Source organism: Streptomyces sp. 3-6 (assembly GCF_056323165.1).
Window position 1 is genome coordinate 286,872 of the sequence record NZ_JBWHZP010000002.1, and the last position, 56,829, is coordinate 343,700.

Sequence of the window (56,829 nt, forward strand, 5' to 3'; positions counted from 1 at the left end):
GCGCCGTCGTCGAGTTCGAGGACCTGGCGACGGAACCGGGGCACGCGCCCACGGCCGTCAGGCCGCTGGAGGTCTGAGCCGCGCACGACCGCGGAGCCCGCACCACCGGGAGCCCCGCACGACCGGGCGGCCCGTCCCACGGGGGCGGGCCGCCCGGCGGCGTGTCCGGAACGCTCACCCGACCGGGCCCCGGGTCTCCAGGCCGGCCGCACCAGGCGCCCGCCCCAGGCCACCGGGCGCCCGCCCCGGTCCTCGGCGTCCCGGGCCAGCCCCGGCGCACCCGTCTCCGGACCCGCCCCGGTCCGCCCCGCCGCTCACTCCCCTCCGCCCCCTCCACACCCCCCGCCCCCACAGCCGCCCCCGCCCCCGCCCTCGGTGCCGTAGCCGCCGCAGGCGTATCCGCCGCCCGAGGAACCGCCGCCCCACCGGCCCCCGCGCGGGCCGCGCCGCAGGAGGGGCGCCTCCCGCAGCCGGACCCGCTCCACCAGTCCGGCCCGCAGGGCGAAGCGGGGGACCAGGGCGCGGAGGGCGGGCTCGCCGTGCAGGGCGATCGCGAGCAGGACGGTCCGGTCGGGCAGGCCGCGACGGCTCGACGGGATCGGATACGCCGTGCGCAGTCCGCGCAGGCGCCGGCGGGCGGCCCGGGTCGGCCGCAGCAGGGGAAGGCCCAGCAGCCCCGCCTCGGCGAGCGGGACGCGCAGCTCCGCCACGGCCCACCGGACGTCGGGATGGCCGGCCAACTCCGCGAGGCCGTACGGCTCCTGGAGGCAGGGGTGCACCGTGCTCTCCAGGTACCGGGCGCGCTCCGCGCGGCTCACGGTGCCGGGCCGCCCGTCCGGCGGGTCCAGTGCCGCACCGGTGGGCGGCAGGACGGGCAGGTCCCGCGCGGCCTCCCCCCGCACCGCGTGGAACGTCCCCGGAGCACCCGCCTCGACCGTGCCCCGCAGGTGCAGGGCGACCACGGCGACCGTGACCGCGGCCCGTGGTCCGCCGCGCAGCAGCGCCACCTCGTGCGGCGTGCCGAGAACCGTCGTGACCCCGTCGTCGACCATGGAGCACCCCCGACCCCGTGAGGACGGGGCCCGCCGCCCCCGTGCCGGCGGGCCCCGTGTGCCGGTGTTCTTCCCGGCCGGGAGGGCCGTCCACGCCTCCGGCCCCCGGGTTCAGAGGTTGATTTGAGGGTGCCGTAGCGCTGCTACGACCCCTGCGGTACGCGGCGCTTCAGGGGGTGTGGGGAGGTGACAGTCCCGGCCAGTCGTCCGGGCCGCCGCCCTGCCACTCGACGAGATCGGTGCTCTCGACGTCCGTCACGTACAGGTCGGCCAGCCGGAGGATCTCGCTCACGTCGTCGGCGTGCGTGGCGAGGCCCAGGGTCTCGTCGCCCGAGGTGACGCGGCGGGAGCCGTCCAGGCCCGGCGCGTGAACCACCACCCGGGGCCGCTCGGTGGGAGGTGCCATGCCTCCAGGCTGCTGCGCCGCCGCCGGGTCCGCACCCGGGGGGCCGGGACGGACCGGGCCGGGCATGCGGGAGGCCCCGGTGCGGGACCGTCCGCACCGGGGCCGTGGGGGAGGTGGGTCCGTCCGGCGGGCGAGGCCGGGCGCGACGGAACGTTCGCGCCGCCGGACGGGGCACAGGGGATCGTCCGATCCGGACAGGGACCGCGGCGGGTGCGACGGCACCGGTGCCCCTCCCCTCAGGTCGAAGAAGAGGCGCCGGCGGCCTTCACCACCGCACTGGCTCGCACGCCACCGCGGGTCCCCGTCCCGCCCGGCGGACTTCGCCCGGCCCCTCGTCGGGGCGGGGCGCGGTCCGCGCGGGCCGCGTACGGTCCCGACCTCCCGTCAGAGGCCGTACGCGAGCTTCGGGTGCCGTTCCGGTGGAACGGCCGGGGTGGCAGAAGAAGGGGGATCCGGACGGTGCCGGCGCCCGGGCGCGACACAACAGGTGACGGCACCGGCACCGCCCGGGGACCGGGAGGGCGCGGGGTCAGGCCGCCGCGCCGGACAGCCGTTCGACCGCCCGCAGCAGGGCGGAGTGGTCCAGCCCGCCGTCGCCCTGTGCGCGCAGACTCGCCACGAGCTGGGCGACGACCGCGCCGACGGGCAGCGCGGCGCCGACCGTGCGCGCCGCGTCGGTGACGATGCCCATGTCCTTGTGGTGCAGGTCGATGCGGAAGCCCGGCGCGAAGTCGCGGCTGATGAAGTTGTCCTTCTTGCGGGTCAGCACGGTGGAGCCGGCCAGCCCGCCGTTCAGGACCTCCAGCGCGGCCTTGAGGTCCACGCCGGACTTCTCCAGGAAGACCACCGCCTCGGCGCACGCCTGGATGTTGACGGCCACGATGAGCTGGTTGGCGGCCTTCACGGTCTGACCCGATCCGTGCGGACCGCACAGCACGATGGTCCGGCCGAGGGCCTCCAGCAGCGGCCGGGCCTCCTCGAAGTCGGCCTGCTCACCGCCGACCATGATGGACAGCACCGCCTCCACCGCCCCGGCCTCGCCGCCGGACACCGGGGCGTCGAGCACCCGGATGCCCTGGTCGCGGGCGGCGGCGGCCAGGTCGACGGAGGTCTGCGGGGTGATCGAGGACATGTCGATCAGCAGCGTGCCGGGGCGGGCGTTCTCCAGGATGCCGTCGGGACCGTAGGCGACGGCCTCGACCTGGGGGGAGGCCGGCACCATCGTGACGACGACGTCCGCGTCGCGCACCGCCTCGGCGACCGATCCGGCCGCGGTGCCGCCGGCCGCGGTGAGGCGGTCGAGTTTGGCCTGTTCCAGGGTGTATCCGGTGACCTGGTAGCCCGCCCGGATGAGGTTCTCGGACATGGGGGAGCCCATGATGCCGAGTCCGATCCAGGCGACCTTGGGAAGCGTGCTCATAGGGGGTGCCTTCCTGCCTCTGTCGCTGCGTTCGTCTCTCGGGGCGGCTCACGGCGCCGCCCGTGCCGGGGGTTCGCCCCGGGCCGGCCCGGGGTGCCGGCGGGCCGCCCGGAGCCAGGTGTCAGCGGGCCGCCCGGGCCTCGGCCGGGAGCCAGTCGAAGGACTCCGGGCCGGTGGGGCCGCCGGGCCGGTGCGGCTTGTACTCCAGGCCCACCGGGCCGGTGTATCCGGCCGTCCTCAGCCGCCGGAGCAGCTCGGCCAGCGGCAGCGATCCGGTGCCGGGGGCGCCGCGGCCGGGGCTGTCGGCGATCTGCACGTGGCCGGTGAGGGCGGCGTACCGGTCGATCACCGCGGGGAGGTCCTCCCCGTTCATCGCCAGGTGGTACAGGTCCATCAGGAACCGCGCGTTGCCCAGTCCGGTCGCCGCGTTGACCTTCTCGACGACGTCCACGGCGGCCGGCGCGGAGACCAGCGGGTAGCGCGGGGACTCGGGCGCGTTGAGCGCCTCGATCAGCAGCACCGCGCCGACCCGGTCCGCGGCCCGGGCCGCCAGCGTGAGGTTCTCCAGCGCGAGCGCGTCCTGCTCGGCCGGGTCCACGCCGTCGACGCGGTTGCCGTACAGCGCGTTGAGGGCCGTGCAGCCGAGGGAGCCCGCGAGGCCGGCGGCCACGTCGAGGTTGGCGCGGAACCGCTCGGACTCCGCACCCGGCACCGACAGGGCACCCCGGTCCGGGCCGGGCAGCCGGCCGGCGTAGAAGTTCAGGCCGGTGAGGCGGACCCCGGCGCGCTCGATCGCCGTGCGCAGCGCGTCGAGCTCGGACCGGCCGGGCGTGGGGGTGTCGGTCCAGGGCCACCACAGTTCGATCGCGGTGAACCCGGCCTCGGCCGCCGCGGCGGGGCGCTCCAGGAGCGGGAGTTCGGTGAACAGCATCGACAGGTTGACGCTGAAGCGCTGGTCGGCGGCTGTACTCCGGTCGAAACCCGGCATCGGGGCCGCTCCCTTCCGTGATCGGGGCGTCGGGGGACGTGGGCGGGACGGGGTGCAGACGCGGGGCCGACGGGACGATCGGGGCCGGCCGCCGGGGCGCCGGGCGGCGCCACGTGCGCTGACCTCCACGTGCGCTTACTTCCGCTATGTGGAAGTTGTTTTCTGCACATTGGAAGATTGCAGTCGCGCCGGGGCGCTTGTCAAGAGGCGGTCCGGAAAGGAACCGCCGAACGCGCCGCCGACGGGCCCGGTGGGTCCCGCAGGTCCGCAGGTCCCGCAGGTCCCGGATGCTCCGCTGGTCCCGAGGGCGGCGGTGGCGTGACTCGGAGGCCGGGTGCGGGCGTCGGCCGGAGGGGGAACGGGCGCCGCCCGGGGCCGGGATCGCGGTGTGCGGGTTAGGTTGGGCGCGTGCGATTGAGAGTGGAGTTCACGACCGAGCCCTTCGACCTCGACGAGGCGCCGGAGCATGCCGTGGTGGCCCGCGAGACCGTCGAGGCCGCGCCGTTGGACGCGGTCGACGTCGGCCCGTTCGGGAACACCGTGGAGGGCGGCGCCGACGCCGTGCTCGGGGCCGTCGACGCCCTGCTGCGCCGCACCCTCGCCGCGGGCGCCACCCGGGTGTCACTCCAGGTCAACGTGATCGGGGAGGTCGGGGAATGACCGGCGCGGCGGCCGAGGAACCGTTCGTCGCGGCCGTCAGGCCGCTGATCGACGCCATCGGCGCGGAACTGCTGCCGCCCGACGAGGCCGGGCCCGACGACGTGGTGCTCGCCTGGCAGGGCGCCGACGTGGTCGCCGTGCGCCTGCCGCAGCTCGCCGACTCCCTCGACCACATCCTGGCCGCGCTGGAGCGCCGTCGGGGCCGGCCGCTGGCGGAGCTGGACCGCAAGGCCAAGCAGGAGATCGTCCGGGGGTTGGAGGCGCGCGGCGCCTTCGCGGTGCGGCACGGCGTGGAGACCGTGGCGAGCGCGCTCGGCGTCAGCCGGTTCACCGTCTACAACTACCTCAACCGCGAGAAGGGCGCCTGAGCCCGGGCGGATCACGGTGGCCCTCCGACCCGGCCCGACCTGCGCGTTCACGGTCGAGGCCGGTCCCGCACCCAGGCGTACCGCCCGCGAATTTTCAACAAACTGTTGACGTGCGGTGCGGGGCGGCGTTCACTGTCGGCACGCCCGGCCGGCACCCACCGGCCCGGCGCCCCGCCCGTTCCGCACGATGCCCGCGTTCGGCACCACGGCCGTGCGCGGCCCCCGAGAGGCTCCCGTGACGTCCACCGACACGCCGCAGGGTCTGGCCCGGTTCAACACCCTCGACGAGAGCGCGGCCCGCGCCGCACTCCTGAGGATCTGCGCCTCCACGGCATGGGGCAGGCACCTGCTCGCCGCCCGCCCCTACGCCACCCCCGAGGACCTGTACGCCGCCTCCGACGCCGCCCTGGCCGAGCTGACGGCGGCGGACCTCGCGGAGGCGATGGCCGGGCATCCCCCGATAGGCCGCCCCGAGCCGGGTGATCCGGCGTCCACCCGCGAACAGGCGGGCATGTCCGGCGCCTCCGCCGAGCTGAAGGCGGAGATGCTGGACCTGAACCTGGCCTACCAGGAGAGGTTCGGCCACGTGTTCCTCATCTGCGCCACCGGCCAGACCGGCGAGCGGATGCGGGACGCGCTCCGGGAACGGCTCGGCAACCCGCCCGAGAAGGAGCGGGAGACCGTCCGCACCGAACTGGGGAAGATCAACCGCATCCGACTGGCCCGACTCGTCGCTAAGGACTGACGCAGCCATGAGCACCACGACCACCGCATCCGTGTCCACGCACATCCTGGACACCAGCGCCGGCCGCCCCGCCGCGGGCGTCGCCGTCCACCTCTCGGCCCGCGCCGGCCAGGAGGCGCGGTGGCAGGCGCTCGGCGGCTCCGCCACCGACGCGGACGGGCGGTGCAAGGACCTCCCGGCCCCGCCGGAGGGAACCACCCACGTACGGCTCGACTTCGCCGTCGAGCCGTACCTCGAACAGCAGGCGAAGAAGCAAGCCGTCGCGCAGCAGGACGCCCCCGCGCACCGGGACAGCGGTCCGGCCGTGTTCTTCCCGGAGGTGACGGTCACGTTCGCCGTCGTCCCGGGCGAGCACTACCACGTACCGCTGCTGCTCAGCCCGTTCGGCTACTCCGTATACCGAGGGAGCTAGCAGACCATGGCCGCCACACCCCGACCCGACCGCCCCGCCCCGTCCCCGGCCCGCATCGCGGTCCTGGGCCAGAACCAGTACGGCAAGGCGGAGAACCGCGTCGTCCGCGTCACCCGGGACGGCGACACCCACCACATCAAGGACCTGAACGTCTCCGTCGCGCTCTCCGGCGACATGGACGACGTCCACTACTCCGGCTCCAACGCCCACGTCCTGCCGACCGACACCACCAAGAACACCGTGTTCGCCTTCGCCAAGGAACACGGCATCGAGTCGGCCGAGCAGTTCGCCGTCCACCTCGCCCGCCACTTCGTCACCTCGCAGGAGCCGATCCACCGGGCCCGCATCCGCGTCGAGGAGTACGCCTGGGAGCGGATCGCCGCCCCCGGCACCGACCGCGGCGAGCACTCCTTCGTCCGCACCGGCCAGGAGACCCGCCTCACCCAGGTCACCTACGACGGCGCACGCTGGGAGGTCGTCTCGGGCCTGACGGACCTGACGGTGCTCAACTCCACCGACTCCGAGTTCTGGGGCTACGTCAAGGACCGCTACACCACCCTCCCGGAGACCCGCGACCGGATCCTCGCCACCTCCGTCTCCGCCCGCTGGCGCTTCGGCTGGACCGACGACGACCAGCCGATGCCCGACTGGGAGGAGTCCTACGCCGAGACCCGCCGGCACCTGCTGGAGGCGTTCGCCGAGACCTACTCGCTCTCCCTGCAGCAGACGCTCTACGAGATGGGCGCCCGCATCATCGAGCGGCGCGACGAGATCGACGAGGTCCGCTTCTCCCTCCCCAACAGCCACCACTTCCTGGTGGACCTGGAGCCCTTCGGCACGAAGAACGACACCGCCGACTCGGCCGTCTACTTCGCCTCCGACCGCCCCTACGGCCTGATCGAGGCCACCGTCCTGCGCGAGGGCGCCGAGGCGCTCATCCCGGTGGACCTCACCAACCTCTGACCGCACCGCATTTCGGCACCCGTGGCCGGGGAACCCGTGCCCAGCACGCGCCCCGGCCACGGCACTCAACTCTCCCCGGGTCCTGCCGTGCCCTCTCCCCGTACGCGAAAAGGACGCACCATGGCAGCAGTCCAGCGCATCGTCGTCGAGAACGCGGCGATCGCGACCGTCGACGCCCAGGACACCGAGTACGCCTCCGGGCACCTGGTCCTGGCCGGCCCCCGCATCGAGTCCCTGGGCGTTGGCCCCGCCCCGGCCGGCCTGGAGAACGTCGTCCGCCGCATCGACGCCACCGGGCACCTGGTGACCCCGGGACTGGTCAACACCCACCACCACTTCTACCAGTGGCTCACCCGGGGCCTGGCCACCGACCACAACCTCTTCGACTGGCTCGTCGCCCTCTACCCCACCTGGGCGCGCCTCGACGAGCCGATGGTGCGCGCGGCGGCGCGGGGCTCGCTCGCGATGATGGCCCGCGGCGGCGTCACCACCGCCATGGACCACCACTACGTGTACCCGCGCGGCACCGGCGACCTGTCCGGCGCCATCATCGGCGCCGCCCGGGAGACCGGCGTCCGCTTCACCCTCGCCCGCGGCTCCATGGACCGCGGCGAGAAGGACGGCGGACTGCCCCCGGACTTCGCGGTCGAGACCCTCGACGACGCGCTCGCCGCCACCGAGGAGACCGTCCGCCGCCACCACGACGCCTCCTCCGACGCCATGACCCAGGTCGCCGTCGCGCCCTGCTCGCCCTTCTCCGTCTCCACCGACCTCATGCGGGACGCGGCGGACCTGGCCCGCCGGCTCGGCGTGCGCCTGCACACCCACGGCTCGGAGACCGTGGAGGAGGAGAAGTTCTGCCACGAACTGTTCGGCATGGGCCCCACCGACTACTTCGCGTCCACCGGCTGGCTCGGCGAGGACGTGTGGATGGCGCACTGCGTCCACATGAACGACTCCGACATCGCCGCCTTCGCCCGCACCGGCACCGGCGTCGCCCACTGCCCCTCCTCCAACGCCCGCCTCGCGGCCGGCATCGCCCGCGTCCCCGACCTGCTCGCGGCCGGCGTCCCGGTGGGCCTCGGCGTGGACGGCACCGCCTCCAACGAGTCCGGCGAACTCCACACCGAACTGCGCAACGCCCTGCTCGTCAACCGCCTCGGCCCGCACCGCGAGCGCGCCCTGACCGCCCGTCAGGCCCTGCGGCTCGGCACGTACGGGGGAGCGAAGGTGCTCGGCCGGGCGGACGACATCGGTTCCCTGGAACCGGGCAAGCTGGCCGACCTGGTGCTGTGGCGGATGGACACCCTCGCCCACGCCTCCATCGCCGACCCGGTCTCCGCCCTCGTCCTCGGCGCGGCGGCCCCGGTCACCGCGTCCTTCGTGCAGGGCCGTCAGATCGTCGAGGACGGGCGGCTGCTGACCGTCGACGAGGAGGAGATCGCCCGCTCCACCCGCACCGAGGCGCGGCGCCTGGCCCGGATCGCCGCCGGCGACTGAGCCGGACGGCACGCCCCCGAAGTCTCCGGCCGGGAGGGACGGCTCCCGGCCGGTGACCGTGGACCCCCGCCGGGTCCGCGGCGGCCGTCCCCGGGGCCGCGCGTCCGCGCCCGCCCCGGGGACGGCCACCCCCGACCTCCCGTCCCCGGCGCCCCACCCCCACGGGCCGTCCGTCCACCCGGCTCCTTCCCCTCCCGCCCGGCCGCGACCCGGGCGGGTGACGCCCCCTGCCCGCCGCACCCGGGCCCGTCCGCCGCACCCCGCTCCACCCGCCCGCCCGCACCACCTCCTTGACACCCGCGGCAGCACCCACCGCTGCCGTGTAACCGACCGGAGGAGAACCGCAGTGGCCGACCACCCCGTCGACGAGAAACTGCCCGCGCTCACCATGGCGACGACCGGCCTGCAGCACGTGGCCGCCATGTACGCGGGCGTCGTCGCCTCACTGATCGCCGTCGTGCCCCGCCCCGTCCTCGGCGGGGCCGGCGTCGTCCTGTTCGGCTCGGTCGCGGCGAGCGGCATCCAGAGCCTGGTGAAGGCGGGGCTGGAGAAGGACAACAACGTCCTGATCGTGGCGGTCGCGCTCGCGGTCGGCCTGATCCCGGTCAGCGCGCCGGAGTTCTACCACTCCTTCCCGGAGACCGCCCGGATCGTCCTGGACTCCGGCATCTCCACCGGCTGCGTGGTGGCGGTCCTGCTGAACGTCGTCTTCAACCACCTCGGCACCGGCCGCCGCGGCGCCGCCGACGTCACCCACCCCATGGAGCCGGGCGAGGAGATCACGAAGGCGGGCGCCCCGGCGGCCCCGTGAACCGCCGGCGCGCCCGCTGTGAACCGCCGCCCCCGCCGTGAGCCGCCCCCGCGCCGCCGTCCCGGCGCGGGCGAGGCCCCCGGCCGGCCCGTGGCGGGACGCCGGGACCGGCGCGTACGGCGGACCACCCCGCCCGCCCGGGGCCCTGGCCGTCCGGATCACGCGCCCCGGGCCGCCGCCACCTCCTCGCGCAGCCGGGGCAGCATGTCGTGGTACACGCCCGGGCACTGGGTGGTGCCGTAGTCCTTGTGGCCGTGGATCTCCGCCGACGGGATGCCGTACCGCTCACAGGTGTACGCGCACAGCGCCACCAGCACCTCCCACTGCGCGCTCGGCGGCAGTGCGCCCGCGTGGTAGGCGCCCTCGTTCGCGATGCCGATCGCGTGGTTGTTCTGCCCCGAGGTGTGGGCGCCGAGCACGAAGGTCCGGCCGCCGCGCAGCGCCTGGAGGCTGCCGTGCCGCCCCTCGGTGATCCAGCCGCCCCGGCTCACCAGGAAGTGGTAGCCGGTGTCCGCCCAGCCGTTCTTGTCCAGGTGCAGGTCCTGCACCCAGTGGGCGTGGGCGTGCGCCTGCGCCCGGGAGTGGTCGGTGGAGTTGGTGCTGACCGTGTGGTGGATCACGATCCGGCTCGGCCGGTACTGCAGGACGCCGATGGTGCCCTTCGGGGCGCGCGCGTTCCAGGCGGCGGTGGAGTCGATGTCCGGCTCGACGGCCTCGGCGCCACGGGCCAGCGCGGTGCCCGGCAGGGCGGTGACGGCGGTCGCGGCGGCGAGGCCCGCCGCTCCCGCGAGCAGCAGCCGGCGCCGGGAGGCGCGCGGGGAGGACGGGGACGGGTGCTGGGAGGGCACGATCACTCCTCGTTCGGGGGAGGGGGAGAGGGTGGGGGAGACGGCGGAGCCGGCGCCGTGGGGGCGACCGGCTCCGCCGCGTGATCGCGGGTGCGCGGTACTACGGCGTCACGTGTTGTTGGCGAGCGCCAGGAGCCGGTCGCGGGAGCCGTTGAACTGGTTGCGGTCCACGTTGCCGGAGACGCCGCTCACCGACCCGGTGCTGGTGTACTGCCACACCGTCCAGGTGGGGAAGCCGCTGGGGATGGTCGGGGCCGAGGCGGAGGTCCAGTGCGCCACCCACAGCGGGCTCTTGGCCGACATGCCCGTCCAGCCACCGGTGCACGTGTTCCACCAGCCCGCGGTCGTGTAGATGACCACGTCCCGGCCGGTCCGCGACTTGTAGGCGGTGTAGAAGTCGTTGATCCAGGTGCGCATCTGCGTGGTCGACAGGCCGTAGCACATGGCCCCGTACGGGTTGTGCTCGATGTCCAGCACGCCCGGCAGGGTCAGGTTGTCGCGCGACCAGGCGCCGCCGTTGTTGACGAAGTAGTTCGCCTGGGTGGCGCCGTTGGAGAGGTTCGGGCGCGCGAAGTGGTACGCGCCGCGGATCACGCCGGCGCGGTGGGCGGCCGGGTAGTTCGTGTTGAAGCTGGAGTCCTTGTAGCCGGTGCCCTCGGTCGCCTTCATCCAGGCGAACTGGATGCCGGCGTTGCGCACCGAGGTCCAGTTGATGGCGCCCTGCCAGTGCGAGACGTCGATGCCCTGCACGCCGCCGGTCGGCGCCAGGACGCCCATCGACGGCTCGTCGGCCGGGACGTCCTCGTGGACACGGGCGCCGACACCCATGTACGCCTGGCCGGGTTCGACGGTGACCTTGTCCCGGTCGGGCCCCGGCGCGGCGCCGGCCGTCCCGACGGTGGTGGCGGTGAGGGCGAGGGCGGCGCCCACGACACCGAGGGCGGTGGCGATCCGTCTGGTGGGACCGGTCGTGAAGCGGGGGAGAGAGAACACGGGGCTGCCTCCTGACACATGTGGGGATGAGCGAAGGAGGTGACGTCGGCCGCTGCCACCTGGGCAGATACCTACAGTTGACGTGCGCGCGTCATTAGTTACGCACGTAGATTCCGGGCGTGTAAAGAGTCTTCGGCGCTCTCTGGTGGTCTGGTCCACTGTAGGAGCGGATGGCCTGGAAACTCGGGAACCGGACGGCGGAAACTTTCAGCGGGTGAAAGCTGAGCCCCGCTCGCCTCTCCCGCCCTACAGCCCGAACAGCCCCGGATCGGACGCCAGTTGTCGGAACACCGCCGCCGGGTCGGCCACCAGCCTCCGCCGTTCGAGGTCCAGCACCCCGCCGACCCCGGTCAGCTCGGCCGCCACCGTCCCGTCCGCCGTGGTGAGCCTCTGCTCCATGGTGAACGTCCGCCCGCCGCCCCAGCCGAACGCGCAGCTCACGTCCACCTCGTCCCCGGCGAGCAGCTCGCGGCGGTACCGGATGGTGGTCTCCAGGGCGACCGGCCCCACCCCGTGGGAGATCATCCCCGACTGGGTGATCCCGGCCGCCCGGAGCAGCGACCAGCGGGCGTGCTCCGCGTAGTTCAGGTAGACGGCCTGGTTCAGATGGCCCTGCGTGTCCGTCTCGTACCCGCGCACCGTCACCCGGACGGAGAACGGCTCCCTCGGCTCGGTCACTGCGGCGTCCCCTTCGTGGTGCGCGGTCCAGGGCCCGCCTTCACGGTGCCCGCCGGACGGCCCGGCCCCCCGATCCTGACACGCCCCTCACACCCGGCGGGGGGAGGCCAGCACGTAACGCGTCCGCGTCCTCGGCTCCGTGTACTCCCCGGCCTGCCAGCCCGCCCGCTCCAGCGTGCCCGCACAGGCCCGCAGCTCCGCGTCGTCCGGCGCGTACACGGCGACCGCCTCCGGCTGCGGTGTCTCCCGCACCCGGTAGCCGCCCCCGCCGTCCGGGTCGGCCGGACGGTGCCCGGCGGCCTCCAGGGCCAGCGCGGCGGCCTGCGTCAGGTGCCCGCGCTCCCAGCCGCACGGGCGGTCCGTGGCGCCGTCGGGGTTGGTCATCCGGCGCAGCTCCAGCAGGCCCTGCCAGGCCCCGCGCACCTCCCGCAGCCGGGCCGGCCCGGACCCGGGTGACGGATCCTCACCGCCCACCCGCGCGGCGAACACCCCGGAGGCGGCGGGAGCCTGCGCCGCCTGCGGAGCCGCCGGCCCGGACACCGCCTCCGGCCCGGCCTCCCCCTCCCGGATCCGGTGCCCGGCGGGCGTCAGGAAGTGGTCGTGCGGAGGCCGCGGATGCCGGAAGGCGAGCCCGCGCCGCACCAGCGCCGCCAGCTGCGCCTCGGTCCCCTTCAGCCGCCCGGTCACGGGATCGGCGGCCGCGATGAGACGGCGCTGCGCGGCGGTGGGCGGTCGGGTCATCGCTTCCCGCAGGCGTAGGGGAGGAAGGCGGCCCAGTGGGCGGGGGAGAAGGCGAGCCGGGGACCGGGTATGCGCTTCGAGTCGCGGACGTGGACGGTGCGGGGGGTGGTGGCGATCTCGACGCAGGCCGCCCCGTCCGGGTTGCTGTGACTGCTCTTGCGCCACTCCAGCTCGGCTCGTGCTGTCGGGCTCATGTCTCCCCCAAGAGGTTGTCGATGTAGGCCAGCGAATCCCGCGGAGTGAGGGCCTGGGCCCGGATGATCCCATAGCGGAGATCCAGCAGCTGCACCTCACGGCGATCCGACACCAGCCGGCTGACGAGCTGGATGTCGCTGTGCCCCACGGTCGTGCCCTCCTTCAACCGCAGCAGGTGGAAGGGGCCGTCGAGACCGGCGTTGTCCTCGGAGGCGAGGGGCAGCACCTGAATCTCGACATGGCGCATCTGTCCGACCTCCAACAGCCGTTCGAGTTGCCTGCGCAGAACCATCCTGCCCCCGACGGGCCGACGTAGGGCAGCCTCATCATGCACGAAGTTGAAGGCCGTCCCGGGCTGCTTCCCGCTGAGGATCTCCTGGCGGGCCAGTCGCGCGGCGACCAGCTGCTCCAGTTCGTCCTCGCCGAAGGCCGGCCGTCGTGAGCCGAACACCGCACGCAGATACTCCTCGGTCTGCAACAAGCCGTTGACCACGGAGTTGTCGTACGCGCAGATCTCCACCGCCTCCCCCTCGAGTCTGGCCAGATCCCGCACCTTCTTCGGGAACCTGGCCTTCGCCACCTCCGCCCTCAGTCCCGAGATCAGGCCCTGTGCCTGAAGCACCCGGTCCGCCGCGTCGAGGAAGGACCCCGCCGGGGCCCGCCGCGCCCGCTCCACCGAGGACACCTGCTCCTCGCTGTACCCGATCTGCGCGCCGAGCGCGGCCTGCGTCAGGCCCTGCCGTTCCCGGCACATCTTGATGATCCGCCCGACCGTCCGCAGAACGGCCGCCGATTCCTCGTCCGCGCCGTACGGTTCCACGCTCATGTCCCCACACCTCCGTCTGCCGCCCCGTGTCCAACCGGCGGTCGGTGCCGGGCGTCACGCGGCGCGGCCCGGACAGGCCCGGACAGACGCGTGAGGCGCCCGGACGGGAGCCGGGGGTGAACCGGGCGCGGGGGCGGGCCCTCGGGAGTGGGCTCTACTGCCGGTAGCCGCCGAGGAACCGGCCGATGCGGCCGATCGCGGCCTCCAGGTCGTCGGCGTGGGGGAGGGTGAGGATGCGGAAGTGGTCGGGGGAGGGCCAGTTGAAGCCGGTGCCCTGGACCACCTGGATCTTCTCCCGCAGCAGCAGGTCCAGGACGAACTTCTCGTCGTCGTGGATCCGGTGGACCTTGGGGTCCAGGCGCGGGAACGCGTAGATCGCGCCCCTGGGCTTCACGCAGCTGACGCCGGGGATCTCGTTCAGCTTCTCCCAGGCCACGTCCCGCTGTTCGCGCAGCCTGCCGCCCGGCGCGGTCAGCTCACGGATGGACTGCCGGCCGCCGAGGGCCGCCTGGATGGCGTACTGGGCGGGGGCGTTGGCGCACAGCCGCATGGAGGCCAGCATGGTCAGGCCCTCCAGGTAGTCCTTCGCGTGCTGCTTCGGGCCGGTGACCACCAGCCAGCCGGAGCGGAAGCCCGCGACGCGGTAGGTCTTGGACAGGCCGCAGAAGGTGAGGACCACCAGGTCCGGGGCGAGGGCGGCGGCCGAGTGGTGGACGGCGTCGTCGTAGAGGATCTGGTCGTAGATCTCGTCGGCGAACACCATGAGGCCGTGCCGGCGGGCCAGGTCGAGGATGCCCTCGACGACCTCCTTCGGGTACACGGCGCCCGTCGGGTTGTTGGGGTTGATGATGACGACGGCCTTGGTGCGGTCGGTGATCTTCGCGGCCATGTCGTCCAGGTCCGGGTACCAGTCGGCCTGCTCGTCGCACAGGTAGTGCACGGCCCTGCCGCCGGCGAGATGGGTCACGGCGGTCCACAGCGGGAAGTCCGGGGCGGGGACGAGGACTTCGTCACCGTCCTCCAGCAGCGCCTGCACCGCCATGGACACCAGTTCCGAGACGCCGTTGCCGAGGAAGACGTCGTCGACGTCGACCTCCAGGCCGAGGGTCTGGTACCGCTGGGCGACGGCGCGGCGGGCGGACAGGATGCCGCGCGAGTCGGTGTACCCGTGCGCCTGCGGCAGCATCCGGATCATGTCCTGCAGGATCTCCTCCGGCGCCTCGAAACCGAACAGGGCCGGGTTGCCGGTGTTGAGGCGCAGCACGCTGTGGCCCGCCTCCTCCAGCGCGTTGGCGTGCTCGATCACCGGGCCGCGGATCTCGTAACAGACCTCGCTGAGCTTGCTCGACTGCCGGAACTCCATGCGCCCCTCCGGTTCACTGGTGTTGCTTGGTTTTACCAAGTGGGTGCTTGGAAAGTCCAACGACATGTCTAGACTGCGACGCATGCCACCTCGCCGAAGCTACGACCAGTACTGTTCCGCCGCGCGTGCCCTCGACTCCGTCGGCGACCGCTGGACCCTGCTGATCGTCCGGGAGTTGCTCGCCGGCCCGCGGCGCTACACCGACCTGCACGCGGACCTGCCGGGCGTCAGCACCGACGTCCTGGCCTCCCGGCTGCGGGACATGGAACGCGACGGCCTCACCACCCGCCGCCGGCTGCCCCCGCCCGGCGCGGCCCACGTCTACGAACTCACGGAACGGGGTGGGGCGTTGCTGCCGGTGCTCCAGGCCCTCGGTGCCTGGGGCGAGGCGGCGCTGGGGGAGCGCCGGCCCACCGACGCGGTGCGGGCCCACTGGTTCGCGCTGCCGCTGTTGCGGGCGTTGGAGGGGGAGACGGGGCTGGTCGAAGTCCGCCTGGACGAAGGGGTGTTCCACCTGAGGGCGGGCGCGGCCCCCCTGCATGGCGTCGGCCCCGCCGACGGGGGCGGGCCTGCCCCGGGAGACGGTCCCTACCCCGGCAACGACCCCGGTAGCGGCCCCGGCGACGGCCCCGTCTACGGCGACGGTCCCGCGGGCGGTGAGCCGGACGCGGTGCTGTCCCTGGACACGGACACCTGCACCGCCATCAGCCGGGGTGACCTCGCCCTGACCGACGCGGTCCGCGCGGGACGGGTCCGGGTCACCGGCGACGGCCCGCTCGCCAAGCGGCTGCGCGAGGCGTGACGGAAGGGGCCGCGGCCCCCTCCCTCCCCGGGCCGGGGGACAGTCCGGGCCGTGTCCCCCGAGCGAGCTACCGCCAGGTGTCCACCGTGAGGTGACGACCCCCCAACGCCGTTTCCGTAGCGTCCCGTTTGCAGCCCGCGGCGCACCCGTCGCGGCACGGCAGAGGGGTTCTCATGAGGTTCGTCTGGCAGTTCCTGACCGTCATGGCGGTGTACGCCCTGGGCGGCGTCGCCGTCAGCGCGGTGCGGGACGACGACTGGCTCACGCTGGTCCTCGGCGTCACGGTCGCCGCGGCGGCCATGCCCGTCTACGCGTGGGTGGTGCGTCGCACCGAACACCGGGCCGCCGAGGACGTGGCACGCGAGCGCGCCGTGGCCCGCACCGTGCGGGGCGTCCTGGTCGGCGGCGCGATGTTCGCCGCCGTCGTCGTGAACCTCTCCACCGCCGGGTACTACGACATCCACGGCCTGGGCTCGGTCACCGGCGCCCTGGGCCTGCTCGGCTTCATGGTCGCCGTCGCGACGATCGAGGAGATCGTGTACCGGGGCGTGCTGTTCCGGATCGTCGAGGAACACCTCGGCACCTACACGGCCATGCTGCTCACCGGCCTCGTGTTCGGCCTCTCGCACCTGCTCAACGAGAACGCCACCCTGTGGGGCGCCCTCGCCATCGTCATCGAGGCCGGCTTCATGCTCGCCGCCGCCTACGCGGCCACCCGCAGCCTCTGGTTCACCATCGGCGTGCACTTCGGCTGGAACTTCGCCGCGGCCGGCGTCTTCAGCACCGAGGTCTCCGGCAACGGCGCCAACGAAGGGCTCCTGGACACCTCGACGGCAGGCCCCGAACTGCTCACCGGCGGCAGCTTCGGCCCCGAGGGCAGCGTGTACGCCGTCGGCTTCGGGGCGCTGCTGACCCTGGTGTTCCTGTGGCTGGCCCACCGGCGCGGGACCATCGTGCCCTTCGGCGCCCGCCGGGCCGCCCGCCGCGACGCCGCGACTACACTGCCCCGGTGATCGATCGCCGACGTGTCCCGGAGCTGTGGCGCCGCCTGGACGTCACGGCCCGGGACCTCCCGCTCGGGATCCTGATCCTCGTCGCCTCGGTCCTGCCGGGATTCCAGGGCAACGGCACCGAGTTCGGCGGTGTGCCGACCCGCCCCGCCGACGGGCTCGCCCTGGTCGCGGCGGTGCTGCAGAGCCTCCCGCTCGCCGCGCGCCGGCGGTGGCCGCTCGTCTGCCTCGCCCTGGTCTCCTGCGGCTTCGCCCTCGACCAGCTCCGCGGCTACCACCTCTTCGCCGGCATCGCCCTGCCGGTCGCGCTGGTCAGCGCCGGCTCGTACGTGGAGCGGTTCCGCCGCCCGGCCGTCGTCGCCGCCTCCGTGGCCTACGTGGCCCTGACGTTCGTGCTCGACCGGAGCGGGCCGGGCGAACCCGTGGCGGAGTACGTGACGTTCTACCTGGCACTGGCCCTCGCCTGGGGCATCGGCGCGTGGATGCGCTCCGCCCGCGCCGCCGAGGCCGAACGCCGCCGCCGTGTCGCCGAGGACGCCCGCACCGCCGAGCGCACCCGGATCGCCCGCGAACTCCACGACGTCGTCACCCATCACGTCACGGCGATGGTCGTGCAGTCCGAGGCGGCCCGGTACCTGACCGCCTCGCCCGACCGCCTCGACCAGGCCCTGACCACCGTCAGCGACACCGGACGGCGGGCCCTCACCGACCTGCGGCACCTGCTCGACCTGCTCAACCCCGAGTACGGCACCGGCGGTCGCGACATCCGGACGCCGACCGTCGGCCGGGTGCTCACGCTCGTCGAGCAGACTCGCCGGGCCGGGCAGCCGGTGGAGCTGACCGAGGAGGGCACGCCACCGGAGTCGACCGGCAGCGCCGACCTCGTCGCCTACCGGGTCGTGCAGGAAGCCCTCACCAACGCGCTCAAGTACGACCACGGCAGCCGGACCTCGGTCCTGGTGCGCCACGGCGGAAGGGAGATCACCGTGGAAGTCGGCACGGACGGCACCGGTTCGCGGGCCGCGTCCCCCGGCGGCAGCGGGCGGGGCCTGGCGGGCCTGCGCGAGCGGGTCGACGTCCTCGGCGGCGACTTCGAGGCGGGCCCCCGGGACGACGGCGGCTTCCTGGTCCGCGCGCGGATACCCGTCGGAACCCCGGCGTGAGCGCGCCCGTCCGGGTCCTGGTCTGCGACGACCAGGCCCTCATCCGCACCGGCCTGTCGACCATCATCGACGCCCAGCCCGACATGGCCGTGGCCGGGGAGTGCGGCGACGGGCGGACCGCCGTCGAACTGGCCGGGCGGCTCCGCCCGGACGTGGTCGTCATGGACGTGCGCATGCCGGTCCTGGACGGCATCGAGGCCACCCGGCAACTGGCCGGCGCCGGGGTCCGGCACCCCGTGAAGGTGCTCGTGGTGACCACGTTCAACCTGGACGAGTACGTCTACGAGGCGCTGCGGGCCGGGGCGAGCGGCTTCCTCCTCAAGGACGCCCCACCGGACCGCCTCCTGCACGGCATCCGCACCGTGGCCACCGGCGCGGCCCTCCTGGACCCCGACGTGACCCGCCGCCTCGTCGGCCACTACGCCGCCCGCATCCGCCCCGCCCGCGACGACACGCCCGACACCCCCCTCACCCCGCGCGAACTGGAGGTCCTCCGCCTGATCGCGGACGGCCGCTCCAACAGCGAGATCGCCGCCGCCCTCGTCATCAGCCACGAAACCGTCAAGACCTTCGTCTCCCGCATCCTCACCAAGCTGGGCCTGCGCGACCGGGTGCAGGCGGTGGTGTACGCCTACCGGCACGGTCTGGTGAGCTAGGGACTCTCGTCGGCGGGGCGGACTCCGGGGCGACGATGGCAGAAGGAGTGGGGGGACCTGGGCATGGACCTGTCGATCGAGATGACGATGTCGCAGTGGCACCACATCGACGGCGACATGGACAACGAGGTCTCGCTGGCGGCGCGAGACGGCCGCGACGACACAGTCGAGTGGGGCCGTGCCGTGCGCGAGGCCGGCTGGAAGCAGGTCGGGGGTTGGAACCCTGATGTGCCCGGGTCCGGCACATGGCCGCCGGAGCACGAATGGGTCAGCGTCACGTTGAGCCGACAGCAGTGGCGGTTCGTGGTGCACGTCCTCGACACGTGGGCGGACATCGACAGTCCGGCCGCCCACTGGGAGTTGGCGGCGAGCCGGCTCCGGGCGATCATCGTCGCAGCCCTGGGCGACGAGTCGCCGTAAGGGAATGCCGCGGGATCCCGCAGGTGCTGAGCACCCGTACGCAACGCTCCTACCCGGCAGAGGACTTCGGAACCGTCACCTGCCACACCCGCGGGGGGTTGCTACGGCGGCTGCTCGGGGGCGGATACGCGCGGTCGGCGGTCGGTGGCCGACCACCGCGACCCGACCGGCCCCCGCGACCGCAAACTGCTCCCGCACCCGCGCACGGAAGGCCCGCACGAGGCGGGCCTTCCGTGGAACCGGACCGTGTCCGTGTCAGGCGCCCGGCGGGACGCGGGTCGGGCGGCCGGAGCCGCGGGTGAGGCGGTAGCCGGCGACGCCTGCGAGGGCGGCCAGGGCGCCGCCCGCCGCGGTCCACAGCCAGCGGTCGGACCACCAGCCGGAGGACCAGCCGTCCTCCGGCTCCAGGGCCGCCAGGACGGCGGACGACGCGTCGTCCGCCTCGTCCTCGTCGGCCTCGGCGCGGGCCGCGACGCCCGGGACCAGCGGCTCGGAGAGCGAGCCGTCGACCGCCGCCGCGCTGCCCATGTCCTTGGACTCGACGCGCAGTTCGGCGTCGACCGCCTGGCCGAGGTCGGCCGCGGACATGCGCAGCGCCGTGAGCCGGACGTAGTACGTGCCCGGCAGCGGGTCGTTGGCCCACGGCTCCGCCCAGGCGCGGACGGTGCGCAGCACGCAGGTCAGCTCCACCGCGGGGGCGTCCGCGGGGGCCGTGCGGGTCTGGGCACCGTACTGGCAGGCCTGGCGGCGGCGCAGACCGTCGTACACGTCGACCTGCCAGGTCTGGGCGGCGTGCGTCTCGGGCAGCTTCACCGTGGCCTTCACGGTGGGCCGTTGGCCCGCGTCCGCCGGGAACGACCAGTACAGGTAGTCGCCCGTGGAGGCGCGCGCGGTGGCGGTCTGCCCCTGCTCGACCTCCGTCGCGGTGCGGAACGACGTGCCCGCGCGGGTGGGGCCCGCGCCGTCCCCGGACGCCTCCGGGGAGGGCGAGGAGTCGGCCGCGGCGGGCGCGGCGGCCAGGCCGAGGGCCAGCAGGGCGGTGCTCAGTACGCGTACGGCGCGGCGCATCAGTGGGTCCTCCAGACAGCGAACCGCCAGCGGGACAGCCAGCCCCAGAGCAGGCCGGCGACGAAGCCGGTGACGAGCAGGGCGCCGAGCAGCCACCAGCCGCGGCCCAGGCCGAAGGAGGCGACGTCGGACGCCTCACCGGGGCCGTCCACCACGTCGAGCGTCAGTTCCAGCGGCAGGCCGGGGGTCGTCTTGACCCCGGAGCCGGGGACGAAGGACGTGGTGACCGCCAGGCACACCGTCTCGGCGGCCGGCTCGCCCTCGTCGTCGTCCCGTTCCGGCTTCGGGTACCGCAGGCCGGTGGAGAGCACGTCGGTGCGGCCGTTGCCGGTGGCCTCGCCGCGCACGATCTCCCGCCCGTGGACCGTGACCGCACGCATCAGCACGCCGTGGTCGGGGCGCACCGCGCGGTCCGCCGCCACGCTCACCGAGGCGCGCAGTTCCTGTCCCGGGAGCACGTCGACGCGGTACCAGCGCTGCCGGCCGAAGTCCTGGCGGTCGGTGTACAGACCGGACTTCAGGGTCGGCGCCTGGGTGCAGCGGTCGCCGCCCTCGGTGGCCACCGGAGTCACCACCGGCTCGGCCGCCCGGTCCACCAACTCGTTGACCCGGTCGGTGAGTTCGTCCTGGTGCTCGACGGAGGTGTAGGTGCCGCCGGTCGCCTCGGCGATGCAGCTGAGCTGGCGGCTCAGCTTGGCGTTCGGCACCAGGCCCAGGGTGTCGATGGTCAGCCCGATGCCCTTCGCGGCGATCTCCCGGGCCACCTCGCACGGGTCGAGCGGGGCGCAGGTGTCCTCGCCGTCGCTGATCAGCACGATCCGCTTGGAGCCGTTGCCGCCGTCGAGGTCGTCGGCGGCCTCCAGCAGGGCCGGGCCGATCGGGGTCCAGCCGGTCGGGGTGAGCGTGGCCACCGCCGTCTTGGCCTCCGTGCGGTCCAGCGGGCCCACCGGGTAGAGCTGCGCGGTGTCCTTGCAGCCCTCCTTGCGGTCGTCGCCCGCGTAGTCCGCGCCGAGCGTGCGGATGCCGAGTTCGACCTCCTCCGGCGTGGCGTCCAGCACCTCGTTGAACGCCTGCTTCGCCGCCGCCATCCGGGACCGGCCGTCGATGTCCTTGGCCCGCATCGACCCGCTCACGTCGAGCAGCAGGTTGACCTTGGGCGCGTCCCGGCCCGTCGGTTCGTCGGCGGCCGCCCCGGCGGGGAAGGCCAGCCCGGCCGTCAGGGCGGCGAGCAGCGCACCGGCGCCTGCCACCGTCCGTCTTCTTGTGATCATCGGGGGATCCTATGGACGGTGGCTGACGCCTTTCAAAACGGGCCGTCAGAAGCGGCCGAATTGAAGCGGATTGGGCAGTTCGGTCCACCGGTCCCCGGCCGTCCCCGGAGACATCCGCATCAGCGTCAGCGCCTTCGCGGGCACCGGCCCGCCGGTGAGCGCGGCCAGGTCCGGACCGGGCGGAAGGTCCCGCACCGCGCCCTCCAGCACCCCCCGCAGCTTCGGACCCGAACCCGCCGTGCCCGCCAGCGCACCGGCCACCAGGGAGCCGAACAGCTTGCGCCGCAGGGCCTGTTCGTCGTCCGTGACGACCCGGTCCGGCACCTCGGGCGGGACGCCGATGCCGTGCCGGGCCAGCCGGGCCGGGGAGAGCCGGATGTCCGCCAGGTCGCGGTAGACCAGCCGCAGCGGCTCCCCGGACGGCGACAGCACCACCAGCAGGTTCTGGCCGTGCGCCTCCAGCGCCACCCCCAGCTCCAGCAACCGCAGCCCCACCTCCAGCGCCAGCCGCACCAGCCGCACCGTCCACCCGGGCCGGTCCGGCAGCCCCGTCGTCACCAGCGCCGCCACCGGCACCACCCGCTCCCCGCCCGCCGCGTACTCCTGCGGCGACTGGCGCAGCACCGCCGCGCAGTCCGGCGAACCGGCCGCCACCGCCGCCACCGTCCGCGTGACGTGCAACAGCCCGCCCGTACGGGCCGCCACCGCCTCCCCGAGGTCCGACAGGACCCGCGAGGCGGCCACCGAGCCCAGCGAGATGTCCCGCACCGAGGACGTCAGCCGGGCGCTGAACGCCGTCTTCACGTGCGGACCGTCGGGCAGCGCCAGGGTGCGCAGCGCCATCAGCGGACGGGCCGCCAGCCGCCTCCCGGCCGCCCGCTTCAGCACGTGCGCCTCCTGCCACGGGTGCACCGGCACGAGGATCCGCTCCCCCTCGCGCAGCCACCCCGGCCAGGCGCCCGACACCAGGCACTCCTCCGCCGGCACCGGCAGCAGGCCCAGCCCCACCACCGGACGGTGCTCGGGCCCGTAGGCCAGCTGGTCCGCCACGGACAGCCCCGGCCGCGAACGGCACGAGGGGTGGAAGGGATGCCCGTCCACCACCCGCTGCTCCCACTCCCAGTCCCGCACCGGCCACTCCTCCGGCTGGTCCGGACGCGCCTCGTACGCGGGGTTCGCCGCCCGGGACAGGGCCAGCGAGGCGACGCTGTGCCCCAGTTCGGCGGCGAACACCGCCGAGTGCGGCACCGCCAGGGCCGCCATCAGCCGCGCCGGGTCGGCGTACTCCCGCCCGCCCAGCCGGACGGCCGTGACGTACGCCGCCGTCGCGTACGGATCGGCCGGCGGACCGCCCAGGATCCGGCCGTCCGCCGACCGCAGCACCACCCCGTCCCGGCCCGCCTCCCGGACCTCCGCCCACGGCAGCCGATCATGGACCAGACCCCGCCACAGCCTGGTCAGCACGGCCGCGCGGGCGCCGGGCAGCGCCCGCGCGTAACGGGCGGAGAGGTCCGGCCGCCGGGCGGCCAGTTCCTCGCCGATTTCGGCCTCCGCGGAGGGGGAACGGTGCACGGGCGGGCTCCTGTGGGTACGACCGGGACGGCACGGACGGGACGGCATGAACGGGGGCCACGGCAGACATACTGATCGTCACCGCCCGTACAGACCGTAGGGAATCAGTGGAACGCGTGGACCTTCTTCCCCCGCCGGCGGACGACGACGCGGCGCGCCGCGACGGCCTCGCCCGCCGCGCCGACGCCTACGCCGCCGTCCCGCTGCTGAACTGCCTGCTGCGCGAGGTGGGCGAGCCGGTCGCCGACACCGACGGCCGCCGCACCTACCGGCTGCCCGGCTGCGGCCGGCTGCTGCGGGTGCGCGGCACCCGCCGCCCCACCGCCCCCGAGGTGCGCACCGCGGGCGGCTGGCAGCCCCTCGGCCACGCCGAACTCGTCAAACTCGCCGCCGAGGAACTGCGTCGGCACACCGGCGTCCCCAACCACGAACTGCCCACCGAGATGGCCGACAGCCGGGACGTGGTCGCCGCCCTCCTCGCCGCCCGCGCCCGCTCCGACCCGCCCCCCGATCCCTACCTGCGGTCCGAGCAGGCCCTCGTCATCGGCCACACCCACCACCCCGCGCCCAAGTCCCGCGGCGGCGGCCCGGTCGCGGCCTGGCTGCCCTACGCGCCCGAGGCGCACGCCCGCTTCCCGCTGGCGCTGCTCGCCCTGCGCGAGGACACCGTCGTCGACGACGGCGACACCTCCGCCCTCGACCGCCTCGGCACCGCGCCGCCCGGCTACCGGCTGCTGCCCGCCCACCCCTGGCAGCTCGACCTGGCCGCCGCCCGCCTCGCGCCCGCCTTCGCCGACGGCCGCCTCCTCCGGCTCGGTCCCACCCGCTTCGCCACCTGGCCCACGGCCGCCGTCCGCACCGTCTACGACCCCGGACAGGACCTGTTCCTGAAGTTCAGCCTCGACGTGCGCATCACCAACGACATCCGCCGCCTGTGGCGCCACGACCTGGACCGGCGCGCGCACACCGACGCCGCCGCCCGCTCCGCCCTCGCCGCCTTCGACGGCCCGGCCGCCTGGCTCAGCGACCGCGGGCACCGCACCGCCGACTTCGCCGACGAGGAACTCGCCGTCGTCGTGCGCGACGGGCTGCGCGGCCACCTGCTGCCCGGCGCCACCCCCTACCTGGCCGCCGCGCTGGCCGAGGGCTTCGACGGCAACCCGCTCGCCGCGGCGGCCGACCCCGCCGCCTGGTGGGAGGCGTACCTGTCCCGGGTCGTCCCCCCGGCGCTGGCCGCCTACGCCCGGCACGGCGTCGTGCTGGAGGCGCACCTGCAGAACACCCTGGTCGCCATGGACGGCGGCGGGCGGCCGGTGCAGGCCCTGTTCCGGGACGCGGAGGGCGTCAAGCTGCTGGCCGGGGCCGGACCCGCCCGGGCGGCGGCGGGTGCGCCGCCCGGGGTGTCCCGGGAGGCGGGCTGGGAACGGCTGGTCTACTGCCTGGTCGTCAACCACCTCCTGGAGATCGCCGCCGCCCTCGCCGACCACCACCCCGGCCTCGACCCCTGGCCCGCCGTCCGCCGCGAACTGGCCCGCTCCGGCCTCCCCGAGGCCACGGCCCTGCTCACCGCGCCCACCCTCCCCGGCAAGACCAACCTGCTGCTCCGCTGGACCGGCGCGGACGGCGCCGACGCCCGCTACCGCCCGCTGCCCAACCCGCTGGCGGGGAGACCGACGGGGGGACGATGAACGGGCCCACCTGCCCGGCCGGACCACCCCGGGCGGCCGCTCACTCCGCGGACCCCCGCTGACGCCCGCTGCCCGACCCGCCGGCGTGGAGGATGGCTGGGGGACGCTGAGCCCGTCCCACCCGCTCGGCCGGGTGTACGCCCGCGCCCCCGCTCACCCCGCCCCGAACCGGTCGAGCGCCGCCCCCGCCAGCGCGGCCACCGCCGGACGCAGGGCGCTGCCGACGTGCGGGGCGAAGAACGGGGAGTGGTTGGGGGCCAGGGGCGCCGCGCCCGGGCCGCCGGCCGTCGCCCGCCGCCACTCCTCGGCGCCCACCACCCCCAGCATCCAGTACACCAACGGCACCCCCCGCTGACCGTGCAGCTCCCGCCCGGCGTCCCCGAACAGCGGGAAGTCCTCCGCCGCCATCGAGCCCGGCCAGTCCAGCACCCGCCGCCTCCCCAGCAGGGCGGTGTGCGCGGCCCGTACGGAACCGGCGGCGTCGGGGTCGCACCACAGCGCCGACGACCGCGAGGTGACGGTCAGCTCCGGCTCCCGGGGGGAGCCCGCCACGGCACTCTCCGCCCGGACCACCCGCCGCACCTCCGCCACGGCCTCGTCGAGCAGTTCGTCGCTCGCCGCCCGCACCGCCACCCCGAGCACCGCCCGGTCCGGGATCACGTTGGCGGCCGTCCCGGCCCGCAGCGTGCCCACGGTGAGGGTCACCCGCCCCTCCCGGGCCCCCGCGCGGGCGGCCGTCTCCCGGAGCCGGGTGACGACGGCGGCTGCCGCGACCACCGGGTTCACCGCCAGGTGGGGCGTCGCCACGTGCCCGCCCCGCCCGTGCAGCACCACGTCGACGACGGCCCCGGCGGCGGTCATCGGCAGGGCGGACGACGGTCCCGCACCCGGGGGCGCACCGTGCGCGACCGTGCCCGCCGGCAGCGGAGCCGTGTGCTGGGCGAGGACCACCGACGGGCGGCCGAACCGCTCGTACAGCCCGTCCCGCAGCATGCCCGCCGCCCCGTCCAGCGTCTCCTCCGCGGGCTGCCCCACCACGACGAGCGTCCCCCGCCACCGGTCGGCGAGGCCGGCGAGCAGGTCGGCGGCGCCCGCCGCCGCGGCCAGGTGCAGATCGTGGCCGCAGGCGTGCATCGCGTCCGTGCGGCTCGCGTACGGCAGCCCCGTCCGCTCCCGCACCGGCAGCGCGTCGAGTTCCGCGCGCACCCAGACCCGTGGCCCCTCCCCGTTGCGGAGCACGGCGACCACCCCGTGCCCGCCGACGCCCCGGGTGACCTCGCAGCCCGCCGCAGCGAGCCGCCGGGCGAACCGGTCCGCGGTGCGGGCCTCCTGCCCGGAGGGCTCCGGGTGGGCGTGCAGGTCCAGGTAGAGCGCGAGCGCGGGCCGCAGCACGGCCCCCGCACGGTCGAGCAGTTCCCCGGGGACAGGGGCGGTGGCGCCGTCCCCGGCCGGCCCGTCGGGCGGGGCGGTACGGGCCGGGGGCGTCGGACGGGGGGAGCCGGACGGTGGGTTCATCGGCGCGCTTCCGTTCGGGCCCGGGCCCCGCGCGCTCGGCGGCGGGACCCGGACGGTGGACGTCGTACCGTCGGGACCGGTCAGGAGGGACCGGCCGGGAGGGTCCGGCCGGGAGGGTCCGGCCGGGACGAAGGGCCGGATCAGGGGAAGGGGTGCGGGGCGCGGCGGATCTCCGCGTCGGTCAGGTCGTCGTCCCGGTGCCCGCCCCGGCGCAGCGCGGTGCGCAGCCGGGGCATCAGCAGGGCGCGCTGCCGGTTCCAGCCGAAGTCGATCGGCAGCAGTCCGGGCACCACGGTGGCGACCGTCCGCAACCCCATCGCCTCCTGCTCCGGCGGCGTCTGGTCGACGACGATCACGTCGTGCCCGGCCCCGGTCAGCTCGTCCACGACGGCGGTGACGTCGTCGCGCAGGTCACCGGTCCGGGGGCGGCCGTGGCGCTCCCAGTCCCCGTACAGCTCCCCGAACGGGCGGGCGGGGGACGGTTCCAGGTAGCTCGCCGCGTGCACGGCCATCCGGGGCAGCCCGTACAGCTGGGGGTGGTCCTTGAGATGCCGGACCAGGGCGAAGTCGTCGGCCATGGCCTCCAGTTCGGTCCGCCGCTCGGCGGTCTGCCGGGCCAGGTGCGGGATGTAGCTGAGCACCTCGGACAGGGCGCCCTCGATCGCCGCGCGCGGGTCCAGGGAGGCCGCCGCCGCGAAGGACAGGGTGCCCGGCCCGCCGTCCCGGCGGACGCCGACCACGGTGACGGCCGGGACGGCCAGGTCGACGCGGTTGTCGAGGACGTGGACGTCGTAGCCCTGCAGGGCGGCCCGCTCGGCCATCGCGGTGGCCGTGGCGCTGCCCACCGTGTCCAGGTCGACCCGGGGCAGCCGCGCCGACCCGTACCAGGCGTTCAGGAACGCGTCCCGCTCGACGAGTTCGAGCAGCCCGCCCAGCACCGCCTCCTCGGCGCAGCCGCCGATGGCGCAGCCGTTGGAGCACTCGAAGACGAAGTTGTCACCCGCCGTCGGGATGCTGTAGTACACCAGCCGCGACGGCACCAGCACCGGCCGGTCGTCGCGCAGCGACCAGCCCCACTCCCACGGGACGGGCCGGCCCGGGTCGAAGGGCTCCACCAGCGGGTCGTCGCGGTACGTCTCCGGGCCGTACAGCCCGCACTCCGCGGGATCGACCGCGTCCGCCCGCAGGTCGTCGTAGCTGCCGACCACCGGGGCCCGGCCGCCGCGCCGGCGGGTGCCCGCGTACCGCTCCAGCCCTTCCAGGAACGCCAGCCGGCGGCTGGTGGCGAAGGAGTTCTCCTGCCCGCTCCAGGTGACGTCGTGCAGCCCCGCGTAACCCCGCACGAAGGCGCTGCCGGCCACCGGCGCGGTGGTCGACGAGGTGACGTCGTTCCAGGTGCCGGCGCCGAGCGCCCCGCACACCGGGTTGGCCAGGGCCTCGGTGGGCAGCGGGTGCGCGAAGGCGGACCGCAGCCGGTAGGTGTCCGGGTCCGGCTTGGGGCGAGGCACCGGCGACAGCGACGGCACCTCGTCCCGCGCGAGCGGCCGGGGACGGCCGGCGCAGTGCGGGCACAGCGGGTCGGCGAGCAGCGGGTACGTGCGCACCGTCAGGCCGGCCAGGTCCAGCCGGGTCACCCGGGGCAGCGCTCGGTCGGCCGGGTCCCCGGCCGGCGGCCGGGGGCGCGGCCCGTGCAGCAGGGCCTCGCACAGGGCGGCCACCGCGTCCCGCAGGTGCGCCGTCAGCACCGGCCAGTCCCCGGCCGGGCGCGGGCCGTCCAGACCGCCGGTCTCCAGGGCGTTGCGCTCGCTGCGGCTGCGCAGCCGCTGCCAGCGCACGGCGAGGCAGCGCCCGCAGGCACCGGCCCGGCCGTCGCCGCCCCACGGGCCCAACAGCACCGCCGACGCGGTGACATGGACCAGCGCGCCGGGCCGGTCCGCCGCCCAGGGGTCCGGCGCCCCCGCGTCGCCGCCGCCCGCGCCGACGGCGCCCACCGGCACCACCCGGGGCGCGGCGGCACCGAAGCGGCCGTCGAGGAACTCCTGGAGGGCGTCCCGCGCCCCGGCCATCGGATGCGGCAGCAGGCCGCTCGCCGGCGCCGTCACGAGCTCTTCGTCCAGCGGAAGAGGCGTGCCGCGAGCACCCCGAACACCACGGCGAACACCACGAGTCCGGCACACCCCGTCCCGATGTCGGACAGGTCGCCGCGGCCGGTCAGCGCCGCCGACACCGCGTCGTTGAGGTACCGCAGCGGCAGGACCAGGGAGATCTTCTGCAGCCAGTCCGGCATGGCGTCCAGCGGGAAGAACGACCCCGACAGGAACGCCATCGGCAGCATCAGGAAGTTGGCGATCGCGGCCACCGACTCCGGGGTGTTGCCGATGCTGCCGACGATCACCCCGAGCAGCAGGAACGTGGTGATCCCGAGGACCAGCACCGGGATCAGCAGGGGCCACCGGGAGTCGGGCACCAGGTCGAAGCCGGGCAGCATCGCCACGCCCACGAACAGCGCCGACTGCACCAGCCCCACGCCCACCGCGAGGACGTACCGGGACCCGATGACGGCGGACAGCGGCGCGGGCGACATGCGGATCATCCGCAGGATGTCGTCCGCCCGCCACTGCATCAGCGTGAACCCGATGCCGAACACGGCGGCGTTCGCGACGCCCCAGGACAGCACCCCGGCCGCGGTGTACGACAGGTAGGAGAAGCCGCTCTCCTCCACGTCCCGGCCGCGGAAGATCAGGCCGAAGACGACGAGGAAGATCAGCGGGAAGGCGAAGGTGAAGAAGACGGTGGTCTTGTCCCGGACCTGCGCGCGGTAGCCCGCCGCGGTCAGGGCGGTGTAGGCGCTCATGCCTGCTGCTCCTGGTGGTTCGGGGCCCGGTCGTCGTCCGGGGCCGTGACGCCGTCCGTCCCGCCGGTCCGGCGGGCGGTGATGTCGAGGTAGACGTCCTCGAGGCTCGGCATGCGGGTCTGCACGCCGTCCAGGCCGGTGAGCGGGTCGAGGGCGGCCAGCACCCGCCCGGTCTCCCTGGTCTCCAGCACCAGGTGCCCGCCCTGCACGGTGACCCGGTCCACGCCCGGCAGTGCGGCGGCCCCGGCCTCGTCGATCCGGCCCACCGGCACCAGCAGTCTCCCGCCTGCCCCGAACGAGCCGATGAGGTTCTGCGGGGCGTCGGTGACCACGAGCCGCCCCGCGACCAGGATGCCCACCCGGTCGCAGAGCGCCTCCGCCTCGTCCAGGTGGTGCGTCGTGTAGACGATGGTGCGGCCCTCGGCCTTGAGCCCCCGCAGCACCTCCCACAGGTCGCGCCGCCCCTCCGGGTCGAGGGAGGCCGTCGGCTCGTCGAGGAAGATCAGCTCCGGTCCGTGGACCAGGGCGGAGGCGATGGCCAGCCGCTGCCGCTGGCCGCCGGAGAGGTCGTCGACCCGGACCCGGTGCCGGTCACCGAGGCCCACCGACTCCAGCGTCGCGTCGACGGCCGCGCGGTCCGCGCCGTAGAGCGCGGCGACGGTCCGCAGGTGCTCGTGCACGGTCTGCCGCACGAAGAACGCCGACGACTGGGTCTGCACCCCGAGCCGGGGCAGCAGCCCGGTGTTGCGCGGCCACGGGGACTCGCCGAACACCGCGACGGAGCCGGAGTCGGCCTTGCGCAGCCCCTCCATGATCTCCACCAGGGTGGACTTCCCGGCGCCGTTGGGGCCCAGCAGCCCGAAGAACTCGCCGCGCAGCACGTCCAGGGTGACACCGTCCACGGCCCGTCGGTCGCCGTACTGTTTGGTCACGTCCCGGACCGTGACGGCCGGTGGGGTCCCGTCACCGGTGACGGGGGTGGTGGGGGTCATGTGCGGTACCTCATTCATCGGGGTCCATCAGCGTTCATCAGGGATCGACGGGTTCAGCGGGGATCGGCGGGTTCAACGGGGTGCGGCGGGTTCAGCTGGTTCAGCGGGGTGCGTCGGCGGGTTGAGCGGGGTCCGTCGGTGCGGGTCGGGAAGGCAGGGGAAAGGCGGCGGAGGGGCGGCGGAGGGGTATCGGAGGGGCGGAGGAAGGGCTTCGGAGGGGCGGCGGAAGAGCGTCGAAGGTGCGTCGGAGGGGTCATCGCATCACCACCAGGGCGACGGCGGTACCGCTTCCGGCCACGGCGAGCAGCACCAGGACGACCGCCGTGACCGCGTACGCGGTGTGCAGGCGGCGGGCGCGCGGCGGGTACGCGGCGACCGCGTCCCGGCCGCGCCGCCGCAGCCTCACGTAGGCCAGCGTCTCGGGGGCCAGGTTCGCGGCGCCCACGGCGTGGCTCAGCATCCGGTAGCCGTCCAGCGGCGGCAGCGGCACCAGGTTGCTCAGCGCCTGCACGATGCCGACGAACAGCATGCCGGTGAGCGGCACGCGGGCCGGGTCGGACGGTTCCAGCAGCGTCCACCACAGCCCGAAGGGCAGCAGGAGCAGCAGGTTGACGTGGGCGCCCGCGGCGGCGACCACGAGCTTGGCCCGACGCCCGGGCAGGAACAGGTAGTTGCCGACCGTGCAGTACATCATCATGGCCGGGAACCGCCAGCGCAGGCCGATCTCCGTGACCTCCCCGCCGTAGTGCCGGGCGGCGACGCCGTGGGCGAGTTCGTGCGCGCAGATGCTGAACCAGAGGAACACCGCGAACGGCACCAGCAGCAGGGGCCGGGTCAGCAGCTCCCAGGTGCCCTCCAGGGCCGCCCCCGGGTCGGCCAGGACGGCCACCGTCATCACCAGGACCGCTGCCAGCAACGGCAGTTGGACCCCGGCACGCAGCAGCGGGCGCAGCACGCGGTGCAGCCGCCCGGTGGTGGCCTGCGCGTCGGCGACGGTACGGCGGCTGCCCTTCCAGAGGTTCCCGGTGCGGGCCGGGGGCGGTTCGGGCGGAGCCGGGTCGGGGGAGCCGTCGAGCAGCCCGCGCGTACCGAGCAGCCCCAGCAGCCGCGTCCACTGCTCCGGCGGGAGCCGCCGCCGGAAGCGTTCGGCGTACGCCGCCTCGACGTCGTCGGCGTTCCGGGTGCCGTCGAGCAGGCCGAGGACGAACCGCTCCCGGGGGCCGATCTCGAACGCGGCGCCGCTGACGGGGTGTTTGACCAGGTGCACGGTCCGTGGACCGCGCAGCAGCGCGGGCCCGATCAGCACCCCGTCGCGCAGCGCGGGCCGGTACGCCCGCACGGCGTCGGCCGGGCGCTGCGGGGCGGAGCCGTTCGGGACCGGGCCGGCCGGGTCGCTGCCGCCGCGGGCGGTTCCGTCGGGCGCGGGGTCCGCCCGCTCCGGGCGGTCCGGGCGGTCGGGCGTCGGGGTGCCGGGGGCCCGGCGGTCGGTGGCGCTCACGAGGCGTCTCTCCGTTCCCCGTCGGCCTCCGGTTCCCGCAGGACACGGCCGAGGACGAAGGCCAGGTACGCCTCGTCCCGGATGGTCACGTGCAGCCGGTTGTTCGTCATGTGCATGTACGGCGAGAGCAGGCGGGGCAGGACCGCCGGCACGTGCGTGACGGTCACCAGGGGCGCCGCGTCCGGGTCGTCGGCCCGCTCCTGGCCGGCGTCCTCGCGGGCCGGCCCCTCCCACGCCGGGAAGGCCAGGTCCCCGCGTTCGGTCAGCTCCACCACCCGCGCGCGCAGCTCCAGGCAGTGCTCCGCCCAGCGCCGCAGGAAGGGCGGCAGCCGGTCCGTGCCCCCGTCCGCCACGACCCCGCGCAGCAAGGCGAAACGGGCGCCGAGCGCGGGCGCCATCTGCGCGTAGGTGCGCTCGTACTCGGTGGAACCGATGAAGTCGGTGCCGGGGAACAACCGGTGCCAGAAGGCGTAGTAGGCGTCCAGGTAGTCCGCGAGCCGGTCCTCCTCGGGCAGGAAGCAGCTCGCCATCACCATCATCAGCTGCGCCGACGTGCCGAGCAGCACCGTCCGCACGTGCAGGTTCATGGTCCGGTACGCCTCCAGCACCAGGTCGCTGGAGTGCCGGAAGTGCCACTCGGCCAGCTCCACCCCGGCCGGGCCGCCGTACTTGGCGTACTCGGGCGCGTAGACCTCGTACGAGCGGGAGTTGTTCGGCCGCAGGTTCATCCGGCCGTCCGGGCCCATGTAGCGGGCCCGGTCCTCGCCGGGGAACTCGATGTCGAACAGGGAGTTGTAGAAGTCCCTGAGGAAGCCGGAGTCAACCTCGTAGAGCGCCGGGCGGGACGTCAGGAAGGCGTCGATCGCCTCCTCGGCGCGGCGGCGCACCTCCGGTTCGGCCTCCGGGCCGCTCGGCCGGAGCCGCAGCCGCACGTGCGGTCCCTCCAGCCAGTAGTTGATGAAGAAGTAGCCGGACAGCAGGCCGTCCGCGGTGAGCCCCTCGACCAGCGGGCGCACGCAGTTGACCAGCAGCGGCTGCGGGTTGGCGGCGTAGAAGACGTGCAGCGCCAGCCAGGGGGACGGATCGGTGCCGGGGCCCGGCCGGAACGCGGCGGGCTCGGTCGGGTCGGTCAGCCCGGCCGGATGGGTCGGGTCGGTCGCGTTGGTCAGCCCGGTCGTATCGGTCGGATGGGCCGGGGCGGTCGGCTCGGTCGGACGGGTCAGTTCGGGCATGACGGGGAGACCTCCGTGGGAGACGAGGGCAGGGGGCGGGTGGTGAAGGTCTCCACGGCCAGCTCGGCCACGTGCCGGCCGCGTGCGGAGGTGAGGTGCAGGGCGTCCTCGGCGGGGAGCATCTCCCGGAACGTCACCCGGACGCCGGGCTCCCGCTCCACCAGCGCCTCGAACGCGGACAGTGAGAGCGGACTGTCGAAGTCGACGTACAGGGGTTTGGCTCCCACCGGCCCCCGGTCGGGGGCCTGCACCGTGGCGAAACAGCGGTCGGGCAGCTCGTGCGCCCGCTGCCACCGCACCCAGGCCAGGTAGTGCTCCTCCTCACCGGCCGCGGGATCGCGGACCGGAAGGACCCCGGCGTCGGCGGTCCAACTCCTGCGGCTCACCACCACGTTGCCGTGCCGCACACGCGGCCTGCGGTTGACCCCGTCGACGGGCTCCCCCTCCGGGACGCCCGCCCACACGTCGACGGGCGCCATGGTGCTGGGTGAGAGCAGCAACAGGGTGCGCGGGATCTCCGGCAGTGCGATCGGCACCAGATAGCCGAGGTACACCGGGACGACCTCCCGGCCCAGGCGGCGCGAGCGCAGCACCAGCCGCCCGGCCCGCTCGTCGTGCTCGACGTACAGGTCGTCGAGGTCGATCCGGGCGTCCTCCGGCACCGAACTCGTCTCACCGGGACAGACGATGTGGTGCCCGGTCAGCCGGCCGTGCAGGTTGAGGTTGCTGCTCACCGGGCCGCCGGTGACCTCCGCGAACACCGCGCCCTCCGGCGCCCGGGCGGCCAGCTCCTGGCGCAGCGCGTCCGACAGACCCGCTGCTGCGTGCGGAGCGTCGGCCGCGTGTCCAGTGTGCGCCGCTTCGGGGACGTTGGCCGAGTTGGCCGCGTCGGCCGTGGTGACCGTGTTGGCAGTGTTGGCCGTGTCCGCGGCGTCGGTCGGTTCGTCCTCCGTGCCGGTGGGATCCCACAGGTGGGTGAACCGGCTGAAAGGGAAGGCGAGTCCGCCGTACGACTTGTTGAGGACGACCAGGTCGCGGCCGGGCTCACCGGGCGGCCGGCCCAGCTGGAGGTGGTGGCTCTGTGGCGTGAAGTGCCCGGCCAGAGGCTTCAGTTCGGCAGCCGTGCCGGTGAGCAGCGCGCCGGGAAGCTCCAGTTCCTCCGCTGTCTCCCCGTGCTTCCAGAGGGCGCGCATGCCGTCGTGGAACAGGCGGCGCGCACGGTCCAGGGTGCGCATCTCCTCCTGCCCCAGCCAGTTCTCCTCCGGCACGTAGGCACCGGACGCGTCGAAGGGCACGCGCCGGCCGGTGAAGGACACGTACTGGTCGAAGAAGTCCTCGTGGAAGTCGTGCACCAGGCCCAGCACGTCGTCGCAGCGGCCCCCGCGGCCGTAGCGGGCGAGGAAGAAGCCGAGCAGGGTGATGCGGTGCGGCAGCGTCAGGTCGAACAGCGGCAGGACGCCCTCCACGGCCCGCAGCGCCCGCCCGGTGTCCCCGCCCAGCACGTCCGGACCGCAGACCAGCTCGCCGCCCGTGTCGACGTCCTCGTACACCAGCGTCTGCGGCAGCACCGGATCGTCCGCCCCCAGGTCGCGCTGCGCCTCCAGCAGCCCGGCGCGCAGGGCGGCCAGCAGGGACCGGCGCTCGGCGACGTCCGCCCCGGGGTAGCGGGCCAGACACCGGGCCGGGCCGTCCAGCAGGCCGTCCAGCCGGTCCGCCCAGGGCACCGCCAGGGACCGCAGCGCTGCCCGGTAGGAGTCCAGCGGGTCACGGCTGTGCACGTCGGTGCGCAGCACCGCGACCTGCACCATGCCCAGCTCCAGCAGGGCCGACGCGTACCGTTCGCACTCCTCGCGCCCGGCGCCGTGCTCGCGCTCCAGCCGGTCCACCAGATCCCGGTGGCGCACCGGCTCCGCGCGTCCGCCCAGCCAGTCCAGGATGCCGTCCAAAGTGCCGCTGCTGCGCAGGAAGAACAGTCGGTCGCGCACGGCGTCGAAGGTCACGGCCGCGCGGTCGTCGCCCGCGGTCGTCACGTGCCGCACGTACCGGATGCGGTCGGCGTCGCGCCCCCAGCCGGGTGACACCACCAGCGGCAGATCCCGGCGGCGCTCCGGGTCGGCGGTGATCAGCTCGGTCAGCCGGGTCAGCACCACCACGTTGAGCCGGACGTGGCTCACCCAGGTGTCGCCGCAGCGCAGGGCCGCCCCGTCGTCCCCGGCCGGACCCGCGAAGGAGCCGAGGCCGACGCCCGTGAGGGTGCTGAACGGGCTGGTCTTGCAGGCCGTGCGGTACAGGTACGTCAACGCCGACCGCTCGATCTTGCGCAACCTGCTGCCCGGCCGTTCGGCCGTGTCGTTCAGGTACGCGTCGAGACGGCCGTCGAGGGCGGGGGAGGCCAGCAGCAGCCCGGCGCGCAGCCGCTCGTCGGCCAGCGCCTCGCGCAACGCCCGGCGGCTGTCGCGCAGTTCACCGGCGAGCAGCTGTTCGCCGTCCGACCGCAGCTCCGCCAGCCGCGCGCGGTCGCGCAGCCAGGCGGCGGTGCGCCGGCCGGCCTCCGCGTCCCGGTCCGTCACCAGGCGGACGGCGGCCTCCGGGTCGGCCGGGAGACGGTTGTTGAACACCTGACGGCGCAGGTTGATCAGCCCCCGGCGCACGGCGGCGTCCCCGGGTGCCTCCTCCGGTCCGGTGGTTGCCTTGACCAGGGTGTGCAGCAGGTCGCTGAGGTCCGCCCCGGCCGCGCGCAGCCGCTCCTCCTCGGCCAGGACCACGTCGGCCCAGCGGCGGGTGCCGGGACAGCGCAGCCCGTGCACGCTCTCGACGGGCAGTCCGGCCGCGCGGAGCACGAAGCGGCGTCCGGGTTCCCAGTGGGGGGCGTCGGGACGGGTGCCGTCGGGACGGGTGGCGTCGGGGTGGGTGCTGTCGGGGTGGGTGCTGTCGAGGTGGGTGGGAGGTGCGGGGGCGTCGGCGGGTGTGGGGGCCGGTGCGGGTGCGCGGGTGGGGGCGGCTTCGGGTGGTGCGGCGGGGGGTGGTGCCGCGTCGGAGGCGGGCGGGGCGGTGGGAGCGGGGGCGGCGGCCGTCCCGGGGTGCTGCCGTGCCGGCTCCGGGACGGTGCCGGTGGCCGCGGGGAGACCCGGGGCTCCGGACTCGGTGGGTGTCATGGGCAGTCCTCTGCGGCGTCAGGCGATCTCGTGGCGGAAGTCGGCGGAACCGGGCCGTTCGTGACCGAGGGCCATGATGAGCAGCGGGGCCTCGTCGCTCCCCGTCAGCCCCAGCCGCTCGGCGTACGACACGTTGTCGAACCCCAGGGCCACCCCCGCGCCCAGCCCCAGCGCGGAGGCGGCCACGTAGAAGCTCTGGGCGACGGCCCCGGCGGTGCCCACGGCGAGCCGGTACCCGCGGTCCCCGACGGCGTCCAGGACGGCCGTGGTGCGCACCGTCGGCACCAGCACGGCACCGGCCTGCTCCAGGTTGTAGTTGGCGAGGAAGTAGTTCCGCTGCAGGAACTCCCCCTGCGGGCCCGGTTGGACGAGCCGCAGCTCGTTCCGTTCCGGGTCGTAGGCGTACGCCCCCTGCGCCACGTCCTGGACGTGGTTGACGAACGCGTAGAGCCGGGCGAGGCGGAGGCGGCCCGAGGGGTCGCTGTCACCGGCCAGCCGGGTCTGCGCGCAGGCCGCCAGGACGGCGGACAGTTCCCCGGCCCCGGTCCTGCGCCGGGCGTCGAACCGTCCGAAGCTGGAGCGGCGTTCGCGCAGCGCCCGGCGCACCCCGGTGTCGGGGAGGGCGGGCGGGGGGAGGGGGACGCGTGGGGTGGCGGGGGCGCCGGACGGTGCGGCGATGGGGGCGACGTCGGGGTCGGGGGCGGGGTCGGTGGTGGTCTCGGCGGTCGTGTTTCTGAGGGCCGTATCGGTGGCGGCGGCTGCGGCCAGTGCGCCGGGGGCGGGTCGGGCGGTGGCACCCGCCAGGGTCGCGGCGTGCATGGCGTTCAACGCGTCGAACTCCAGCAGCCTGCGGGAGCGTTCGGCGTCCCGGTGGCGTACGGCCGGCCGGTGCCGGGGATCCGTGCGCGGGCACCCGCCCCGGGCGGCAGCGGTACGCCGCTGCGCCGCGCCCGCCCAGTGCAGCGGCACCACGCCGAACACCGCCTCCTGCTCCCCGGGTATGCCCAGCAGCTCGTTCAGCCGGGGCTCGTCGAACCACAGCACCGGCGCGATCCGCAGGCCCCGGGGCGCCGCCCAGATCCGCCACGTCTGCACCAGGGTTCCGAGGTCGGTGCAGACCACGTGGAACGAGAAGCTGTTGTACTTGAAGGAGTTCTGCCAGTACTTGACCGAAAGGATCAGGTACTGGTCGGTGTCCCGGGCGTCGGCGGGGGCGTCGGCACCGCCCAGCGCGCCCCGCACCCGGTGCGTGACGTCGCCGGTCAACAACCGTTGCAGTGCGTGTCGTTGGACATCGTAGTGGTGCAGCCCCGGGGTGAGCGGAGCGGACGGGCCGGACGCCCAGTGGACGGCCATCGGATAGAGCCCGCCCCCGCCCGCCGTGCCGCGCGACCAGTTGGCGTGGGTGTGGAACGGCAGCCCGGGCAGGTCGGTGTTGGCCTGGATGCCCAGGCGCCGCCCGGTCAGGCCGTAGGAGTCCCGCAGCATCGCCGACAGCAACGGCACCGTGAACCCGGGGGAGCGGTCCGCATCCCGGGTGGGAACGGAGTCGGGCAGCAGCCCGGGCGCGACCGGGACGTCGGCCAGGTCCTCGGTGCCGGGCAGGGCGAACGCCGGCGCGGCGGGGTAGAACTTGCCCTTGCGCGGGCCGTCGTCCCAGTCCACGACGTGGTCGGTGGGCTCCATCGGGACGCGGCCGCGGTGCAGGACCGCGTGCGCGTACTCATGGGCGTACCCCATGGCATCCCCCTTTCCTTCTCGCTTCGGTGCTTCGGTACGGGTGGCGGGTCTGGTGGGTGTGGTATTTGCGGCGCGGGTGGCGGGTGGCGAGTGGCGGGTCTGGTGCTTGCGGTGTGTGCGATGCGAGAGCAGTGCTCGCGGTGCGGGCGGTGCTCTCCGTGCACGCTGCGGTGTGAGCGGTCCTCTCTGCTCCGGGTGTGGGGGCTCTGGGTGTGGGGTGTACGTGAGCTGAGCGGCGGTCTGAGCGGTGCTCTCCATGGAGAGCGGTGCTCTCGATCTTTGATGCGGGTGCGGGCGGCTCGTGTGATGCGAGCGGCGCTCTCCTTGTGAGTAGTGCTCTTGATGTGAGCGGCGCTCTCGTATGCGTGCGCTGCACGCTGTTGCGAGCAGTGCTCTCCGCTCTGGGCGTGGAATAGTGCAGGCGGACATGTGAGCGGTGCTCTCTCTCGGGAGCGGTGCTCTTTCCTCTCGGCGCGCCGCCGGGCGGCTCGCGGCGTGAGCAGCGCTCTCGTTGCGAGCGGTGCTCTCCCTGTGAGCGGTGCTCTCTTTGTGACTGGTGCTCTCCTCGCGAGCGGTGCTCTCGCCATGCGCGCCACACAAGCCCCCTGCGCCACGCCTGGCACATGCACCACATGCGCCACACAGTCACGCGCGACCGGCGCGACCGGCGCGACCGGCGCGACCGGCGCCACGGGCGCAACGGCCGCCACCGGCGGCGCGGGCTGCGCTCTCCATGCGAAGCGGTGCGGTGGCCGGTCATGGGAACGGGTGGGGGCCGGGGTTGAGGTCCGCGGGGGTGAGGTCGTCCGGCCGCAGGCCGGCCTCACGCAGCGCGGTGAACATCCGTGGCAGGTGCCGGGCGCGCTGCCGGCTCCAGCCGAAGTCGAGCGGGAGCAGACCCGGCACCAGCACCTTCACGGTGTGCAGCCCGAGGGCCCGCTGCTCGGGTGCGGTCTGGTCGACGACGATCACGTCGAACCCGGCCTCCGTCACCGCGTCCACGGCGGCGAGCAGGTCGTCCCGCACGTCCGGTCCCGTACCGTCCGCGCGGTCCCAGCGCAGCGCGGCCACCTCCCGAGGCTCCGACGGCCGGGTGCCGGGCGCCGGGCGCAGCAGGAAGTCGGCGAAGCGGCCCATCTCCGGGACCGCGTACACCAGCGGATGGTCGTGCAGGCTGGTGATCCGCGTGAAGTCGGCGGCCATAGCGCGGTAGGCGGCCTCGTCGCGCCGGAAGCGCTGGAGCAGTTGCACCGAATCGGTGGCGATCTCGCACAGGGCTGCCGCGAGCGCGGCCTCCGGGTCGAGGGAGGCCCCGGCGCCGAAGCACATGCGGGCTGGGCCGCCGTCGAACCGCTCCGCCACGCCCGTCACGACCGGCACCGGAAAGGTGAGCCGGGTGTCGAAGAAGCGGGCCCGGTAGCCGTACAGGGCCATGCGCTCGACCATGAAGCGGGTGCGCGGGTCCGCGCTGGTCATCGGATCGATCTCGGGCAGCGGCTGCATCCCGTGCCAGGCCAGCAGGAAGGCGTCCCGCTCCAGCACCTCCATCAGCCCGCTCAGCACGGCCTCCTCCAGACTCCCCCCGGAGGCGCAGCCGTTGGAGCTCTCCTGCACGAACCGGTGCTCGATACCCGGCTTGTGGTAGTAGGCGAGGATCTCCGGTACCGGCCGGGCGCGTGCGTCCCGCAGCGACCAGCCCCACACCCACGGGACCGGGCGGTCCGGAGCGAAGGGCGGCACCCACGGGTTCGCCCGGTGGAACGCGTCCGTGTACAGGCCGGTGTGCCGTGGGTCGACGGCGTCCGGGCCGAGTTCGTCCAGCGTGGCGGTGAGCGTGACGGCACGGCCCCGGGCCCGCATCCCGGCGTACCGTTCGAGGCCCTCCAGCACCCCGATCAGGGTGCTGTCGTGGTAGGTGTCGGCGTGGCCGCCCCAGAACGTCTCGCGCAGGTAGTCGCCCGAGCGGCTGGAGAAGCAGCCCACGGTGGCGGAGGTCGTCGGCGAGGTGACGTCGCAGACGACGGACGGTCCGACGGCGCCCCAGTGCGGGTTGGCGAACGCGTCGACCTCCAGGCCGTACGCGTCCACCGGACGCACCCTGGCGGCGCCCGCCCGGTACTTCGGCGCGGGCCGCAGGTCGAGGGCCGCCCCCTCGGCGGTCACCGGCTCCGGTCGCGCGCACTCGGGGCAGTCCGGCTCGGGCACCAGGGGGTGGCGACGCACCGTCAGCCGTTCCAGGTCCACCAGCCACACGTCGGGGAACGGCCGCCCCACCTCCCCGGCCAGGTCGGCTGTCCGCCGGGCGATCAGGGCGGCGACGGCGTGCGCGGCGAACGGGACCAGGTACGGCCACGGGCCCGCTTCCCGGGTCCCGCCCCGCAGTTCGAGCCCTTCCCGCAGACCGACCGAGCGCACCGACTGCCAGCGGCGCCGCAGGCAGGTGCCGCAGCCGGACCGTCCCCCGGCGGGCCACGGTCCGACGATCACGTGTCGGCCGTAGAGGTGGACGGGAAGGGTGCCGGCGGCGGTTCCGGCCCGGGCCCCGCCGGATCCGCCCTCGGGCGGGTGCGCCGCGTACGTATCCGCGGGGCCGAAGTACGTACCCGCGGTGCCGAACGCGTCGCGCACGCCGAGGGATCCGACCGCCACGGTGGGGGGCGGCGGACCGGGCGCGGGCGTCAACTCGGCCAGCGCCCGGCCCAGTTCGGCGGCGAAGTCGCGGCAGGCGGCGTCACGGGCCCGGAGCGCCGCCGGTGTGGTCCCGGGGCGGGCACCGGTGCCGTGCGCGGGGAGCGGGGCGGCGGCCGTGGCGTTCGGCGCGGTCCCCGATCCGGCGAGGTCAGTCGTCATCGTCGGCCGCCTTGGTGAGCAGCACACGGACGGTGTGGATCCCGGCGGCCGGCAGGTCGGCGGCGTGGGTGGGCACCACCACGGCGTCCCGTCCCGCAGCGGCCAGCCGTTCCAGTACGTCCGTCCAGGACACCGGAGCGGGCGGCGGCCCTACCACCCCCGGTCCCACAGCTCCCGACTCCGCCGCCCCCGACTCCGCCGCCCCCGACTCCTCCGCCGCCTGCGCAGCACCCGCGTGCGCAGCCCCCGCCTCCACCGGTTCCGCCGGCCCGGGCTCCGCGGTGACCGGTATCAGTGCCGCGTCAAGGTCGGCCAGCAGCGGGTCCCCAGTGTCGGGTTCACCCAGTACCCCCTCCGCGGCGAGCTGGACGGTGCCGAGCAGGTCGCGCAGCGCGTCGACCACCGCCGCGGTCCGGTCCAGGGCGGCCCCGACGGCCCACGGCACCGGTCCGCCGGCCTCCGCCGAGGCGTCCCGGGCCTCCGAGTCCGGGCCCGCCCCGTCCGGACGGGTCCTGGCCAGAACGACGGAGACCCCACTGCGGTCCGCCTCGCCGAGGTCGAGGAGTTCGACGTCCAGCCCCATGTGCCCGGCCGACCGCAGCAGGAAGACGGCTTCCGCGTCCCCGGCCACCTCGGCCGGGGCCAGCGGTGCGACCCGGTCGGCGCCGCGCACCGACCGGCGCAGCGCGTCGTGCGCGAGCGCCGACAGCAGCCCGGCCGCCGCGGCCTCCGGCGCTCCGCCACCCGCTCCCGCCCCGGCCCGGGACGGCTCGAACCGGCGGTCCTGGTTGTCCGGCCCGAACGGCCGCACCGCACCTGCGGGCACGAGTACCTGTTCCTTCGTCAGCAGCGAGGTGCCCGCCACCCAGCCGGCCACCGGATCACCCCCGACCCCGGTGGCCGTGGTCAGCGCGTCCGGAGACACCCTCGGCAGTGGGTGGGCCTGGGCCCGCACCCCCCGCCCCGCCCGGTCCGCCTCAGGCGCGTCCGCCCGAGTGGCACCGGGCGCCGTCCCGGGAACGGAAGCCGGGACGGTGACGGCGGGGACCACGTGCTCGGCGTAGACCGCGGCGGCGGCGTCCAGGGCCCGCAGCCGGGCGCCTGCGGTGTGCTGCACGTCGAAGGCGGCCACGGTCCGGGTGCCGGCCGCGCCGAGTCCCACCTCGACGGCGCCGACCTTCAGCGGGGTCTGGGTGAGGGGCTCGTCCGCGTACCGGGTGAACACGCCGACCGACGGCCGGAGCGCGAGCGCGCGGCGGTCGAGTTCGGCGAGCGGCCCCTCGGTCGCGTCGTCGTCCGGTGCGGCGGCCACCACGGGCTCGAAGGCCGGCCGCGGCGGTGCCGCCGTCAGGTCGACGGCCTCGGGAAGCGCCGGCGCGGGGCGGCAGAAGGGACAGCGCGGGTGCGGCAGCAACCGTTCCGCCAGGACGTCGAAGGACGCCATGTCCTGCACCAGGACCTGCCCCCGCGTCTCCGCCGGAAGTGCGCCGGTGACCAGCCGGAACACCTCGTAGCCCAGCAGGTTGCCGAGCATCGCCGCGAGCGGGCCGCGCGGTGTCGTCCCGCCGCCCGTGTCCAGGGCCAGCCCGCTCCACAGCTCGGCGGCCACCGCGGCGTCCGCCGCGCCACCGTTCGCGCCGAGCCGCAGGGCCGCGCAGGCGACACAGCCCGCCGTGCCCGCCGCGTCCCCGGTGGCCCCCGTGGTGAGCGGACCGACCACGGCACGGCCGCCGAACGTCCACGCGGGCAGCAGTACCCGGCCCTCGGGGACACCCTCGCTCAGCAGGCCGACCGCCGTGCGGAACGCGTCGCGACCGCACGCCGCGATCACCACGTCGTACCCCTCGAACGCCGCCCAGCCCTCCCGGCCGGGACCGGCCCCCGCGCCGGGCAGCACCGTCACCTCCGCCGGGCTGCCCTGCGCCGTGTACTCCGCCGCCTCGGCCCGCACGGCGTCCAGGTCCCGCGCGGTGGCGTGCCCCGTGGCGAGGGCCTCCTCGACGGCCACGGACGCGCAGCCGTTGCGGATCAGGGACAGGGCGGCCCAGCGCGCGACCTGACCGTCGCCGAGGACGGCCACCCGGGTCCCGCGGAACGCCGCGAACGCGCGCTCGGCGCCGTCGGCGTAGTGGTCGATGTAGGCGATCTGCTGGGCGAAGCGGTCGGCGACGGCCGGTGGCAGCGCATCCGCACGCGTCCCACCCTCCTTGTCCGGCCCTGCGGGAGCAGGCACGGAGCGGGCGAAACCGCGCGTGTAGAGGGCTTTCACCAGCCCGCCCACCATCGCCTTCTGCGGGTCCTTGAATCCGGCGCAGATCTCGGCCACGGTCCGGCTGCCGTCCAGGTGCGGGACGAGGAGCGTGGCGAAGCGGTAGGCGGAGGGGGAGGTGACCTGGAATCCCCCGTCGGCGTTGTGGAAGATCACGCCGCCCGGCGTCTCGGTGAACAGCACGTCGCGGCGCACCCTGGGCCGGGTGTCCGCGGTCTCCTCGTACGGCGTGGTGGACATGCTCGGGTCGTACCTCCGGGTGGGGGCCTGGCGGCCGATGCGGGTGGACGAGGGGTGGACGAGGGGTGGGGGAGCCGTGGGAAGCGGTGGGGAAGTGGTGGGGAAGCGGTCCTCGGGCAGTCGTGTCCGACGTGATCCGTCGCTCCGTGAGTGCGGTCCGTCGGTATGCAGAGTTTTGCGTCGGTATCCGGCGGTATGGGTATCCGTTCGTGGGTGCGCAGGAGTGAGGTCGGAGGTGCGAGGGTCACGGCCCACCGGTGCCGTGCCGGGCCGTGCCGGCCGTGCGGGCCGGGGTGCGGGTCGGTCAGGTGGCCCCGGACGGCAGGGCGTGCCGGGCCACGGGCGGGAGGGGGTGTGCGGCGTCGCCCGACCGGGTGGCGCGGTGCAGCGCGTGCGCGCGGAAGAGCGTGTTCATCCGTAGCCGGCCCGGTTGTTCCTCGTCGAGGAGACCGCGGTCGAGGAGCTGTTCCAGCACCTCCTCCGCACGGGTCTCGGGCACCGCGAGCGCGTCGGCCGCCTCCGTCGGGGTCAGCTTCCCGTCCAGCCGTGCCAGCCGCAGATGCGCGTCGGCCAAGGGCGCGGGCAGTCGGCGCAACGCGTCGTCGAGGAGCAGCGGTACGGACATCCGGGGGTCGTCGGGCAGCGCCAGCCGGGCGGGCAGGTCCCGCCGCAGCCAGGCGGCGCAGTCGGCGAGGCGCTGGGCAGGACGGGTCAGCAGCCGGGCCAGCACGATGCGCAGCGCCAGCGGGACGTGCCCGCACAGGTCGGTGAGCGCACGCGCCGCGGCGGGCTCCGCCGCCACCCGCGGCCTGCCGAGGACCCGGGCGAGCAGGTCGAGGGACTCCTGCCGGGGCAGGGCGCCCAGGTGCAGCACGGCGGGGCCGTGGGTGGCGACCAGGGCCGCCAGCCGCCGACGGCTGGTCACCAGGACGGCCCCCCGGGCGGTCTGGGCGGACGTCCCGGCGAGCAGGTGGCGCACCTGGTCCGGGTGCATCACGTCGTCCAGCACCACCAGGCAGGCGCCGCGGGACAGGCTGGGCGCGAGCCGGGAGCGCAGTTCCGCCGCCGCCTCCTCGACGGGCCGGGGCGTCCCGTCGGGCGTGGTCAGCGACACCAGCACGGCACCGCCCGGATACCGGTCCGCGACCAGGTGGGCGGTGTGTCGGGCCAGCGCCGTCTTGCCCATTCCGGGGCCACCGGAGATCACCGTCAGCACGGGGGCGGTGTCGTCCGGCGCGCGCTCGGTCCGGTTCAGCCGAGCGACCAGTTCGGCGGTCTCGCCGGCCCGTCCGGTGAAGCCGGGTACGTGCGGCAGCCGGGGTGCGAGAGGCGTGCCGTGGGCCGGACCGCCGGCCGGGACGAGCCGGCGGTCCGGCTGCTCACCGGGGGAGGACGGCCGAGCGCCGGAGCGGTACGCCTGGTCGTCGGAGCCGGACGGTGGGTGGCCGGCCGACCGGGGCTCCGTGGGGAAGGACGGGTCCCCGAGGCCGACGGGCCGGTCATCGTGGAGGGAGGGGCCACCGGGGATGTCGGAGGGGCCACCAAGGAGCTGGGAGGATGCGTCCGGGGGGCCGTCGGGGTGCCCCGCGAAGGCCGCGGCCCCGCCCCCGTCCGTCGAAATGATTCCGCCTCGACCACCTCGACCACCTAGACCACCTCGGCCGCTTGGACCGCCTCCGGCCCCGCACCCCACCGCGGTGCCGCCCCGCACCCCGCCCGAGCCGTCGAAGGCGTCGTAGCCACCCGAGACGTCGTAGCCACCCGAGGCGTCGTAGCCACCCCAGATGCCGGGAACACCGGTCCCGGAGGCATGAGCGGCGTCGGCCACCGGATCCGCAACGACGGCCCGAGCGGCGCCGGCAGCCGCAGCAGAGGCCGCCGCCCCAGCCGAGGCACCCGCCGCAGGGGCCGGCCCTGTAGGCCCCGGAGACCCCGTCGGCCCCGTCAGCCCCGCCGACACGGCCTCCCCCCGCGGGAGTCCACGCAGCTCCTCGCCCCGCAGGATGGCCAGTTCCAGGGCCCGGAGCGGCGGGCCGGGGTCGACCCCGAGTTCGTCACGGAGCCGGCCGCGGATCCGGCGGTACTCGGCCAGCGCCTCGTTCTGCCGTCCCGCTCCGTACAGGGCCCGCATCAACTGCGCGGACAGGCCCTCGTGGTGAGGGTGGGCTCCGGTGGCCTCCCAGAGGTCCACGAGGACCTCACGACACCGGCCCTGCGCCAGCTGCAGCTCGCAGACCCGCTCCAGCGCGCGCAGCCGCTGCTCGGCGAGCCGGGGCACCTCGTCGCGGTGCAGCAGTTCCGAGGGGACGTTGGCGAGGAGCGGTCCGCGCCACAGCCCGAGAGCCGTGCGCAGCAACGGCAGTTCGGCCTCGCCCGCACCGGACGCCTCGGCCGTCAGGCGGCGGAAGTGCAGCAGGTCGAGGGTATCCGCGTCGGCGGTGAGGCGGTAGCCGCCGGCGACCGCGACCACCATCCGTTCCGCGATGCCGTACTTGGCGAGCAGGCGGCGCAGGCGGAGCACGCAGCTCTGGAGCGCGGACTTCGCGGTGGCCGGCTGTCTCTCCCCCCAGACCGCTTCCAGGAGGCGGTCGACGGGGACCACCTCGCCGGGCCGGAGCAGCAGCGCCGCGAGCAGGGACGTCGGTTTGGCCGGTGGCAGGACCACCGCGTCACACCCGTCCGTCACGCTCAGCGGGCCGAGCAACTGAAAACGCACAGCCTTCCCCCGTTGACCCTCGAACTCCTGCCGCCTCGGCCGGCGACCGGCCCCTGGCGGACCGCTGGTGCTGTCACCGTGCCTGACCCACCGGGGAGCGGTGGCTCACTCGTGCGCCCCTTTCTCGCCCCGGGCGGGGGAGAGGCGGAAAGTGTGAAGCGGTTGCGTGCTGACGCCGTCGTTCTTGTGGCAGTCGTGAGTGTCTACCGGCGTAGAACGGGGGTCAAGGGGTGGTCACGGAATCACCTGTGGACGAGTTCCGGTCACTGACGCATCGTCAACTTTCAGCGCACACAGCATTGTTACAGGTAGCCGCGCCGAAGAGGATCGGGGGCCGGGGCGTCGCGGGGTCGTCCGTCGTGTGAAAAGCAAGCGCCTGCGCGACCCGGTGTTCGCCGAACCGTGCCGAGGAGTTCATCCCCGCCCCCGCGGGCGCCCCGCAGGCCGCTCCGCCCCGCCGGCCGCTCCGCCCCGCCGGCCGCTCCGCGCCGTCGGCCGCCCCGCCGGCCGCTCCGCCCCGTCAGGCGACCCGTGTCCGGGCACGCCTGAGACCCGGCCCGCCCCGCCCCGGACGGGGACGGCGCGAACCGGGTGTCAGCGCACCGCCGGAGTCAGGCGGAGCAGGAGGTGGTGCTGCAGGTGGAGCTGGACGTCGAGGTGGAGCTGGTGCTGGTGCAGCCGGCCAGCACGACCTCGCTGGCGTCCGAGTAGTCGGAGATCTCGAAGGTCTCGGCCTCGAGCTCGAGGATCTCGTCGGCGAGGGTGCTCAGGTTCTTGTCCATGACGTCTCCCGAAGGGGTCGGGGCGGACCACCGTCTCCGGGGCCGCCGTGGCTACCTCGCCCAGTCCAGCCGACCCCGCTCACCGTTCGGCTGCCTCCCGCTGGCATACCGCTGGCACGCCGCGCCGGCGGGGAGCGGGGACCCCGGCACCCGGGACCGTGGACGGCGGCGTCCCGGGAGGCCGTCGCGTAGCCTGGCGGGATGCTCACCGAGGTCACCGCCACCCGCTACCTCACGCACCTGCGGGAGGGCGGCTCCGTGCCGGGGCTCGTCGAGGCCGACGACCTCGGGACGTACGTCGTCAAGTTCACCGCCTCCGCGCAGGGGCGCAAGGCCCTGGTCGCCGAGGTGATCGTCGGGGAGCTGGCGCGGGCGCTCGGGCTGCGCTTCCCCGAGCTGGTGCTGGTGCACTTCGACCCGGCGATCGCGGCCGGTGAGCCGCACCAGGAGGTGCGCGAGCTGCACGCGGCGAGCGCCGGGGTGAACCTCGGCATGGACTTCCTGCCCGGCGCGCGGGACTTCACCCCGGAGGTGGCGGAGGTCTTCCCCGTCGATCCGCTGGAGGCCGGCCGGATCGTCTGGCTCGACGCGCTCACCGTGAACGTGGACCGCACCGTGCACAGTTCCAACCTGATGGTCTGGCCGACCCTCGGCACCGTGCCACCGCGCCTGTGGCTCATCGATCACGGGGCCGCCCTGGTGTTCCACCACCGCTGGGACGGGCTCGACCCGCGCAGGCGCTACGACTTCCGGCACCACGCGCTCGGCTCCTACGGCCCCGACGTGCGCGCCGCCGACGCCGAGCTGGCGCCCCGGGTGACCGAGGACCTGCTCCGCGCCGTCGCCGCCGAGGTGCCCGACGCCTGGCTGGCCGACGATCCCGCCTTCGCCACGGCGGACGAGGCCCGGGACGCCTACGTGCGCCACCTCCTCGCGCGGGTGCGGGCGTCCGCGGACTGGCTGCCCACGGACTTCCCGAGCGCCGGGGAACTCGCGGAGGAGAACGCCCGGCGCGCCGCCCGCACCCGCCAGGGCCGGCCCGACTGGCTCAAGCAGGTCCCCGACCTGCACGGCAAGCCCGCGGCGCGCCAGGACTGGTCGGTGCACCTCGGCCGGGGCTGACGGCGCGGGGCTTCAGCCCTTCAGCTGCTGGTAGGCGGGCAGGGTGAGGAACTCGGTGTAGTCCTCGTCGAGGGAGACCCGCAGCAGCAGGTCGTGTGCCTGCTGCCAGGCACCCGACGCGAACGCCTCCTCGCCCGCCTCGGCGCGCAGGGCCGCCAGTTCCTCCGCCGCCACCTCACGGACCAGGTCGGCGGTGACCCGTGCGCCGGTGTCGAGGACGACGCCCGCGTTGATCCACTGCCAGATCTGGGAACGGGAGATCTCCGCGGTCGCCGCGTCCTCCATCAGGTTGAAGATGGCGACCGCGCCGAGTCCGCGCAGCCACGCCTCGATGTAGCGGATGCCGACCTGGACGGCGTTGACCAGACCGGCGTGCGTGGGCCTGGCGTCCAGCGAGTCGACGGCGAGGAGGTCCTCCGCGCGCACGTCGACGTCCTCGCGCAGCCGGTCCTTCTGGTGCGGCCGGTCGCCGAGCACCCGGTCGAAGGACTCCAGGGCGATCGGCACCAGGTCGGGGTGGGCGACCCAGGAGCCGTCGAAGCCGTCGCCGACCTCCCGGTCCTTGTCGGCCCGCACCTTCTCGAAGGCGACCTTGTTGACCTCCGGGTCCCGCCGGGACGGGATGAACGCGGCCATGCCGCCGATCGCGTGGGCGCCGCGCCGGTGGCAGGTGCGCACCAGCAGCTCGGTGTACGCGCGCATGAACGGGGCGGTCATCGTCACCGCGTTGCGGTCCGGGAGGACGAACCGGGGCCCGGCGTCACGGAAGTTCTTGATGATGGAGAACAGGTAGTCCCAGCGGCCGGCGTTCAACCCGGAGGCGTGGTCGCGCAGTTCGTAGAGGATCTCGTCCATCTCGTAGGCGGCCGTGATCGTCTCGATGAGGACGGTGGCCCGGACCGTGCCCTGCGGGATGCCGAGGTGGTCCTGGGCGAAGACGAACACCTCGTTCCACAGGCGGGCCTCCAGGTGCGACTCGGTCTTCGGCAGGTAGAAGTACGGGCCCTTGCCGAGGTCGAGCAGCCGCTGGGCGTTGTGGAAGAAGTACAGGCCGAAGTCGACCAGCGCGCCGGGCACCGGCGTGCCGTCCGCGTCGACGAGGTGGCGCTCGTCCAGGTGCCAGCCGCGCGGGCGCACGACCACCGTCGCGAGCTCCTCGGCCGGGCGCAAGGCGTAGGACTTGCCGGACACCGGGTCGGTGAAGTCGATGGTCCGGGTGAAGGCGGCGGTCAGGTTCAGCTGCCCGGTGATCACGTTCTCCCAGGTGGGCGCCGAGGCGTCCTCGAAGTCGGCGAGCCAGACGCGGGCGCCCGAATTGAGCGCGTTGATCGTCATCTTGCGGTCGGTGGGCCCGGTGATCTCCACCCGGCGGTCGTTCAGGGCCTCCGGGGCCGGGGCGACGCGCCAGGAGTCGTCCGCGCGGATCGCGGCCGTCTCCGGGAGGAAGTCCAGGGTGGCGGTACGGGCGATCTCAGCGCGGCGCTCCGCGCGGCGGGCCAGGAGTTCGTCACGCCGCGGCGTGAACCGCCGGTGCAGCTCGGCCACGAAGGCGAGCGCGGCCTCGGTGAGGACCTCGTCCTGCCGGGGCAGCTCCGGGGCGTCGACGACGGCCAGCGGGGACGGCGCTGGTGCGGACATGTGCTGTCACTTCCTTCGCGAGCGTGGCACCGGGTGCCGGGCGACCCGGGGTGGGGCGGGAGCGCCCGGAACGCACACCGGACGCTTCTGGGCAGTGGATAGTAGTTTCCTCATGGTGGAAGTTCAATGTTCTGTTGAAGCGAAGCACGTCCGGCGCGGCGGCGACTGGCTCTCCGTGCCATGCTGCTCACTCCCCGCTCACTCCCCGCTCACTCCTTGCTCACTCCAGGTGTGCGAGATCCGCCTCCGTGTCGATGTCGTACGCCGCCGCCACGTCCCCGCACTCGACCGCCGTCAACGCGCCCGCGTGCTGCCGCAGATAGGCGCGCGCGCCCTGGTCGCCGGTCGCGGTCGCCGCGATGCCCGCCCAGTGCGCGTCACCGAACAGCACCGGATGGCCGCGCACCCCGTCGTAGACGGCCGAGACCAGCGAGTCGCCCGCGCGGTACGCGGCGAGGACGCGCGCGACCGCCTCCGGCCCGATCCCCGGCTGGTCCACCAACGTGACCAGGGCCGCCCGCGCTCCGGTGCCGGCCAGCGAGTCCAGCCCGGCCCGCAGGGACGTCCTCATGCCCTGCTCCCACTCCGGGTTGTCCACGAGGACGCAGCCGGGCAAGGCGGCACGGGCGCGCACCTCCTCCGCCGCCGCACCCAGCACCACGTGCACCCGCGCACAGCCGCCGGCGCGCAGCACCCGCACCGCGTGCTCCACCAGTGGCCGTCCCCGGTGGGTCAGCAGCGCCTTGGGGCGCCCGCCGAGCCGCCGACCGCCCCCCGCCGCCAGCAGCAGACCCGCCACCACCGGTACATCCCGGCCCTCACGCAACTCCGTCATGTGCTCTGCATACCGCACAGGCCGGGGCGTGCGCGGGCGGCGCGAGCGCGGCGCGGAAGGGCGCGCGCCGCTGCGCGCCCGGGGCCACGGCGTCACGCTGCGGAGCAATTCGATGACGCAGCGGACTGGCGCGACGGGCCCGGGGTGGCGTTTACTGGCGCGCACCGGTCGGGCGCGATGCCGGGCCGGGCAGGGGAGGCGCACACCGGCGTGCGAGGGGGAGGACCGTGTTGCGGAGCGTCGAGCAGAGGCGGGTGGCAGCAGGGGACCACGAGGACCCACGGGTGACGGAACTGCGCACCGCCGTCGCCCGACTGCGTCGCCAACTCGCCGCCCATCCGGTGGAGTTCCCCGATCGGAGCATCGCGGAGGAGGAACTCGCCGCCCTCGACGCGCTGGCCGCCGACGGCGGCCGGGACCTGCCCCGGCTGCGGCGCTCGCTGCTGCTGGTCGCCGGGGCGATCGGCTCGATGAGCGCCCTGCGGCGGGGCGTCCAGGACGTGCGGGCCGCCGTCGAACTCCTCGCCGCGCCGCCGCGCGGCTGACCGCGCCGGGATCACCTGCCGTCCGGTGCGTCCGCGGACGCGGGGCGTCGACCGTCGCCCGTCGCCCGGGGGTGTGCACCGCTCCGGGTGCTGCCGTCGGCCGGTGCGTCCGTGGGTGTGGGCCGTTCCGTCGCCCGGTGTGCGCCGCCCCCCGGTGTCCCCGGTCGGGCCGGCCTGTCGCCGTCAGGCGGTGGTGCCGCCACCCGCCGCGGTCAGGACCTCCGAGAGTTCCGCCGCCACCTGCTGGAGCACCGGCACGATCCGCTCCGTCGCCGACTCCGTGACCCGCCCGGCCGGGCCGGAGATGGAGATCGCCGCGGCGGTGGGGGAGTCGGGGACCGGCACCGCGAGGCAGCGCACGCCGATCTCCTGCTCGTTGTCGTCGATCGCGTACCCCTGCCGGCGCACGTCGTCGAGCGCGGCGAGGAAACCCTCCGGTGTCGTGATGGTCCGGTCCGTCGCCGCCGGCATCCCGGTGCGGCCGAGCAGCGCCCGCACCTCCTCGGGCGGGAACCCGGCCAGCAACGCCTTGCCGACACCGGTCGAGTGCGGCAGCACGCGCCGCCCGACCTCGGTGAACATCCGCATCGAGTGCTTCGACGGCACCTGCGCCACGTAGACGACCTCGTCGCCGTCGAGCAGCGCCATGTTGGCCGTCTCCCCGGTCTCCTCCACCAGACGGGCCAGGTGCGGACGCGCCCACGTGCCCAGCAGCCGGGCAGCGGACTCGCCGAGCCGGATCAGCCGCGGACCCAGCGCGTAACGGCGGTTGGGCTGCTGGCGGACGTAACCGCACGCCACGAGGGTGCGCATCAGCCGGTGGATGGTCGGCAGGGGCAGGCCGCTGCTCGCGGACAGCTCGCTGAGGCCGACCTCGCCGCCCGCGTCCGCCATGCGTTCCAGCAGGTCGAAGGCCCGCTCCAGGGACTGGACGCCACCGCTGGGGGCGGACGTCCGGGCGGACTCGTGGGTGCTGGCGCTGGACGTCGGCACGACGCGTTCCTTTCGGGGCGGACGGGCGGGCACGCGGGAGCCAGAAGCCTACCCGGCGGCCGGACGGCGGCCCGTTCGTGCGGAGGCACGTTCTGTTTGGTGGAAGTCTAATTCCGTTTAGTGGAAACATCCAGAGTTGCGGATGCGGGCCCCTCCCGGCGTCCGCGACTCTTGACGGTGGGCGGATCGGAGTGAAGACTCCTTCAACAGAACGTTGAAATCGGCAGGTGGGCCGCGAGTCGGACGGAGGGTCGACGGGCCGCCCCGCCCGAGGGACCAGCCGCGCCGCCGGAACGCGAGGGCCACGCCGGGCGGCCCCCGCCGGAACGAGGTGCGGGGGTGCACCACGAGCACGCACCGGCCGAACCGGTCGACCGGGCCCCACCAGGAGAACCACGTGGCCGGAACTCGGCCGGAACAGGCAGAACCGGCGGACGGACCCGGCCCGAGGGCCCGCCGGCGGGGCGGCCGGGCGGCCGGGACGCGACCGCCGAGGCGGACCGGCCGCCGACATGGACCGAGAAGCCGGCCAAGAAGCCGACGCAGAAGCCACTGACACGAACGAGGAAGCCGCGACGAAGGACGAGAAAACCGACGTAGAAGGCCGAAGAAGCCGACGCAGAAGGCCGAAAAGACCGACGTAGAAGCCGCCGAGGCACAACAGCAGGGCCATCGCCAGGATCCAGACGACGAAACGAGGGGTACGGGTGTCCGACACCGAACTGGTGCTGCGCTCGACGCGCGTGATCACACCGGAGGGCCCGCGGGCCGCGTCCGTCGCGGTCGCCGGCAGCACGATCACCGCCGTCCTGTCGCACGACGCCCCCGTCCCCCGCGGGGCACGTCTGGAGGACGTCGGCGACGACGTCCTGCTGCCGGGCCTGGTCGACACCCACGTGCACGTCAACGACCCCGGCCGCACCGAGTGGGAGGGCTTCTGGACCGCCACCCGCGCCGCCGCGGCCGGCGGCATCACCACCCTCGTCGACATGCCCCTGAACTCGCTGCCGCCCACCACGACGGTGGACCACCTGCGGATCAAGCAGCAGGTCGCCGCCGCCCAGGCACACGTGGACGTCGGCTTCTGGGGCGGCGCGCTGCCGGACAACCTCAAGGACCTGCGCCCGCTCCACGAAGCGGGAGTGTTCGGCTTCAAGGCGTTCCTGTCGCCCTCCGGCGTCGACGAGTTCCCGCACCTCGACCAGGACCGGCTGGCCCGCGTCCTCGCCGAGATCGCCGCCTTCGACGGCTTGCTGATCGTCCACGCCGAGGACCCGCACCACCTCGCCTCCGCCCCGCCCTGCAGCGGCCCCCGGTACGCCGATTTCCTCGCCTCCCGCCCGAGGGACGCCGAGGACACCGCCATCGCACAACTTCTCGGCCAGGCCCGCAGGTTCGGCACGCGCGTGCACATCCTGCACCTGTCCTCCGCGGACGCCCTGCCGCTGATCGCCGAGGCCCGGGCGGACGGGGTGCGCGTGACCGCCGAGACCTGCCCCCACTACCTGACCCTGACCGCCGAGGAGGTCCCGGACGGCGCCAGCGAGTTCAAGTGCTGCCCGCCCATCCGGGAGGCGGCCAACCAGGACCTGCTCTGGCAGGCCCTCGCGGACGGCACCGTGGACTGCGTGGTCACCGACCACTCCCCGTCCACCGCCGACCTGAAGACCGCCGACTTCGGCACCGCCTGGGGCGGCATCTCGGGCCTCCAGCTCAGCCTGTCCGCGGTCTGGACCGAAGCCCGCCGACGCGGCTACGGCCTGGAGGACGTGGTCCGCTGGATGGCGGAGGGCACCGCCCGGCTGGCGGGCCTCGACGACCGCAAGGGCGCGATCGCTCCGGGCCACGACGCCGACTTCGCCGTCCTCGCCCCCGACGCGACCTTCACCGTCGACCCGGCGGCCCTCCAGCACCGCAACCGCGTGACCGCCTACGCGGGCCGGACCCTGCACGGCGTCGTCCGGTCCGCCTGGCTGCGCGGCCGGCGCATCCTGACCGACGGCGATTTCACCGCACCGGAAGGCCGCCTGCTCACCCGACACCCCTGACCCCGGCTCCGACACCGGCCCCCCGACTCCCGAAAGGCAGGACCCGATCCCCGTGACGGCGAATCTGAGCTTCACCGGCGACGCGCACCCCTACAGCGGCGGCGACCCCTACGCGGACTACCGCACGGCCGACCTCCCCTTCCGCAGGCTCACCGACCTCGCCGACCGGCGGCTCGGAGCCGGAGTCATCGCCGCCAACGACGAGTTCTTCGCCCAGCGCGAGAACCTGATCCTGCCGCAGCGCGCCGAGTTCGACCCCGAGCACTTCGGTCACAAGGGCAAGGTCATGGACGGCTGGGAGACCCGGCGCCGCCGCGGCACCTCGGCCGCCCACCCCTGGCCCGCGGCCGACGACCACGACTGGGCGCTGATCCGGCTCGGCGCGCCCGGCGTCGTCCGCGGCATCGTCGTGGACACCGCCCACTTCCGGGGCAACTACCCCCAGGCCGTGTCCGTCGAGGGCACCTCCGTGGCCGGCTCCCCGTCCCCGGAGGACCTGCTCTCCGACGACGTGAAGTGGACGACGCTCGTGCCGCGCACCCCGGTGGGCGGCCACGCGGCCAACGGCTTCGTCGTCTCCGCCGAGCAGCGCTTCACCCACCTGCGCCTCAGGCAGTACCCCGACGGGGGCGTCGCCCGGCTGCGCGTCCACGGCGAGGTCGTCCCGGACCCGGCGTGGCTGACCGCCCTGGGCACCTTCGACGCCGTCGCCCTGGAGAACGGCGGCCGGGTCGAGGACGCCTCCGACCGCTTCTACTCGCCCGCCGACCACACCATCCAGCCCGGCCGCTCCCGCAAGATGGACGACGGCTGGGAGACCCGGCGCCGCCGCGACCAGGGGCACGACTGGATCCGCTACGCGCTGACCGGCCAGGTCGCGGTCCGCGCCCTGGAGATCGACACCGCCTACCTGCTCGGCAACAGCGCGGGCTGGGCCTCGGTGTCGGTCAGGGACGGCGACGACGGCGACTGGCGGGAGATCCTGCCCCGCACCCCGCTCCAGCCCGACACCAACCACCGTTTCGTCCTCCCGGACGCGGCCGTCGGCACCCACGCCCGCGTGGACGTGTTCCCCGACGGCGGCATCTCCCGCCTGCGCCTCTTCGGCTCCCTGACCGAGCAGGGCACGGCGGCCCTCACCGCCCGCCACCAGGAACTGGGCGGCTGACCGGCGGCATCCGGCGCGGGAGCCCGCTCGCAGGGCGCCCGCGCCGGATGCGGCTCACGCGCGAGCGCGGGGCAGGGTCCGCTCATGGGGGGGCGCTCACGCGGGATCTGCTCACGCGCGAGCGCGGGGCTGGGTCACTCACGCGGGATCCGCTCACGGGGGGTCCGCTCACGGGGGGTCCGCTCACGCGGAATGCTCACGCGGGATCTGCTCGCGGGATCTGCTCACGCGCGAGCCGCTCCCGTGCGAGCCCGCGTCACGCCGCGTGTCCGCCGTCCACCGCGAACTCCGCGCCCGTCACGTAGCCGGCGCCCGCCAGGTGGGCGACCGTGTCCGCCACCTCCTCCGCCGTGCCGAACCGGCCCAGCGCGGTCATCGCCGCCTGGCCGTCCGCGTGGGGGCCGTCCGCCGGGTTCATCCCGGTGTCGATCGGCCCCGGGTGGACGATGTTGGCCGTGATCCCCCGGCCGCCCAGCTCGCGTGCCAGCGCCTTGGTGAGGCCGACCAGCGCCGACTTGCTCATGGCGTAGAGCGTCCCGCCGGGCCCGGGCACCCGCTGGGTCATGCACGTGCCGATCGTGATGATCCGGCCCCCGCGCGGGAGGTGGGCGACGGCCGCGCGGGAGGTCAGGTAGACACCGCGCACGTTGACCGCGAGCACCCGGTCCACGTCGGCGTCCGTGAGGGACTCCACCGGACCGAGCACCCCGACGCCCGCGTTGTTCACCAGCACGTCGAGCCGGCCCAGCTCGCGCACGGCCGCCGCCACCGCGCCGGCCGCCTCCCCGGCGTCACCGGCGTCGGCGCGCAGCGCCACCGCGCGGCGCCCCAGCGCCTCGACGGCGCGGATCACCTCCGCGGCGGCCTCCTCGTCCCGCACGTACGTCACCGCGACGTCCGCGCCCTCCCGCGCGAGCCGCAGCGCGGTCGCCGCGCCGATTCCGCGCCCGCCGCCGGTCACCAGGGCCGCCCGGCCGGCCAGCGGCCTCCCGTCGGCCTTCTCATTCGTCTTCCCGGGGGACTGCACATGGGCGTATTCCGTCATGGGTCCATCCCAGCGTCCGCGCCCCGGGAGTGCTGGCGGGCAACGGACATCGTCCACGAGGACGCGGGCGACCGATGAGTGGCGGCCCCGGCGGCGGTCTGCACCATGACGTCCCACCCGTGAACGACCGGAAAGGCAGGTCCCGCCATGGGCCGGCTCGTAGTCACCAGCTTCGTCACCCTCGACGGCGTCCACCAGGCTCCCGGAGCGCCGGACGAGGACACCTCCGACGGCTTCCGCCAGGGCGGCTGGACCGTCCCCTTCGTCGAGGAGGAGTTCGGCGGGTTCGCCGCCGACGGCTTCTCGCGCGCGGGCGCCTTCCTCCTGGGCCGCCGCACCTACGACATCTTCGCCGCCTACTGGCCCAAGGTCACCGACCCCGCCCACCCGATCGCGGGGCCGATCAACAAGCTCCCGAAGTACGTCGTCTCCAGCACCCTCACCGACCCGGACTGGTCCCCGACGACCGTGCTCACCGGTGAGCTCGTCGAGGAGGTGGCGGCGGTCAAGGAACGCACCGAGGGGGAGCTCCAGGTGCACGGCAGCGCGGCCCTCGCCCGGTCGCTGCTCGCCCTCGACCTGGTCGACGCCCTGCACCTGGTGACCTTCCCCGTCGTGCTGGGCGCCGGGCGCCGCCTGTTCGGGGAGGGCTTCCTGCCGACCGCCTTCCGCCGCACCGGCGGCAGCGTCACCGGCACCGGCGTCTCCATCCAGACCTACGCCCCGGCCGGGCGCCCCGAGTACGGCGCGTTCGAGCTGCCGGAGGACGCCTGACGAACGGGACCGGTCCGCACACCGGCTCCGGACGGCCCGCCCGGACGGTGCCGCCCGGATGGTGCCGCCCGAACGCGGTCGGCCGGAAGCGGTGAAGCCGGTCGCGGTCAGCGGTCGTGGTCAGCCGGACGCCCGGCTCTCCGCGGCGGCGAACAGGGCGCCGCCCAGCACCAGCAGGGCGAGACTCGCGTAGAGCTCG

50 protein-coding genes (2 of these 50 running past the window's edge) are annotated in these 56,829 nt (G+C 74.8%); 19 read left to right on the plus strand and 31 right to left on the minus strand.

Annotated features, from left to right (window positions below; all coding sequences use genetic code 11):
- Window positions 1–77, plus strand: partial view of a glyoxylate carboligase gene (gene gcl, locus AC02VZ_RS05425; RefSeq protein WP_476474664.1) — the 3' end only. It extends 1,708 nt beyond the left edge of the window; 77 of the gene's 1,785 nt are visible here — the last part of the coding sequence; its start codon lies beyond the left edge, outside the window; the stop codon is at window positions 75–77.
- Window positions 78–314: 237 nt separating this feature from the next.
- Here the strand turns inward: gcl and AC02VZ_RS05430 are convergent, their stop codons facing one another.
- The 4 genes from AC02VZ_RS05430 to AC02VZ_RS05445 all read right to left on the minus strand — a co-directional run bounded on the left by AC02VZ_RS05430 (window position 315) and on the right by AC02VZ_RS05445 (window position 3,866).
- Window positions 315–1,052, minus strand: coding sequence for a TIGR04222 domain-containing membrane protein (locus AC02VZ_RS05430; protein WP_476474665.1), 738 nt, complete (start codon window positions 1,050–1,052; stop codon window positions 315–317).
- 169 nt (window positions 1,053–1,221) lie between these two features.
- Window positions 1,222–1,458, minus strand: coding sequence for a hypothetical protein (locus AC02VZ_RS05435; protein WP_432054947.1), 237 nt, complete (start codon window positions 1,456–1,458; stop codon window positions 1,222–1,224).
- A 529-nt stretch (window positions 1,459–1,987) separates the two neighbouring features.
- Window positions 1,988–2,878 (minus strand): 2-hydroxy-3-oxopropionate reductase, encoded by an 891-nt coding sequence (locus AC02VZ_RS05440; RefSeq protein WP_476474666.1) that lies wholly within the window; start codon window positions 2,876–2,878, stop codon window positions 1,988–1,990.
- Window positions 2,879–2,999: 121 nt separating this feature from the next.
- Window positions 3,000–3,866: a TIM barrel protein gene (locus tag AC02VZ_RS05445; protein WP_476474667.1), complete on the minus strand. Its 867-nt coding sequence runs from the start codon at window positions 3,864–3,866 to the stop codon at window positions 3,000–3,002.
- Window positions 3,867–4,274: 408 nt separating this feature from the next.
- On the opposite strand from AC02VZ_RS05445, the gene AC02VZ_RS05450 reads away from it, so the two are divergent.
- The 7 genes from AC02VZ_RS05450 (at window position 4,275) to AC02VZ_RS05480 (ending at window position 9,325) form a co-directional block, all read left to right on the plus strand.
- Window positions 4,275–4,526, plus strand: coding sequence for a YkoF family thiamine-binding protein (locus AC02VZ_RS05450; RefSeq protein WP_476474668.1), 252 nt, complete (start codon window positions 4,275–4,277; stop codon window positions 4,524–4,526).
- Complete coding sequence (locus tag AC02VZ_RS05455) at window positions 4,523–4,894, plus strand: helix-turn-helix domain-containing protein (protein WP_476474669.1); 372 nt, start codon at window positions 4,523–4,525, stop codon at window positions 4,892–4,894. Before AC02VZ_RS05450 ends, AC02VZ_RS05455 begins: the two co-directional genes overlap by 4 nt.
- Window positions 4,895–5,129: 235 nt before the next feature.
- A complete protein-coding gene (gene uraD, locus AC02VZ_RS05460; protein ID WP_476474670.1) occupies window positions 5,130–5,639 on the plus strand; it encodes a 2-oxo-4-hydroxy-4-carboxy-5-ureidoimidazoline decarboxylase in 510 nt (169 codons plus the stop codon).
- A gap of 7 nt (window positions 5,640–5,646) precedes the next feature.
- A complete protein-coding gene (gene uraH / locus AC02VZ_RS05465; RefSeq protein WP_476474671.1) occupies window positions 5,647–6,051 on the plus strand; it encodes a hydroxyisourate hydrolase in 405 nt (134 codons plus the stop codon).
- A gap of 6 nt (window positions 6,052–6,057) precedes the next feature.
- Window positions 6,058–7,014 (plus strand): factor-independent urate hydroxylase, encoded by a 957-nt coding sequence (gene pucL / locus AC02VZ_RS05470; RefSeq protein ID WP_476474672.1) that lies wholly within the window; start codon window positions 6,058–6,060, stop codon window positions 7,012–7,014.
- Between the two features lie 120 nt (window positions 7,015–7,134).
- On the plus strand, window positions 7,135–8,514 hold the full coding sequence (locus AC02VZ_RS05475) for an 8-oxoguanine deaminase (RefSeq protein ID WP_476474673.1): 1,380 nt from the start codon (window positions 7,135–7,137) through the stop codon (window positions 8,512–8,514).
- A 346-nt stretch (window positions 8,515–8,860) separates the two neighbouring features.
- Window positions 8,861–9,325: a solute carrier family 23 protein gene (locus AC02VZ_RS05480; RefSeq protein WP_476474674.1), complete on the plus strand. Its 465-nt coding sequence runs from the start codon at window positions 8,861–8,863 to the stop codon at window positions 9,323–9,325.
- 158 nt (window positions 9,326–9,483) lie between these two features.
- On the opposite strand, the gene AC02VZ_RS05485 is transcribed toward AC02VZ_RS05480, so the two are convergent.
- The 7 genes from AC02VZ_RS05485 to AC02VZ_RS05515 form a co-directional block, all read right to left on the minus strand.
- Window positions 9,484–10,173 carry a peptidoglycan recognition protein family protein gene (locus AC02VZ_RS05485; RefSeq protein ID WP_476474675.1) on the minus strand — a complete coding sequence of 230 codons (690 nt, stop codon included), beginning with the start codon at window positions 10,171–10,173 and terminating at the stop codon, window positions 9,484–9,486.
- A 108-nt stretch (window positions 10,174–10,281) separates the two neighbouring features.
- On the minus strand, window positions 10,282–11,166 hold the full coding sequence (locus AC02VZ_RS05490) for a lysozyme (protein WP_432054936.1): 885 nt from the start codon (window positions 11,164–11,166) through the stop codon (window positions 10,282–10,284).
- Window positions 11,167–11,412: 246 nt separating this feature from the next.
- Window positions 11,413–11,844, minus strand: coding sequence for an acyl-CoA thioesterase (locus AC02VZ_RS05495; RefSeq protein ID WP_476474676.1), 432 nt, complete (start codon window positions 11,842–11,844; stop codon window positions 11,413–11,415).
- An 87-nt stretch (window positions 11,845–11,931) separates the two neighbouring features.
- Window positions 11,932–12,585, minus strand: a complete 654-nt coding sequence (locus tag AC02VZ_RS05500; RefSeq protein ID WP_476474677.1) for a hypothetical protein — start codon at window positions 12,583–12,585, stop codon at window positions 11,932–11,934.
- Entirely contained in the window at window positions 12,582–12,779 is a 198-nt protein-coding gene (locus AC02VZ_RS05505) for a DUF397 domain-containing protein (protein ID WP_476474678.1), read from the minus strand. The genes AC02VZ_RS05500 and AC02VZ_RS05505 overlap by 4 nt, the downstream gene beginning before the upstream one ends.
- A complete protein-coding gene (locus AC02VZ_RS05510; protein ID WP_476474679.1) occupies window positions 12,776–13,606 on the minus strand; it encodes a helix-turn-helix domain-containing protein in 831 nt (276 codons plus the stop codon). Before AC02VZ_RS05510 ends, AC02VZ_RS05505 begins: the two co-directional genes overlap by 4 nt.
- Window positions 13,607–13,760: 154 nt before the next feature.
- On the minus strand, window positions 13,761–14,969 hold the full coding sequence (locus tag AC02VZ_RS05515; protein WP_476474680.1) for a pyridoxal phosphate-dependent aminotransferase: 1,209 nt from the start codon (window positions 14,967–14,969) through the stop codon (window positions 13,761–13,763).
- A gap of 82 nt (window positions 14,970–15,051) precedes the next feature.
- On the opposite strand from AC02VZ_RS05515, the gene AC02VZ_RS05520 reads away from it, so the two are divergent.
- From AC02VZ_RS05520 to AC02VZ_RS05540, 5 genes are all read left to right on the plus strand, one after another.
- Window positions 15,052–15,771 carry a winged helix-turn-helix transcriptional regulator gene (locus AC02VZ_RS05520; RefSeq protein ID WP_476474681.1) on the plus strand — a complete coding sequence of 240 codons (720 nt, stop codon included), beginning with the start codon at window positions 15,052–15,054 and terminating at the stop codon, window positions 15,769–15,771.
- Between the two features lie 173 nt (window positions 15,772–15,944).
- Window positions 15,945–16,784 (plus strand): CPBP family intramembrane glutamic endopeptidase, encoded by an 840-nt coding sequence (locus AC02VZ_RS05525; RefSeq protein WP_432054929.1) that lies wholly within the window; start codon window positions 15,945–15,947, stop codon window positions 16,782–16,784.
- Window positions 16,781–17,944, plus strand: coding sequence for a sensor histidine kinase (locus tag AC02VZ_RS05530; protein WP_432054928.1), 1,164 nt, complete (start codon window positions 16,781–16,783; stop codon window positions 17,942–17,944). The genes AC02VZ_RS05525 and AC02VZ_RS05530 overlap by 4 nt, the downstream gene beginning before the upstream one ends.
- Window positions 17,941–18,600, plus strand: coding sequence for a response regulator (locus AC02VZ_RS05535; protein WP_432054927.1), 660 nt, complete (start codon window positions 17,941–17,943; stop codon window positions 18,598–18,600). The genes AC02VZ_RS05530 and AC02VZ_RS05535 overlap by 4 nt, the downstream gene beginning before the upstream one ends.
- Before the next feature lie 63 nt (window positions 18,601–18,663).
- The gene (locus AC02VZ_RS05540) at window positions 18,664–19,020 is read left to right on the plus strand and encodes a hypothetical protein (RefSeq protein ID WP_432054926.1); all 357 of its coding nucleotides are present in this window, start codon (window positions 18,664–18,666) and stop codon (window positions 19,018–19,020) included.
- A 255-nt stretch (window positions 19,021–19,275) separates the two neighbouring features.
- Here AC02VZ_RS05540 and AC02VZ_RS05545 read toward each other — a convergent pair whose 3' ends face one another.
- From AC02VZ_RS05545 to AC02VZ_RS05555, 3 genes are read right to left on the minus strand one after another with little or no spacing between them, the layout of a single operon-like run.
- Window positions 19,276–20,088, minus strand: a complete 813-nt coding sequence (locus AC02VZ_RS05545; protein WP_476474682.1) for a hypothetical protein — start codon at window positions 20,086–20,088, stop codon at window positions 19,276–19,278.
- Window positions 20,088–21,359 (minus strand): VWA domain-containing protein, encoded by a 1,272-nt coding sequence (locus tag AC02VZ_RS05550; RefSeq protein ID WP_476474683.1) that lies wholly within the window; start codon window positions 21,357–21,359, stop codon window positions 20,088–20,090. The genes AC02VZ_RS05545 and AC02VZ_RS05550 overlap by 1 nt, the downstream gene beginning before the upstream one ends.
- A gap of 45 nt (window positions 21,360–21,404) precedes the next feature.
- Entirely contained in the window at window positions 21,405–22,931 is a 1,527-nt protein-coding gene (locus tag AC02VZ_RS05555; RefSeq protein WP_476474684.1) for an IucA/IucC family protein, read from the minus strand.
- 107 nt (window positions 22,932–23,038) lie between these two features.
- Here AC02VZ_RS05555 and AC02VZ_RS05560 point away from each other — a divergent pair, with 107 nt between their 5' ends.
- A complete protein-coding gene (locus tag AC02VZ_RS05560; RefSeq protein ID WP_476474685.1) occupies window positions 23,039–24,619 on the plus strand; it encodes an IucA/IucC family protein in 1,581 nt (526 codons plus the stop codon).
- A gap of 153 nt (window positions 24,620–24,772) precedes the next feature.
- Here the strand turns inward: AC02VZ_RS05560 and AC02VZ_RS05565 are convergent, their stop codons facing one another.
- The 12 genes from AC02VZ_RS05565 to AC02VZ_RS05620 form a co-directional block, all read right to left on the minus strand.
- Window positions 24,773–26,134 (minus strand): amidohydrolase, encoded by a 1,362-nt coding sequence (locus AC02VZ_RS05565; protein WP_476474686.1) that lies wholly within the window; start codon window positions 26,132–26,134, stop codon window positions 24,773–24,775.
- Between the two features lie 140 nt (window positions 26,135–26,274).
- On the minus strand, window positions 26,275–28,200 hold the full coding sequence (locus AC02VZ_RS05570; protein WP_476474746.1) for a TOMM precursor leader peptide-binding protein: 1,926 nt from the start codon (window positions 28,198–28,200) through the stop codon (window positions 26,275–26,277).
- Between the two features lie 32 nt (window positions 28,201–28,232).
- Window positions 28,233–28,988, minus strand: coding sequence for an ABC transporter permease (locus tag AC02VZ_RS05575; protein WP_432054920.1), 756 nt, complete (start codon window positions 28,986–28,988; stop codon window positions 28,233–28,235).
- Complete coding sequence (locus AC02VZ_RS05580; protein ID WP_432054919.1) at window positions 28,985–29,998, minus strand: ABC transporter ATP-binding protein; 1,014 nt, start codon at window positions 29,996–29,998, stop codon at window positions 28,985–28,987. The genes AC02VZ_RS05575 and AC02VZ_RS05580 overlap by 4 nt, the downstream gene beginning before the upstream one ends.
- A 235-nt stretch (window positions 29,999–30,233) precedes the next feature.
- Window positions 30,234–31,319, minus strand: coding sequence for a peptidase M50 (locus tag AC02VZ_RS05585; RefSeq protein WP_476474747.1), 1,086 nt, complete (start codon window positions 31,317–31,319; stop codon window positions 30,234–30,236).
- A 155-nt stretch (window positions 31,320–31,474) separates the two neighbouring features.
- Complete coding sequence (locus AC02VZ_RS05590; RefSeq protein ID WP_476474687.1) at window positions 31,475–32,710, minus strand: lantibiotic dehydratase C-terminal domain-containing protein; 1,236 nt, start codon at window positions 32,708–32,710, stop codon at window positions 31,475–31,477.
- Window positions 32,698–35,865: a lantibiotic dehydratase gene (locus AC02VZ_RS05595; RefSeq protein WP_476474688.1), complete on the minus strand. Its 3,168-nt coding sequence runs from the start codon at window positions 35,863–35,865 to the stop codon at window positions 32,698–32,700. The genes AC02VZ_RS05590 and AC02VZ_RS05595 overlap by 13 nt, the downstream gene beginning before the upstream one ends.
- An 18-nt stretch (window positions 35,866–35,883) precedes the next feature.
- Window positions 35,884–37,605 (minus strand): nitroreductase family protein, encoded by a 1,722-nt coding sequence (locus tag AC02VZ_RS05600; protein WP_476474689.1) that lies wholly within the window; start codon window positions 37,603–37,605, stop codon window positions 35,884–35,886.
- Window positions 37,606–38,361: 756 nt separating this feature from the next.
- The gene (locus tag AC02VZ_RS05605; protein WP_476474690.1) at window positions 38,362–40,455 is read right to left on the minus strand and encodes a TOMM precursor leader peptide-binding protein; all 2,094 of its coding nucleotides are present in this window, start codon (window positions 40,453–40,455) and stop codon (window positions 38,362–38,364) included.
- The gene (locus AC02VZ_RS05610; protein WP_476474691.1) at window positions 40,445–42,964 is read right to left on the minus strand and encodes a TOMM precursor leader peptide-binding protein; all 2,520 of its coding nucleotides are present in this window, start codon (window positions 42,962–42,964) and stop codon (window positions 40,445–40,447) included. The genes AC02VZ_RS05605 and AC02VZ_RS05610 overlap by 11 nt, the downstream gene beginning before the upstream one ends.
- 304 nt (window positions 42,965–43,268) lie before the next feature.
- Window positions 43,269–45,680 carry an AfsR/SARP family transcriptional regulator gene (locus AC02VZ_RS05615; RefSeq protein ID WP_476474692.1) on the minus strand — a complete coding sequence of 804 codons (2,412 nt, stop codon included), beginning with the start codon at window positions 45,678–45,680 and terminating at the stop codon, window positions 43,269–43,271.
- A gap of 611 nt (window positions 45,681–46,291) precedes the next feature.
- Window positions 46,292–46,462 carry a thiazolylpeptide-type bacteriocin gene (locus AC02VZ_RS05620; RefSeq protein WP_103543201.1) on the minus strand — a complete coding sequence of 57 codons (171 nt, stop codon included), beginning with the start codon at window positions 46,460–46,462 and terminating at the stop codon, window positions 46,292–46,294.
- Window positions 46,463–46,663: 201 nt separating this feature from the next.
- On the opposite strand from AC02VZ_RS05620, the gene AC02VZ_RS05625 reads away from it, so the two are divergent.
- Window positions 46,664–47,584 (plus strand): HipA family kinase, encoded by a 921-nt coding sequence (locus AC02VZ_RS05625; RefSeq protein ID WP_432054912.1) that lies wholly within the window; start codon window positions 46,664–46,666, stop codon window positions 47,582–47,584.
- A 12-nt stretch (window positions 47,585–47,596) separates the two neighbouring features.
- Here the strand turns inward: AC02VZ_RS05625 and aceB are convergent, their stop codons facing one another.
- On the minus strand, window positions 47,597–49,222 hold the full coding sequence (gene aceB / locus AC02VZ_RS05630) for a malate synthase A (RefSeq protein ID WP_432054911.1): 1,626 nt from the start codon (window positions 49,220–49,222) through the stop codon (window positions 47,597–47,599).
- 220 nt (window positions 49,223–49,442) lie between these two features.
- On the minus strand, window positions 49,443–50,057 hold the full coding sequence (locus tag AC02VZ_RS05635) for a nucleotidyltransferase family protein (protein ID WP_476474693.1): 615 nt from the start codon (window positions 50,055–50,057) through the stop codon (window positions 49,443–49,445).
- A gap of 227 nt (window positions 50,058–50,284) precedes the next feature.
- Between AC02VZ_RS05635 and AC02VZ_RS05640 the strand changes: the two genes are divergently transcribed.
- Entirely contained in the window at window positions 50,285–50,602 is a 318-nt protein-coding gene (locus AC02VZ_RS05640; RefSeq protein ID WP_432054909.1) for a DUF5955 family protein, read from the plus strand.
- 183 nt (window positions 50,603–50,785) lie between these two features.
- Here the strand turns inward: AC02VZ_RS05640 and AC02VZ_RS05645 are convergent, their stop codons facing one another.
- Complete coding sequence (locus tag AC02VZ_RS05645; RefSeq protein ID WP_432054908.1) at window positions 50,786–51,595, minus strand: IclR family transcriptional regulator; 810 nt, start codon at window positions 51,593–51,595, stop codon at window positions 50,786–50,788.
- Between the two features lie 707 nt (window positions 51,596–52,302).
- Between AC02VZ_RS05645 and allB the strand changes: the two genes are divergently transcribed.
- Window positions 52,303–53,643: an allantoinase AllB gene (allB, locus tag AC02VZ_RS05650; protein ID WP_476474694.1), complete on the plus strand. Its 1,341-nt coding sequence runs from the start codon at window positions 52,303–52,305 to the stop codon at window positions 53,641–53,643.
- A gap of 52 nt (window positions 53,644–53,695) precedes the next feature.
- Complete coding sequence (alc, locus tag AC02VZ_RS05655; RefSeq protein WP_476474695.1) at window positions 53,696–54,811, plus strand: allantoicase; 1,116 nt, start codon at window positions 53,696–53,698, stop codon at window positions 54,809–54,811.
- A 256-nt stretch (window positions 54,812–55,067) separates the two neighbouring features.
- Here the strand turns inward: alc and AC02VZ_RS05660 are convergent, their stop codons facing one another.
- The gene (locus tag AC02VZ_RS05660; protein WP_476474696.1) at window positions 55,068–55,856 is read right to left on the minus strand and encodes an SDR family NAD(P)-dependent oxidoreductase; all 789 of its coding nucleotides are present in this window, start codon (window positions 55,854–55,856) and stop codon (window positions 55,068–55,070) included.
- 147 nt (window positions 55,857–56,003) lie between these two features.
- Here AC02VZ_RS05660 and AC02VZ_RS05665 point away from each other — a divergent pair, with 147 nt between their 5' ends.
- The gene (locus AC02VZ_RS05665) at window positions 56,004–56,630 is read left to right on the plus strand and encodes a dihydrofolate reductase family protein (protein WP_476474697.1); all 627 of its coding nucleotides are present in this window, start codon (window positions 56,004–56,006) and stop codon (window positions 56,628–56,630) included.
- Window positions 56,631–56,750: 120 nt separating this feature from the next.
- On the opposite strand, the gene AC02VZ_RS05670 is transcribed toward AC02VZ_RS05665, so the two are convergent.
- A protein-coding gene (locus AC02VZ_RS05670) for a hypothetical protein (protein WP_164332978.1) crosses the window boundary here: on the minus strand, window positions 56,751–56,829 show its final stretch. Its footprint extends 122 nt past the window's final position; the window shows 79 of its 201 coding nt (coding positions 123–201); its start codon lies beyond the right edge, outside the window — the gene reads right to left on this strand; it ends in the stop codon at window positions 56,751–56,753.

Coding starts and splice junctions, on each gene's coding strand:
- uraH (WP_476474671.1), top strand. CDS start 5,647: ATGAGCACCACGACCACCGCATCCGTGTCCACGCACATCCTGGACACC.
- AC02VZ_RS05510 (WP_476474679.1), bottom strand. CDS start 13,606: ATGAGCGTGGAACCGTACGGCGCGGACGAGGAATCGGCGGCCGTTCTG.
- AC02VZ_RS05605 (WP_476474690.1), bottom strand. CDS start 40,455: ATGACGACTGACCTCGCCGGATCGGGGACCGCGCCGAACGCCACGGCC.
- pucL (WP_476474672.1), top strand. CDS start 6,058: ATGGCCGCCACACCCCGACCCGACCGCCCCGCCCCGTCCCCGGCCCGC.
- AC02VZ_RS05520 (WP_476474681.1), top strand. CDS start 15,052: ATGCCACCTCGCCGAAGCTACGACCAGTACTGTTCCGCCGCGCGTGCC.
- AC02VZ_RS05455 (WP_476474669.1), top strand. CDS start 4,523: ATGACCGGCGCGGCGGCCGAGGAACCGTTCGTCGCGGCCGTCAGGCCG.
- AC02VZ_RS05435 (WP_432054947.1), bottom strand. CDS start 1,458: ATGGCACCTCCCACCGAGCGGCCCCGGGTGGTGGTTCACGCGCCGGGC.
- AC02VZ_RS05580 (WP_432054919.1), bottom strand. CDS start 29,998: ATGAATGAGGTACCGCACATGACCCCCACCACCCCCGTCACCGGTGAC.
- AC02VZ_RS05505 (WP_476474678.1), bottom strand. CDS start 12,779: ATGAGCCCGACAGCACGAGCCGAGCTGGAGTGGCGCAAGAGCAGTCAC.
- AC02VZ_RS05430 (WP_476474665.1), bottom strand. CDS start 1,052: ATGGTCGACGACGGGGTCACGACGGTTCTCGGCACGCCGCACGAGGTG.
- AC02VZ_RS05660 (WP_476474696.1), bottom strand. CDS start 55,856: ATGACGGAATACGCCCATGTGCAGTCCCCCGGGAAGACGAATGAGAAG.
- AC02VZ_RS05525 (WP_432054929.1), top strand. CDS start 15,945: ATGAGGTTCGTCTGGCAGTTCCTGACCGTCATGGCGGTGTACGCCCTG.
- AC02VZ_RS05445 (WP_476474667.1), bottom strand. CDS start 3,866: ATGCCGGGTTTCGACCGGAGTACAGCCGCCGACCAGCGCTTCAGCGTC.
- AC02VZ_RS05595 (WP_476474688.1), bottom strand. CDS start 35,865: ATGACACCCACCGAGTCCGGAGCCCCGGGTCTCCCCGCGGCCACCGGC.
- AC02VZ_RS05620 (WP_103543201.1), bottom strand. CDS start 46,462: ATGGACAAGAACCTGAGCACCCTCGCCGACGAGATCCTCGAGCTCGAG.
- AC02VZ_RS05600 (WP_476474689.1), bottom strand. CDS start 37,605: ATGGGGTACGCCCATGAGTACGCGCACGCGGTCCTGCACCGCGGCCGC.
- AC02VZ_RS05570 (WP_476474746.1), bottom strand. CDS start 28,200: ATGGCCGGGGCGCGGGACGCCCTCCAGGAGTTCCTCGACGGCCGCTTC.
- AC02VZ_RS05515 (WP_476474680.1), bottom strand. CDS start 14,969: ATGGAGTTCCGGCAGTCGAGCAAGCTCAGCGAGGTCTGTTACGAGATC.
- AC02VZ_RS05440 (WP_476474666.1), bottom strand. CDS start 2,878: ATGAGCACGCTTCCCAAGGTCGCCTGGATCGGACTCGGCATCATGGGC.
- AC02VZ_RS05545 (WP_476474682.1), bottom strand. CDS start 20,088: ATGCGCCGCGCCGTACGCGTACTGAGCACCGCCCTGCTGGCCCTCGGC.
- AC02VZ_RS05625 (WP_432054912.1), top strand. CDS start 46,664: ATGCTCACCGAGGTCACCGCCACCCGCTACCTCACGCACCTGCGGGAG.
- AC02VZ_RS05590 (WP_476474687.1), bottom strand. CDS start 32,710: ATGCCCGAACTGACCCGTCCGACCGAGCCGACCGCCCCGGCCCATCCG.
- AC02VZ_RS05635 (WP_476474693.1), bottom strand. CDS start 50,057: ATGACGGAGTTGCGTGAGGGCCGGGATGTACCGGTGGTGGCGGGTCTG.
- AC02VZ_RS05475 (WP_476474673.1), top strand. CDS start 7,135: ATGGCAGCAGTCCAGCGCATCGTCGTCGAGAACGCGGCGATCGCGACC.
- AC02VZ_RS05565 (WP_476474686.1), bottom strand. CDS start 26,134: ATGAACCCACCGTCCGGCTCCCCCCGTCCGACGCCCCCGGCCCGTACC.
- AC02VZ_RS05540 (WP_432054926.1), top strand. CDS start 18,664: ATGGACCTGTCGATCGAGATGACGATGTCGCAGTGGCACCACATCGAC.
- AC02VZ_RS05500 (WP_476474677.1), bottom strand. CDS start 12,585: ATGACCCGACCGCCCACCGCCGCGCAGCGCCGTCTCATCGCGGCCGCC.
- AC02VZ_RS05550 (WP_476474683.1), bottom strand. CDS start 21,359: ATGATCACAAGAAGACGGACGGTGGCAGGCGCCGGTGCGCTGCTCGCC.
- AC02VZ_RS05610 (WP_476474691.1), bottom strand. CDS start 42,964: ATGTCCACCACGCCGTACGAGGAGACCGCGGACACCCGGCCCAGGGTG.
- aceB (WP_432054911.1), bottom strand. CDS start 49,222: ATGTCCGCACCAGCGCCGTCCCCGCTGGCCGTCGTCGACGCCCCGGAG.
- AC02VZ_RS05665 (WP_476474697.1), top strand. CDS start 56,004: ATGGGCCGGCTCGTAGTCACCAGCTTCGTCACCCTCGACGGCGTCCAC.
- AC02VZ_RS05575 (WP_432054920.1), bottom strand. CDS start 28,988: ATGAGCGCCTACACCGCCCTGACCGCGGCGGGCTACCGCGCGCAGGTC.